We start from the raw sequence: 54484 nt of genomic DNA on the forward strand, positions 1-54484 counted from the left end.
GACATCCTCATGCAGTTTTTCGGCCTTTCGGGCATCGTGGCATTGTTGCCCATGGTTGCCTGGGGCCTGTTCCTGATCCGCAACCGGCCCGTGGACAGGGTCTTTTCACGCCTTTGCGCCTGGTTCGGCGGTGCGGTGCTTTTCGCGTCCGTCTTCTCCTGTGTTCCGGCGCCCGACCAGTGGCCCTTGCCGACCGGGCTGGGCGGTGTTTTCGGCGACATGATCCTGAGAATGCCGGCGGTGCTGACCGGCGATTACCCTTCCGGCATCCTGGCGGCGGTTCTCGGGCTTGCGCTGGCGATCCCGGCGACGTGGCTGATGCTGTTCGGCGCGCTGCTGATCGCGACGCCGCAGTTCGATGCGCCTGTCAAGGCGCGCAAGACAAGGGTGCGCAGTGCCGTCGAGGCCGATGAGGACGAGGAAGACGACGAGGACAGCGAGCGCAGTTTCGGCGGCGCTCTCATTCTCGGCGCGATCACCCATATGGCCCTGACGCTCAGGGCGCATTACCGCCGGCTGGCCGGCAAGGGCGTGGAACACTGGTCGTCCCAGCCGCATCAGCCCTATGATTTCAACGAGGATGAATTCGCGGGCCTTAACGGCGAGCGGGTCGAGCCGCAGTTCGAAAGCGGCGGCACAGCGGCGGGCGCAGAGCGGCATGATCTCGATGTAGACGTTCCGCCGTTCGATATCGGCGAGGACATCGCCGCGGGGGACGAGGGTCCGTCCGATGACTGGGCGCCGCAACCGGCGCCGGCGCGCAGCACCGATGCCGCGGCTGCGCAGCAGCGCGTGGTGCCGCAGGCAAAGCGCCCGGTCCCCGGCAACAGGGTGCAGCGCGAGGCGCAGACATCGATGATCAAGAACAGCGGTTTCGAGCTGCCGCCGCTGCATCTGCTTTCGGATGCGAAGAATGTTGCCAAGGATGCGAGCCTTTCGCCGGAGGCGCTGGAGCAGAATGCCCGCATGCTGGAAGGCGTTCTGGAGGATTTCGGCGTGCGCGGCGAAATCATCCAGGTTCGGCCGGGTCCGGTGGTCACGCTTTACGAGCTGGAGCCGGCGCCGGGCATCAAATCGTCCAGGGTTATCGGCCTCGCCGACGACATCGCGCGTTCGATGAGCGCGATCGCGGCCCGCGTTGCCGTTGTTCCCGGGCGCAACGCCATCGGCATCGAACTGCCCAACCAGGGCCGCGAGACGGTCTATCTGAAGGAATTGCTTTCGAGCCGCGATTTCGAATCGAGCAAGGCGAAGCTCGCCCTGTCGCTCGGCAAGACGATCGGCGGCGAATCGGTCATCGCCGACCTTGCGAAAATGCCGCACCTGCTGGTGGCCGGTACCACCGGCTCGGGTAAGTCCGTCGCCATCAACACGATGATCCTTTCCATCGTCTACCGCCTGCCGCCGGAAAAATGCCGGCTGATCATGATCGATCCCAAGATGCTGGAACTGTCCGTTTATGACGGCATTCCGCACCTTCTGACACCGGTTGTGACGGACCCGAAAAAGGCCGTTGTCGCGCTCAAATGGACCGTGCGCGAGATGGAAGACCGCTACAAGAAGATGTCGAAGATCGGCGTGCGCAACATCGACGGCTTCAACAACCGTGTCGAACAGGCGCGCAAGAAGGGCGAGGCGATCACCCGCACCGTGCAGACCGGCTTCGACCGCGAGACCGGCGAGGCCGTCTACGAGACCGAGGAATTCGATCTCAGCCCGATGCCCTATATCATCGTAATCATCGACGAGATGGCCGACCTGATGATGGTCGCCGGCAAGGACATCGAGGGCGCGGTCCAGAGGCTGGCGCAGATGGCGCGTGCCGCCGGCATTCACGTGATCATGGCGACGCAGCGTCCGTCGGTGGATGTCATCACGGGTACGATCAAGGCCAACTTCCCGACGCGTATCTCGTTCCAGGTCACCTCGAAGATCGATTCGCGCACGATCCTGGGAGAGCAGGGCGCCGAACAGCTGCTCGGCATGGGCGACATGCTCTACATGGCCGGTGGCGGGCGCATACAGCGCGTGCACGGGCCCTTCGTCGCCGACAACGAGGTCGAGGAGATCGTCGCTTTCCTGAAGGCGCAGGGCGTGCCCGAATATCTCGACGCCATTACCGAGGACGACGAGGAAGACGGCGCCGAGGGCGGCGGGGGCGGCTCCGGCAACCTGTCGGATTCAGCCGATCCCTACGACCAGGCGGTCGCGGTCGTACTGCGCGACGGCAAGGCATCGACATCCTACATTCAGCGGCGGCTGGGAATCGGTTATAATCGCGCCGCTTCGCTGATCGAGCGGATGGAGGAAGAGGGCGTTATCGGCCCGGCGAACCATGCCGGCAAGCGCGAAATCCTCGTTCCGACCGAAGAAGACGTGCTTTAGGCTGCAGTGACCCAGTAACCTTTGTGCCGGTTTACTTGTTCATTCGGGTTGTTTTACCACACTCGTGCCGCAGTTACGGACAATAGGTTTCCGGTCATCAGGAGATGCAAATGAGCCAGACAAAAACACCGGCTGAAACCGGACACAAGACGAGACGATCGGTGCTGCGCAGCCTGTGCGCCGCGGCGGCCGCCGGCATGCTCGTCAGCCTTGGCGCGCCGCAGGCCCATGCCATCGATCCGACGGCGCAGAAAATCGCCGATCATTTTTCCTCCGTCAAAACCATGACAGGCGAGTTTGTCCAGTTCGGACCGAGCGGCCAGCAGATCGGCGGAAAATTCTTCATCGAACGACCGGGAAAGCTGCGGTTCAACTATGAGGATCCCTCGCCGGTGCGGGTGATCGCGGACGGCAAATCCGTCGTCATCGGCAACAGGAAGCTGCAGACCTGGGATATCTATCCGCTGGGCAAGACGCCGCTGAAACTGCTTTTGAGCGAACGCATCAATCTCGGCGGGGACACCGTCAAGTCCGTATCCGTCGAACCGGACCTGACGACCATCGTTCTCGGCAACAAGTCCATATTCGGCGATTCGACCATCACGATGATGTTCGATTCGAAGACCTATGAGTTGCGCCAGTGGACGATCACCGATGCGCAGGGCAAGGGCACGACGGTGATGATCTTCAACGTGCGCACGGATGTCCGGTTCGCCGACAATGTCTTCAAGATCCCCTATTACCAGGTGCATCGAAACGCAGGCAACGACCGGTAGCAACGCAGGGCCGGCCGGCGGTATCATCCGGCAAATTTCTGTGGTGATTGCGGCTGTCGCGGAAATTGACGGCTGAACATCCGTTGCCGGCGTATTATTGTCGCGGCATCGTTTTCACCTCAGCCGGAGCCGCCCTGTGACAGACTTCTCCATCGCGACATGGAACATCAATTCGGTGCGCTTGCGCCTGCCGCTGGTTCTGGACCTCCTGGAGGCCCATGAGCCGGACGTTCTTTGCCTGCAGGAGACCAAGTGCCCGAACGGGTCGTTTCCGGATTCCGAACTGCGCAAGCGCGGATACAAACATATCGAGATCCACGGGCAGAAGGGCTATCACGGCGTCGCCATCATCTCGAAGCTTCCGCTGACGGATGTCGAGCGCAGGGATTTCTGCGACATGGGCGATACGCGCCACATATCGGCGGTTGCCAGGGCCGGGGACCGGGCGATCCGGCTGCACAATTTCTACGTTCCGGCCGGCGGCGACGAACCGGACCCCAAGATCAATCCGAAATTCGCCCACAAGCTCGGTTTTCTCGATGAAATGAAGGCGATGCACTCGGAGGCCGAGCGTGATGACGGCGTGTCATCCATCCTGGTGGGTGACCTCAATATCGCCCCGCTGGAAACAGACGTCTGGTCGCACAAACAGCTCCTGAAAGTGGTCAGCCACACACCGGTGGAGACCGAAGGTCTGAATGAAGTCCAGGCCAGGGGGGCCTGGGTGGATCTCATAAGGCAGCATATTCCGCCGGAGGAAAAGGTCTTCACCTGGTGGAGCTACCGCGCCCGCGAATGGGATGTTTCGGATCGTGGCCGCAGGCTGGATCACATCTGGTCGTCGGCGGATCTGTCGCCGGCGCTGCGGAACATCAATGTGCTGCGTGAGGCGCGCGGCTGGGAGCGCCCGTCCGACCACGTGCCGGTCTTCGCGCATTTCAAGTTCTGACTACGGTCCGAGGTTCCGCGGCTATTTGTCGACGGCTTCCTCGAAACGCCAGGCAAGCTGGTCGATTTCCTGCAGCATCGTGGAAAGATTGCGCTGGATGCGCGCCTGCAGCAGGGACGCGATTTCCGGATACTCCTCCATCATGCGGCGAAACATCGGACGGTGAATCCGCATGACTTCGCTGCCCTCCAGCGCGACGGCCGTCATCTTGCGGTTGGCCGAGGAGATAATGGCAAGTTCGCCGAGCAGGTCGCCGGTTTCGGCCTCGCCGATCTGCTCGGGCTTGCCGTCGCGGCTGCGTTGCAGGAGTTTGAAGCGGCCGGACAAAATCACAAAGGCACAGTCCGCCGACGAGCCCTCATGGAACAAGGGTCGATTGCGGGCAACGGATTTGCGCTCGGCGCCGAAGGCGATCAGCCGTAGCATTTCGTCGCTGAAATCGCTGAACAGCGGGACTTTCGACAAGAGCGTGATATCGTCATTCAGTGCCATTGAGGCCGGCTCCGGTGGTTCTGACCCTGTTTAGGGTATTATCTTGTAGCCGCCGCTTTCTGTCACCAGGATTTCCGCGTTGGACGGATCGCGCTCGATCTTCTGGCGCAGCCGGTAGACATGGGTCTCGAGCGTGTGGGTGGTCACGCCGGAATTGTATCCCCAGACTTCCTCCAGGAGCACGTCGCGGGTAACGACCTTCTCGTCGGCCCGGTACAGGTAGCGGATGATCGCCGATTCCTTCTCCGTCAGCCTTATCTTGCTGCCCTTTTCGTCGACCAGGAGCTTCTGGCTCGGCTTGAACGTGTAAGGCCCGACCGTGAAGGTCGCGTCCTCGCTCTGCTCGTGCTGGCGCAATTGCGCGCGCACGCGGGCCAGCAGCACGGCGAAACGGAAGGGCTTGGTCACATAGTCATTGGCGCCGGCTTCCAGCCCGAGGATCGTGTCTGAATCCGTATCGTGGCCGGTCAGCATGATGATCGGCGCCTTGAAGCCGCCTTTTCGGAGCAGTTTCACGGCCTCGCGGCCATCCATGTCAGGCAGTCCCACATCCATGATCAGAAGGTCGATATGGTTGTTCCGGGCAGCCTGAATGCCTTTGGTCGCCGACGATTCCTCCAGAATCGAGAACTCCTCGTAAAGAGAAAGCTGCTCGACGAGGGTCTCCCGCAGGTCGTCGTCATCATCGACGAGAAGGATGGTTCTGGCTGTCATGCAATCCCTCCAAATGAGAATGTGCTGCATAGTGGCCTGTTGCACAGCAGGCCCGAGTCATCGGGACTTAAATAGTCCTGTTCGCCTAAATGTAAAAGTGTTGTACACGCAATGCACACTCAGCTGTGATCCCAAAGATCATTTCGTGATTAACACGGTAAACAAGGATTGCGTCAAAATCCGAGCACTCAAGACAGTAATTGTCAGGCGGCACCCGCGCCGCGACAATGCCGCGCTGCTTGACGCGGGAGGAACTGTTTTTCCTGCTTTTTTGGGCCGTACCGGGCGCCGAATCCTCAAATCGGAGGGCGACGGGGCGACACCGCGGGCGATGATGCGGGTGCTATACGGCTATTTCAGAGCCGACAGGATCAGACTGCCGCAGACGCGATTGCAAATGTTGCCGATTCGCCCGGATCACGGCTGGTGCGATGCGCCGGCCCACGCATCCTACAACAGGCCGGTGCGCCTGCCTTTTGCCTTTTCCCACGAAAAAATGATGCGCGATGACAGCCTTTACGACATATGCCTGGTGCTCGACTGGAATATCGGCGAGCGGCGGCGCCACCGGGGCAGCGCCATATTCCTGCATCTGAGCGAAGGACGCACGACGGAAGGCTGCGTGGCGATCAGTCGGCGCGCGATGTTGTGGCTGCTGCCCAGATTGAGGCGGAATACGGTTATCCAGGTTGTCTAGGTCGGTCGCATCTTAAGGTCCGAACCAGCCGATGATGGCGCCCATGGCAAGCAGAACAAGCAGCCAGTGGCCCGCGTCAATCAGGGTCAGGTGCCATCCGAAACCCTGATAGCGGTGGTTGACTGCGAGAGTGGTGGCGACGAATCCCAGCCAGACGAAGAAACCGGAGACAAGCCCGTTGTAAGGGTCGATCTGGCCGGTGCCGAGATGACCGATGAGGCCGGCGAGGATGAAGGCCATGATCAGCTCGCAAATCAGCGAGTTGACGAACAGCATCGGCGACATTTTCGCCTCTTCCGGCTTGATGCGCGCCGTCTTCATCCACGGCTTGCCGAGCACGCCGTAATAGATGGCGCCGATGACAAAGGCGGCGACGGTGGCGACCAGCACGCCGACATAGCTCATTCCCCCGAAATCCATGATGTTCCTCCCGGCGACAGACGATGCGGCATTTTAGCCGCTCTGGAGCCTGAATCGCCAGACGGTTGTCCGCTTGATTTCGGAATCTTCCAGCGCCCGGGTGACGGGCACCTTGTAGACGGCCAGTTCTTCAAGCCTTTCCGCCGGGCAATAGGCGCGGCCCGGATCGCCGATCAGCACATCGGCGCCGCGCCGGGCGAGCGTTTCGAGCCAGGGTGTGACGGTGGCCGCCAGGTCCTGGTCGTAGAATACGTCGCCGGCCAGAACCACTTGCCATCCATCGTCCGTGCCGATGATGTCGTCGCTCCTGGCCGCGACGCGTACATCGTTGCGTGCCGCGTTCATGGCGGTCGCCATGGCTGCCCATGGGTCGATGTCGCACGCCGTCACGGTGCCGGCGCCGGCCCGGCTGGCAGCGATGGCAACCAGGCCCGAGCCGCTGGCGAAATCGAGAACGGATTTTCCCGACACAAGCCCTGGATGATCGAGCAGGTGGCGCGCCAGCCCCTGACCGCCGGCCCATGCAAAGGCCCAATAGGGCGGCGGCAGGCCGATCGCCTCCAGTTCCTCCTCGGTTTTCTGCCACAGCTCATGGGCTTCGCTGGCCAGGTGGAGCGTCAGCTCCGGAACATGGGGCGGTGCCGCGAGACTTGTGTTTTGCGCAATGAACTCGCGGGCTTCGGTTTTCATGGAGCGGATATTCCGAACAGGCCTCTACCGGGGCGGGTTGTCCAGTCCCCCCATGCGGCAGATTTCGAGATATTCGTCCTCGGCCACCGGCTGCACGGACAGCCGCGTATTGACGACCAGCACCATATTGGCGAGTGCCGGATTGGCCTTGGCGTCCGGGAGGGTTACCGGTTTGGGCATGTCGCACACCGCCTTGACGTCGACGCATTCCCAGCGCTCGTCCTCGGTGGTCGAATCGGGGTGTATTTCCTTGCAGACCTCGACAATGCCGACGACTGCCTTTCCCTCGTTGGAATGGTAGAAAAAGCCTTTTTCGCCCAGTTTCATCGTGCGCATATTGTTGCGGGCCTGGTAGTTGCGGATACCGTCCCACTCCTCGCCGGCCTCACCCTTGGCCTTCTGCTGCTCCCAGGACCAGGCGTCCGGTTCGGACTTAAACAGCCAATAGGCCATGTCTCATTCTCCAGGTTTGTTGAAGACCCAGTTGTAGGGCCGGATGTCGACGCTGGCAAACAGGTCCGCCTTTGAATAGGGATCGTCCGCCGCGATGCGGTGCGCCTCTTCCCGGGAACCCGCTTCGATAACCACGAGACTGCCATCGGGTTTCTCGTTTTCGTCGAGAAAGGGACCTGCCAGCTTCAGCACGCCGTTCTCATTCAGCGTGTTCAGATAGGCGACGTGGTCGGGCCGGACCTCCATCCTGAGATCGAGGCTGTCGGGCTTGTCGGTACAGATCAGGGCAAATAGCATGGGCCTTCCTTTGGTCCTTATTCCGATTTCAGCGGCCGTGTCATCAGGTTCTCGACAGCGTCTTCAACGCTGCTGTCTCCACGCAGAATGGCGGCGACTTCTTGCGTTATCGGCATATCGATCCGTTTTTCAAGGCTGATTCTGGCGGCCACCGTTGCCGTGAACGCGCCTTCCGACAGCGGCGCGCCCGGCGCCATCAGCGCATCCGGTCCCTGCCCCTTTCCAAGCGCGATGCCGAAACGCAGATTGCGCGACTGGTGGCTGGTGGCCGTGAGGACAAGGTCGCCCAGGCCGGAAAGGCCGGATACGGTGCGCGCCCGCCCGCCATGCGCGGCGGAAAAGCGCATCAGCTCGGCAAGACCGCGGGCGATCAGCGCGGCGCGGGCGGAATCGCCAAGTCCCCTGCCTTCGACGATGCCGCAGGCAATCGCCAGCACGTTCTTCAGTGCGCCGCCTGTCTGCACGCCGGACAGGTCGTCGGAGGCGTAGAGCCGGAACCTGCTGCCGGACAGGCGCTCAGCAAGGGCCTCCGCTGTGGAGATATCGGTGCCGGCAAGGGTCATGGCCGTCGGCAAACCACGGGCGATGTCGGCGGCAAATCCCGGTCCGGACAGAACCGCTGCCGGATTGTCCGGCATTTCCTTGCCGAGGACATCGGCCAGAAACTGCCCGCTCTCGCGCTCGATCCCCTTGGCGCAGATAACGAGGCTGGCCTTTTCGGAAATGCTGTCGTGATAGGTCCTCACGGCCGTTCGCAAGGCCTGTGCCGGCACAGCCAAGAGGATGGTGTCGGCCGATTGCAGCCGTGCTTTGTCGGTGGTGGCGGCAAGGCCGTCAGGCAGCGTTATGCCTGGAAGCGACAATTCGTTGATCCGCCGCTGCTGCACCGCCTCCATCCGGTCGCTGTCGCGACCGAGAAGAATGACCGGTTCGCCGCGCCGCGCGACGACGGTGGCAAGCGCCGTGCCGAAAGCGCCGGCGCCGATCACGGCGATCCTGGTTCCCTCGCTCATGCCTTGGCGCCCCGCTTGCCGTGGCCGATGCGCGCGGCCGCATTTTCATCGAGTGGCCAGCGCGCACGCGGTGCAACGTCAAGACCATCGGATTCCATTCCGTGCGCCATCCGTTCGGCGGCGGCCCAGGCGATCATGACCGCATTGTCGGTGCACAGACGCATCGGCGGCGCGACGAAGCGGAATCCCCGTTTGCCGCACAGATCCGACAGGCTTTCACGGATCATCCGGTTGGCGGCCACGCCGCCGGCCACCACCAGGGCGGGGCGGTCGCGTGTTTGGCCGAACGTTTCGGAGAAACGGTCGAGACTGCGGGCGACGCGCTCTTGCAGCGTTTGCGTGATTGCCTTCTGGAAGGATGCGCAGATGTCGGCGATGTCCTGCTCGCTGAGCGGGGCGGCTGCCTGCGCGGCCTGGCGCACGGCGGTTTTCAGCCCCGAGAAGGAAAAATCGAGGCGCTTGTCGCCGCGCAGGGGCGTTGGAAGGCTGAATCGGTCGGCATCGCCACCGGCCGCGGATCTTTCCACTTGCGGGCCGCCGGGATAGGGCAGGCCGAGGAGCTTCGCCGTCTTGTCGAATGCTTCGCCGAGCGCGTCGTCGATGGTCGTGCCCCAGCGCTCGTAGTCGCCGACACCGCGAACAAGGATCATCTGGGTGTGGCCGCCCGAGACCAGCAGCAGCAGATAGGGAAACTCCAGCCGGTCCGTGAGGCGCGCGGTCAATGCATGGCCTTCAAGATGGTTGATGGCGTAGAGCGGCTTGCCGCGCGCGGCAGCCAGCGCCTTGGCGGTCATCAGGCCGACGATCAGACCGCCGATGAGGCCCGGACCCGACGTGGCGGCGACCGCGTCGATATCGCCAAGCCCGATGCCGGCTTCGTCCAGCGCCCGGGCGATCAGGCCGTCGAGCCGTTCCACATGGGCGCGGGCCGCGATCTCCGGGACGACGCCGCCATAGGCCGCATGTTCATCAAGCTGGCTGAAGACGATGTCCGACAGGATTTCACCGCTGCCGTCGCCGTTTCGGCGCACCAGCGCGGCAGCGGTTTCGTCGCAGCTTGTCTCGATGCCGAGAATGCAGGTTGCAGTGTCCATGGCCGTTTCGGTGATTGCGGAACGCAAAATTCCTGTTTACCAGTGCCTCTGGTAATAACGGAAACCACCGGATGCAAACAAAACCTTTCCGTATCGGCACGCGGGGCAGCCCGCTGGCACTGGCCCAGGCCGAAGAAACGCGCGAGCGGCTGATGAAGGCGCACGGCCTGCCTTCGGATGCATTCGAGATCGTCGTGATTTCGACAAAGGGCGACCGCGTCACCGACCGGCCGCTTGCCGAGATCGGCGGCAAGGGGCTGTTTACCGAGGAAATCGAGGCGCAGCTTTCCGACGGGCGCATCGATATTGCCGTGCATTCCTCCAAGGACATGCCGACCGTGCTGCCCGCCGGTCTTTATCTTTCCGCCTTCCTGCCGCGCGAGGATGTTCGCGATGCTTTTATCGGACGCGACGCGGGTGCGATCACCGATCTGCCGCAGGGCGCGACGGTGGGCACTTCGTCGCTGCGGCGCCAGGCGCTGGTGCGAAGACTGCGGCCCGACCTCAATGTCGTTTCGTTTCGCGGCAATGTGCAAACGCGCATGCGCAAGCTTCAAGAAGGCGAGGTCGACGGGACGCTGTTGGCCATGGCCGGTCTCAAGCGCCTCGGCCTTCAAGACAAGGCAACCGATGTGATGGCGACAGATGCCTTTCTCCCGGCGCTCGGACAGGGAGCGATCTGCATCGAAAGCCGTGCGGATGATGCGGTGACCGACACGATGCTCGCGCCGATCGACGACGAGGCGACGCGCACGGCCCTAACCTGCGAGCGGGCCTTCCTCGCGGCGCTGGACGGGTCGTGCCGCACGCCGATTGCCGGGCTGGCGACCATCGGGACCTCCGGTCTGTCATTTTCCGGCATGATCCTGTCGCCGGATGGAAAAACCACCTTCGAAATATCCCGGACCGGGCGGCCGGACAATGCGGCTGAGCTTGGCACAAAAGCGGGCGCGGCGATCCGGGCGGAAGCGGGTCCGGATTTTTTCGAGAGCTGGACGTGATCCATGCGGGTGCTTGTCACCAGGCCTGAACCGGGGGCGACGAGAACGGCGGAAAGGCTGCGTGCGAGCGGTTTTGATCCGGTCGTGATGCCGCTGACGCGTATCGCGAATCTGTCGCCGGACAAGGCTGATCTTTCGGCCGGTTTGGTGGGGGCCTATGCGGTCACCAGCGCGAACGCCATCCGTGCCTGGCAGTCGCAGGGGATCGATCCCGACTGCCTTGACGTGCCGCTTTACGCGGTCGGGGCGCGAACCGGTGCTGCCGCGACCGAAGCGGGTTTCAGCAACGTTCGAACGGGCGCCGGCGACGGTGGCGATCTGGCGCGCAAGATCCTTGGTGATATCGAGAGCGGCGTGTTGACGCCGGCGGAAGATGCACCGCTCGTCTATGTGGCCGGAAGGCTTCGGCACGGCGATTTTGAATCGCAACTTGCACGTGGGAATGTTGCCGTTAAAGTTGTCGAAACCTACGAAATTGCCGAAATAAGTTATCCAACTGACTTTATTATTGGCACACTTAAATCCAATCCGCCGGACGTCATTCTTTTCTATTCGGCCGTGGCGGCAGAACGTTTTTTTGAGATCGCGAACACCGCGATCGATCTTAACATATTGAAACAAAGCAGATTTTTTTGTATGAGCGAAAACGTTGCGGATGCGGTTCCCGTGGAATTCGAAGAAAAAACCGTCATTGCCGCAGCGCCTGACGAGAATCGTCTGATGGCGCTTTTTGACGAAAGCGGCAATTTGTTCTGAAAAATCGCCGCCGCGTCCCTTCCATCCAATATCTGCGGTAACTAAATTCGATTCCGACAGCCCGTCGTCCCAGCAACCGCACAGTCCGACTTCCTGAGAGGCTTATTCATGGCACAGGGCAGCAAGCCACGTCATTCGCGTACCACCCGCAAACCGGTTACCATCGATCTCGAACCCGAGGCCGTGAAGAAGGAAGAAACAGCGACCTCCGACGATAAGAAAAAGACAACGGCGAGCGCCAAATCGACAGCCGCCAAAAAGAGCGGAACCGTTCCAAAGACGGGTACGAAGGGCGCCAAGGCGGTCGCCGAAAAGACAGGCGACGAGCCCGCGCCGGAATTCGGCCGGGCCGAGAAGGTCACGGCACAGGCCGAACGCGCGGCGAAGGCCATGTCCGGCGCGACGGCGTCGGGCGGGACAGACGCAAAGACAGAGCCGGCCGCCGCACCGGCGAAAAGGAAGACCGAGAAAGGTCCGGACGAGAAGCCCGCCGCTGCCACAAAAGCCACTGACACCGGCGCGGCGGTAGCGAAGGACAAAGCGGCGGCATCGACGGGCGGCGGTTTTCGCACCGGAGCCGCGGGCCTTGCCGGCGGCGTTGTCGCCATAGCGCTTTATGCCGGTCTTCAATGGGGCGGCATCCTGCCCGCACCCGGCGGATCGGCGGCGTCGGGCGGCGGCCTTTCCGGTCAGATCGACGAACTCAAATCATCCATCGCCGCATTGGAAAAACAGGTGGCGGACGGCACGGGATCGCTCGGTCAGGACCTTGAAAGCCGCCTCAGCGCGCTCGAGACAGGATCCGGCGGTGGCGATGGCTCGGCGGTGAAGGCGCTGGAGACACAGGTTTCGTCCGTTGCTGCGAAAGTCGAATCGCTGGGTTCCGGCGGACAGGATGGCTCCTTGTCCGATGTGACGCAGAAGCTTTCGGCGATCGAAACCGCGCAATCGCAGCAACAGGCCGGCCTGCAGAGCCTGCAGCAGTCCGTGACCGGCCTTATCAGCAAGATCAGTTCGGACGAGGCCAAGCAGAACGAGGCAATGCAGGCGCTCGACACGCGGCTGTCTTCGATTGAGACATCGCTTTCGGCGCCGCGCGAGGATATCAAGGTGGCGCGTGCGCTGGCCGCCGCCAATCTCAAGGCGGCGATCGACCGGGGCGGTTCCTTCATGGCCGAGCTCGAAGCCTTCGCCAGCGTTGATGGCGACAGCCCGGCGATCGATCAGTTGCGCAATTTCGCCGCAAGCGGTGTTCCGTCGCGCGCAGAGCTGCAAAGCGGGTTTCCGACAGTGGCCAATACGATCATCAATGCCGCCTCCGGCAGCGGATCGGACAGCGGCTGGGTCGACCGGCTGATGAACAGCGCCAGCTCCATCGTCAGCGTACGCCCGGTCGGCGACGTCGCCGGCGACAGCGTCGAGGCGATTGTCGCGCGCATGGAAACGAAGCTCAACAATGGCGACCTGCAGGGCGCCGTCGATGAATGGAAAACGCTGCCGGAAACATCACGGACAGCGTCATCCGCCTATGAGAAAGATCTGGCGGCACGCATCCTGGTGGAGAAGATCGTATCCGGCACGGTCAATGCCGCCCTGCCGACGGAAACGGCGCAGCCCGATAACAATGCCGCCGGCACAACGCAGACCGGGGGCCAATCCGAATGATCCGCTTGTTAATCTACATCGCCATCGTGCTGGTGCTCGGCTTCGGTTTTGCCTGGCTCGCCGATCGGCCTGGAGACCTGGTGATCACCTGGCAGGGCCAACGCATCGAGATGTCCCTGATGGTCGCGGTCACGGCGGTCGTTGTCCTCATTGCGGCCATCATGATCGGCTGGTGGCTTCTGCGAAGCATCATCGCTTCGCCGCACCTCGTCTCGCGCTATTTCCGCGCACGCAAGCGCGACCGCGGCTACCAGGCGCTTTCGACGGGGCTGATCGCCGCCGGCGCCGGGGATGCGGCGACCGCGCGCAAGATGACCCAGCGGACGATGGGGCTGCTGAGTTCCGATCAGGAGCCGCTGATTCATCTGCTCGATGCGCAGACGGCGCTGATCGAAGGCAAGAACGACGACGCCCGAACGAAATTCGAGATGATGGTCGAGGACCCCGAGACCAGGGAGCTGGGGTTGCGCGGACTTTATCTCGAGGCCCGCAGGCTGGGAGCCAATGAAGCCGCGCGCCATTATGCGGAAGAGGCAGCGGAAAAGGCGCCGCATCTGCCCTGGGCCGCCGAGGCCGCGCTCGGGTTCCGTTCGGCCGAAGGTGCCTGGGACGATGCCATCCGGCTGCTGGAGAAGCAGCGTGCCGCCCGGGTGCTCGACAAGGCTTCGGCGGACCGCAAGAAGGCGGTGCTTCTGACCGCGAGGGCGATGGACAGGCTGGAGCAGGGTGACGTCGCGGGTTCCCGCAGCGACGGTGTCGAAGCGAACCGGCTGGCGCCCGACCTGGTGCCGGCGGCGCTGATCGCCGCCCAGGCGCTCTACCGGGAAAACAGCCTGCGCAAGGGCTCGCGCATTCTTGAAAAGATGTGGCGCAACGCTCCGCATCCGGATGTGGCGGATACCTTCATTCGGGCACGGCCGGGTGATTCCACCCATGACCGGCTGAAACGGGCACAGAAGCTCGAAAGCCTGAAGCGCAACCACGTGGAGTCGCTCTATGCCGTCGCCCGGGCGGCGCTGGATGCGCAGGAATTCAAGCTGGCGCGCGAGAAGGCCGAAGCTGCCGTGCGGGTGCGCGCGAGCGAGGGCATATTCCTTCTGCTTGCCGATATCGAGGAAGCCGAGACCGGCGATCAGGGACGTGTGCGCCACTGGCTCGCCCAGGCCGTCCGCGCGCCGCGCGATGCGGCCTGGACGGCGGACGGTGTGGTCGCCGATCACTGGGCGCCCGTCTCGCCGGTGACCGGCAAGCTGGACGCATTCGAATGGAAGGTGCCCGTCGAGCAGATCGCCGGCCCCGTCGAGGATGCGGATGCTTCGCGCGATCATGTGGAACAGGCCCTGAAATCACTGCCGCCGGTGGCCGTACAGGCGGTTCGGATCGAAGAAGAGCCGGCCGTGAGCGAACCGGTAATCGATGTGGAACCGGCGCCGCATGCGGAACCGGACGCCAAGGCAGAGGAGACCGAGGTTGCGGAGGTGGCGCAGATGCCCGAAGCGCAATCCGGGGAAATGGTGGACGAAAAGCCGGAAGAGCCGGCGCAGCCAGCGCCAGAGGTTATTGACGCCGAGGTGATCGAGACGACGGAGGCAAAGGCACCGGAATCGAGGGCCGAGGAGCCGGAACCCGATCAGCCGAAGGGCCAGCCCGAGCAGAAGGAGCCGGCCGCAGGGGCGACCGGAAAACCTGACGAAATCGAAAGCGCGGAGAAGGAACCCGCGGTCGAGAAGGCGGCGGCCGAAGGCGAGACCCACATTGTCACCGACGCCGTCGGTATGGACAAGGACAAGGCGCGCGAGGCAGCGTTCCTTGCCAAGCCACCGGATGATCCCGGCGTCAAGGAGGGCGCAAAGGAGGAGGAGCCGAAGTCCCGGTTCCGCCTGTTCTGACCCGGCCGAAGCATTTCAAGGTTCGCGGTGCGGCGTTTGTTTTGCATGCGCGCCGCGGCGATGGTATTTGCTCTAGTCATGTTTGATCAGTTCCAGAAATTCATTCAGTCGCTGGGCGGCGAGGAAAAGCCGGAGCTGGCGCGCGACGATCCGCGCGTCGCGGCGGCCGCGCTGTTTTTTCATGTCATCGATGCCGACGGTGTTTCCGAGCCCGTCGAGCGGGAAAAGCTGCAGCAGCTCCTCGAGCGGCAATATGGGGTGCACAAGGACGAGCTGAAGAAACTGGTCGATGCGGGCAAGCAGGCCGAGGATGAGTCGGTCGATTTCTACGCCTTCACCAGTGTCCTGAAGCGCTCGCTCGACGCAGAGCAGCGGGTCAACTTCATCGAGCTTTTGTGGGAACTCGTCTATGCCGACGGTGTCCGGCATGAGCTTGAGGACAATGTTGTGTGGCGTGTCGCCGAACTTCTGGGCGTGTCCGACCGTGACCGCGTCCTCATGCGCCAGCGGGTTGCCGCCCGGCTCGGTTCCGGAGACGGTTCCTGATGCTTCATGATCCGGGAAAGGAAGGTCAGGGTCCGAACCGAATTCTCATCGTTCTGCACCAGGAGGGGTCCAGCCCCGGCCGTGTCGGGCAGATGCTGGAAAGGGCCGGGTTCGAGCTGGACATCCGCCGCCATGTGCTTGGCGATCCGCTGCCTGAAACACTCGCCGAACATGCCGGCGCGGTGATTTTCGGCGGCCCGATGAGCGCCAATGACGAAGACGATTTCGTGCGCAACGAGATTGACTGGCATGCGGTGCCATTGGCCGAGAACAAGCCTTATCTCGGAATTTGCCTTGGGGCCCAGATGCTGGTCCGCCATCTCGGCGGTACCGTCGCGGCGCATCCCGATGGCCTCACGGAAATCGGCTGGTATCCGATGCGGGCGACCCCGGCGGGCGAGGCGCTCATGGCATGGCCCGACATTGTCTATCATTTCCACCGCGAGGGTTTCAGCCTGCCGCAGGGCGCCGAACTGCTGGCGACGGCCGATCACTATGAGAACCAGGCGTTCCGCTATGGCGAAAATGCCTGGGGCATCCAATTCCACGCCGAACTGACACAGGTGATGATGCATCGCTGGGTGGTGCGCGGCGCGCACCGTTTCGACATGCCGGGCGCGCAGGCAGGACGGGACCATCTCAATGGCCGTCTCGTTCATGACGCAAGGCTCCGATACTGGCTGGCCGAGTTCCTGGAACGTGTCTTCGGGCGCGAGATTCCGGGCGAGAAGAACCGGCCAGAGGCCGTTGCTCTAAACGGCCTGTGATTCGTGATCGACCTTGCGCAATCTCTGGATTTTGCGCAGGGCCGGGAACAGGATGGCCCACACGCCTGCGATGCCCATCGCGCCGATGCCGCCGACAACAACCGCCGGAACAGCGCCGATCAACGCCGCCATGCCGCCGGCGCGAAATTCGCCCAATTCGTTCGATGCGCCGATGAAGACCATGTTCACCGCGCTGACGCGGCCGCGCAACGCGTCCGGCGTCCAGAGCTGGATCAGCGTCTGGCGCACATAGACCGAAATCATGTCCGCCGCGCCCATCACGGCGAGTGCCGCGATCGAAACCCAGGCGATCGTCGACATGCCGAAGACGGTGGTCGCCGCGCCGAAGATCCCGACGGCAACGAACATGGTCGCGCCGGCCCTGCTGCGGAACGGATGCGCCGCGAGATAGAGCGCCATTGCCACGGCTCCAACACCGGGTGCCGCGCGCAGCAGGCCGAGCCCCCAGGGCCCGAGATCCAGAATGTCGCGGGCAAAGACCGGCATCAGCGCAACCGCGCCGCCGAGCAGCACGGCGAACATGTCGAGCGAGATGGCGCCGAGAACGATCTTTTCGCGCCAGATGTAGCGGAACCCGGCCGATAGCGTTTCCCAGCTCTGGTTGTGCACGCCGCGCTGCTGTTCGGGCCTTGGAATGGAGAAGATCAGGATGGCGCCGATGAAAAAGAGAACGACACTCGTCCAATAGGGCACCGATGCGCCGATCCCGTAAAGCAGGCCGCCGGCCACCGGCCCGAGGATCGTTGCGCCCTGCCAGGACATCGAGTTCCAGGCAATGGCGTTGGCGAGGTCCTCCTCCGGCACGAGGTTGGGCGCCAGCGATGTGGAGGCCGGCGCGAAGAAGGCGCGGGTGATGCCGATGACAAGGAGCACCGCGAAGACCGGCAGCGGCGACGTCAATCCGCGCAAGGTCAGGAAAACCAGTGCTGCGGCGGCGAAAAGGGCGACGATCTCGCAGATGCCCATGATCATGCGCCGGCCGAACCGGTCGGCGACAGCGCCCGTAACCAGAATGAGCACCAGCGAGGGCAGGAACTGGACGAGGCCGATGAGACCGAGATCAAACGGGTTGCGCGTCAGATCATAGATCTGCCAGCCGACCGCGACACTGATCACCTGCATGCCAAAGGCGGACAGGAACCGCGCAATCCAGTAGCGGGTAAAGGACCGGTGCCGGAATGCCGCAAAGCGTTCAGCGGCATCGGATTCGTCATGCCGCATGGCGGTCACAGTCAGGCGAAACGGGCATGGCGTCCGTTATAAGGTGTTAACAAATTTTGCATAGCCCGCAATTCAGGGGGTTTGCGCCGCCGCGGGCTTGCCGGGACGCGGCGCAATGGCTACATAGCGGAAGATAAAGACTGGAGACCGCGATGATTGCCCTGTTTCAGACGATCGACCTCGCCTTGAACATCTATACCTGGATCATCATCCTGAGTGCGATCTTTTCGTGGCTCTACGCCTTCAATGTCGTCAATACGGGCAACCGCTTCGTCGGAATGGTCGGCGAGTTCTTATACAAGGCGACGGAGCCGGCGCTCAGGCCGATCCGGCGGATCCTGCCGGATCTGGGCGGCCTCGACATTTCCCCGATCATCCTTCTGCTCATCATCTTTTTCATCCGCCGCCTGTTGTGGACGAGCATTTACCCGATGGTCAGCTGACCGGCTGGCGCCAAACGGTACCGGATGGCCTGCGGCTTGTCATACGCCTGACACCGGGTGCCGCACGTGATGCGGTGGACGGCGTGGAGACGGGTGCAGACGGTCGGAAATATCTCAAAATACGGGTGCGCGCCATGCCGGAAAAGGGCAAGGCCAACCGGGCGCTGATCGCGTTTGTTGCCGGGCAAATCGGCACTCCCAAAAGCGCAATCCGGATTGTTTCGGGTGAAACCGCGCGCCTGAAGACCTTGCACATCAATGGCGAACCGGATGGATTGGCGCGGGCAGCGGATTCTCTGGCTTGGAAAAATACCACATAATAACAGCAACTTAGTTTCAATGTAACCGACGTTCAGAAAAGTTGTGCCTTAACCGGATTGACATCATGTGACAGTTGTCGCGTACTTGTGACGGTTGCCACAGGAGATGATATCCATGCCTCCCTCCCCGAGTGAATTGCCGTTGCTGAAAGCGCTCTGGAAAAACCGGGCGCTGAGCGCCCGCGAGTTGCATGAACAAATCGCCGGCGAGCTCGGCTGGTCGCTATCCTCGACACGCAAGACCCTTGAGCGGATGATTGAAAAAGGCCTTGTGACCGTGACCGAGCAACACGGCGTCAAGGTCTACAGTGCCGGTGTCGGCAAGATCGCCACGCTGGCAGGCCTGACGCGGCAATTTGCGCGCTCCGTGCTCGAGATCGAGGGCCCGCTGCCCACCTCTTCCTTCACAGGAAGCCGCATCCTTTCGCAAGCCGAACTCGAGGAGCTTGAGCGGTTTCTCGACGAGGAGGATAGCAAGTGACAGTCATCCAGTTCGGGCTATTCAGTCTCCTTTGGGGGTTCGTCGTCTGGCTGTTGGTCGTAGTGCCGGCTCGTCGAATGGGTTTGCCGACTGAAACACCGCGCCTGCTGCTGACGGCGATCTTCGCGATTGTCATGCCGTCGGCCTTGATTCTTACCGGCTGGACCCTGCCGACCTTCGGAAGCGAAAGCACGTCGCCGGCCAGCGTTGGCGCTGAGCAGGGCCTGCGCGCATTTGCCGGGTCAATGGACCGTTTCATTGTCCATGCCGTGCACGCCGGGCCGCATTTCGGCGACGTCATCGCCTTGATCTATATGGCTGGCGTCGGGATCCGGCTGGCGGCGCTTGGCCGCTCTGTTCTGGCCCTGCGGTCGCTGTCGGAGAATGCAGCGGCGCTGGATTGGCGCGGTTCGCAATGGCCGGTCTGCAGGACATCTGCCCGAACAACGCCATTTGCGGTCGGCGGCCGCCGCGCCCGGATCGTCATTCCCGATGCTCTGGCGGATCGTTGGTCCACTCAGCAACTGGCGTTGGTGATCGCCCATGAGGAGGCGCATCTGCGGCGCCGCGATCCGGCCGTAACAACGGTGCTGGCCGTGACGGCTGCCCTGTTCTGGTTCAACCCGTTCCTGCTCGACCTCGTGGCTCGATGGCGCCAGTGCTGCGAGCTGCGCGCCGATGCGGATGCCTTGCTGGGCGCTACGCAGCAACAACGTTCGCTTTATGCCCGTACGCTCGTCGCCGCCATGCGCAGCTTCTCCGATGCCAAGCCGGCACAGGCGCCAACCCTTTTTACATCACGCAAGATCAGGAGAGACAAAATGCGCATCAGCGCCATACTGAACAAGTCAGAAAAAAGGATGCGCAAACCGGCCAGCCTGCTGGTTCATTGCGCCGCCTGGTTGCTGGTCGCCGCCGGCAGCACGACGGCGCTTGCGACCGCATCGGGTAATGTCGATACGCTGGACCGGTTTATCTCGGGCGGACGGATCACCTCGGCCTATGGCGTGGAACGCAAGAACATGCGCAGGCATACGGGCGTCGATGTGTGGGCTGAAAAGGGAACGCCGATCGCCGCTCCGGGAGCGGCGGTGGTCAAGCAGGCAGCTGAGATCTTTCGGGGCAACCCGCGCTGGGGGCGGGCGGTGGTGCTGGAATTCGACGATGACCTTGTCGTGTGGTTCACGCATCTGGAAGGTTACTCGGTCAAGACAGGCGATCGTCTCGACGAGGGCGACATCTTTGCGACGGTAGGCGATGACTTCGCGATGGTACGCGGCACGCTACAATCGCAGCGATCGCACATCCATATCGAGGCCTATAAAAATGGCCGGCGCGTCGATCCCGCCACCATCTGGCCGTTCCTCAAAAGGCCCGGGCGTTAGCGGACCTACTTGGCGCGCTCGATCGATTCGACGATCAGGCGCTTGGCGACGTCGACGTCCTGCCAGTCGCCGATCTTGACCCACTTGCCCGGTTCGAGATCCTTGTAGTGCTCGAAAAAGTGCTCGATCTGCTGCAGCGTGATTTCGGGCATGTCGTCGAAATTTGCGACCTTCTCGTAGCGCTTGGTCAGGCTGGAGGACGGAACGGCGATGATCTTCTCGTCCTGGCCGGCATTGTCCTCCATGATCAGCACGCCGATGGGGCGCGCATTGATAACGCAGCCGGGGATCAGCGGACGGGTGTTGCACACCAGAACGTCGATCGGATCGCCGTCCTCGGACAGGGTGTGCGGGACAAAGCCGTAATTGCCGGGATAGGCCATGGGCGTGTAGAGGAAGCGGTCGACCACGAGGGTGCCGGCCTCCTTGTCCATCTCGTATTTGATGGGCTGCCCGCCGAGCGGAACCTCGATGATGACGTTGACGTCATCCGGCGGATTGTTGCCGATGGAGATCGCGTCTATGCGCATGACTGATCCTGCTTTCGATTGCCTGCGGCGGAAATAGCCTTTTGTGCGCTGCAGCGCAACATGTCTTTGGTTCAATGCCGACGCAAGAATTGTTTGGATCCGGGGCTTTGCGCGACCCGATCCTGGCCTACTCTTCCTGTGGCGCGGGCGGCGGAGCCGAGAAGAAAACAGGCGATGCCTGCCGGCCGTAGACGGTGATTAGGATGAAGGCGATCGCGACGAGATAGGCGAAGAAAAAACGCGTATCGTAGTAGGGGAAGACAATGAACTTGGCCGGTATCGCCACAAAGAGCGAGGCGAGGGCAACCGTTTCGCGCCGCTCGAAAGCGAAGTTGCGGCGCAGCATCAGAGCAAGCACGAACAACTCAGCCAGAAGTACGGCCGGCCATTGCTGCTCGACCAAGGAGCGCACAACCGTCTGGACCACGATTTTCGCATAGACGAGCACTGAAAACGCAGGGTCGAAACCCTCCAGCGTCGGAACATATTCGACATTGGTGAACCACATCTGCACCCACCAGCCGGGATGTCCGCTCATGCGCGAAATGGCGATCGAGGCTGCGAGACCTGCAATGAAGCCGAGAATGACGCCCTTGCTGACCGGCCTGATCACCACGCACATGACGGCAAAAACACCGACCAGCGCCAGATGATCCGGCCGGGCGAGGATGGCGAGCACGAAGGCGATACCGGCGCTCAGGCCGCGTTCCTGGATGTACAGCAGAACGCCGGCAACGAGGAAGACCGAGGAGAACAGATCCGGCGTCGCCACACGGGCCAGATCGCCGAACCCGGTCGCCATCATGGCGATGATGGCCAGGGGCGCGACGGCGAGGCAGCGCTGACCGGCAAGCCATGACAGCGCCATCAACCCGAAAAGCCCGGCGGAAATCGCCGAGACCCAGCGCAAGGCCGTCACCGGATCCGTCGCCTGGGTCAGAAACTGCGCAAATTCGACGTAGAGAAGCTTGACCCTGTAGAAGCCGAGCATGGAAATGAAAGCGTCCGGATCGGTATGCTGGGCAATGCGGTAGGCACGGTCTGCGGTGAGCACCAGGAATTCGCCATCGCTCACATTGTTGCGGATGATGGCATAGGTCTGCGCATGCATGTCATGCCCGAGCAGGCCGTCGCCCTCCAGAACGGTCGCGACATAGGCGATCAGGTCCCAGTTCGCGGTCGGATAGACCAGCGCCACGGCGCAGATGGTTGCCGTGTAGAGCAGCAAAAGTCCGCCACCAACAAGATCACCCGGCCGTTTGAACATGCCCATCAAGCACCCGCTCCCATCACAGGAACGCATTGGCAATGGTGCACAAACCGGCAGCCAGGCAAAGTCAGCCAGCCACGTCGCTCAGGAATTGGTCATGCCCCCCGTCATCGCCGCCGCCGGTTTTGAACCGTGGCTGCAGTTTCCGTCATTCAAGCCATTGTCCGGACCCAGGCGCCACGGGGCGCTATGGCCAGACGAAAGCAATCTTCTTCAACGGGCGCTGGTCGAAGGTCTCCGATCCTTCGGCGATGTCGATGCCGCCCAGCGCCTGGTAGAAATTGATGGCCCGGTCGTTCTCTTCCAGTGTCCAGACGACCATGCCCTTGCATCCAAGCGAAGCGAGCAGGCGTCTTGCCTCGCTGAACAACCGGCTGCCGAGCCCAATACCCTGGTATTCCGGACGCAGATACAATTCGTATATTTCGCCCTCCTGCGGCAGGGAGCGGGCCCGGTTGAGGCCCAAGGTCGCATAGCCGGCGATCGCACCGTCCACTTCCAGAACGAGAATGCTGGTCGAGCCGCGAATGGCCCGCCGCCACCAGCTGTGCCCGCGACGTTCGACCATGGACATCAGCGTGCGGAAGGGGATCAGACCCGCATAGGCGTGCTGCCAGGCGGCGCGATGGGTCTCGGATATCGCTGCCGCGTCATCCGGTTCCGCACGTCTTACATCCACCACCAGCGTCGTCATGACTGAAATCCTAACCGTTCCGGCAAGATACGCGAAGGGGCGCGTGCCTCATGCCGGCCCCATACCCACAGGTAAATCCAGCAGGTACAATCGCAGATTAACGGATTGTTAAACCGTCCCGCAAGAGCGCATTACGGGGCAGAGCGGACAGCCCGGACCCGATTATGGACTTCAGGCAACATTTGCCCTGGTTTTTTCGAACCGCTTGCGTTCGTGCGGGTCGAGATAGAGTTTGCGCAGGCGGATGGATTTCGGCGTCACTTCAACGAGTTCGTCGTCCTGGATCCAGGAAAGCGCGCGCTCGAGCGTCATCTTCACCGGCGGTGTCAGCTTCACCGCCTCGTCCTTGCCGGCGGCCCGCATATTGGTCAGTTTCTTGCCTTTCAGCACATTGACCTCAAGGTCGTTGTCACGGGTATGGATACCGACGATCATGCCTTCATAGACCTTCTCGCCCGCATCGATGACCATCGGACCGCGGTCCTCCAGGTTGAACAGCGCATAGGCAACCGCTTCGCCCGGCTCATTGGCGAGCAGCACGCCGTTGGTGCGGCCGCCGATCTCGCCCTTGTAGGGCTGGTAGCCGTGGAACAGCCGGTTCATGACCGCCGTGCCGCGCGTATCGGTCAACAGCTCCGACTGGTAGCCGATCAGGCCGCGGGTCGGGGCGTGGAACACCAGCCGGACTCGGCTGCCGCCGGACGGGCGCAGTTCGATCATCTCCGCCTTGCGCTCCGACATCTTCTGCACGACGACGCCGGAATGTTCGTCATCGACGTCGATAACGACTTCCTCGACGGGCTCGAGCAGCGTTCCGTCCGCGTCCTTGCGCATGACCACGCGCGGCCGCGAGACGGCGAGTTCAAAGCCTTCACGGCGCATGGTTTCAATAAGGACCGCAAGCTGCAGTTCGCCGCGCCCGGAGACGTGGAAGGAATCCTTGTCGTCCGATTCCTCGATCTTCAATGCCACATTGCCCTCGGCTTCCTTGAGGAGCCGGTCGCGGATCACCCGGCTGGTGACCTTGTCGCCCTCGGTTCCGGCGAGCGGTGAATCGTTGACGATGAAGGACATGGTGACCGTCGGCGGATCGATCGGCTGCGCCTCCAGCGGCGTATCCACCTCCGGCGCGCAGAAGGTATCGGCGACCGTTCCCTTCGACAGGCCGGCAATGGCGACAATATCGCCGGCGCGGCCTTCGTCGATCGGCTGGCGCTCGATGCCGCGAAACGCGAGGATCTTCGAGACCCGTCCCTGCTCCAGCAGGCCGCCGTTCCGGTCCATCACCTTGATCGCCTGGTTGGGCTTGAGGCTGCCGGAATGGATGCGGCCCGTGATAATGCGGCCGAGAAACGGGTTTGCCTCAAGGATCGTGCCGATCATCCGGAAATCGCCTTCGCCGACGCCGGGTTCCGGCACGTGGCTGAGGACCAGATCGAACAGCGGTGCGAGGCCTGTGTCCTTCGGGCCTTCGGGGTCGTAATTCATCCAGCCGTCGCGGCCAGAACCATAAAGGATCGGGAAATCGAGCTGTTCGTCGTCCGCATCGAGGGCCGCGAACAGGTCGAACACTTCGTTGATCACCTCCTCGGCGCGGGCGTCCGGCCGGTCGATCTTGTTGACCGCCACGATCGGCCTCAGGCCGACTTTCAGCGCCTTGCCGACAACGAACTTCGTCTGCGGCATCGGACCCTCGGCCGCATCGACGAGCACGATCGCGCCGTCCACCATGTTGAGAATGCGCTCGACCTCACCGCCGAAATCGGCGTGGCCGGGCGTATCGACGATGTTGATGCGCACGTCGTTCCAGACCACCGAGGTGGCCTTGGCGAGAATGGTGATGCCGCGCTCTTTTTCAAGCTCGTTGGAATCCATGATGCGTTCGGCAACCCGCTGGTTTTCGCGGAATGCGCCGGATTGCTTGAGCAGTTCGTCGACAAGCGTCGTTTTCCCATGGTCGACATGGGCGATAATCGCAATATTGCGCAGGGACATGTGGTTTACCCGGAAGTTCGCCGCCCGCAATGCTGGATTCGGGCGCGGCCATTTTCTGTTGCTGCGCTCATACAGGGTTTTGTGCGTGCGCGAAAGGGGCTGGGACATGACGGGCCGGGGCGGTGAGGATCGCCCGGGCAGGCGTCCATATGTCGCAGCGGATATGGCCTGGCGGACGGCAATAGACACAGACACGTAACGATTGTGGTTCAGAATACGAACTGCAACTATTTTTCCAGACATATCGGAATGATCCGATATCTTTTCCGGCTCGCTGAACCCATGACGATGACGGCGCGCCTCTGCCATGAGTGTGGCGGGGAGTGCACCGCAGCGACATTCTGCAATCCGAAATGTTCGAGGCTGTCTCCGGTCACCGGTTTGCCTCCTGATCGCTGTCGCCAGCTGTGCCTCCCCGGCAAAAACGGGGGTCTTTATTATGCAGGATACAACAAACACATCGGAAATCGCGGCGCGCATGGATTTCATGGGGCTGGATGACGGCAGTATAGAGCGCATCAGGGAGATGGGACCTGTCATTGAGCGCGCTTTACCAGCCGGTCTCGACCGGTTGTACGGGAAAATCCGTGAAACGCCGGAGATCGGTGCGTTCTTCTCATCGGAAGCGCATATGGCTCATGCGCGGTCGGCGCAGGCGGAACACTGGTCGAGGATATCCAGCGGCTGCTTCGACGATGCCTATCTGTCTCAGGTCGAACGCATCGGAGCCGCGCATGCGCGGATCGGGCTTGATCCGAAATGGTATGTCGGTGCCTATGCCATCGTCACCGAAGCGCTGCTGTCGGACGCCGTCGATACCTACTGGCCGCGTGGCCTTGCGGGTTTGCGAAAGACCGGCGTCGAGGACTTTCGCCAGGCGGTCGTCAGTCTTGTCAAGGCGGTTTTCCTTGACATGGATCTGACCCTTTCCGTCATCGCCAGGGTTGGCGAAGAGGAAAAGCTGAACGCGCAGGCCGAGGCGATTGACGGGGAGCGGCAACTGGTGTGCAGTGTCTTCGGCAAGGCGCTTGAGAGCCTTGCCGCGAAGGATCTGTCCTACCGAATCGCCGACGGCGTGCCACCCGCATACGACACGCTGAAGGGCGATTTCAACATCTCGATGGAGGCGCTCATGACGGCTCTGCAGCAGGTCGGAACCGATGCGGAGTCGATCATGAACAGTTCCAACGAAGTCCGGCTGTCATCGGATTCCCTGTCGCAACGCACGGAGCAGCAAGCAGCGTCCGTCGAAGAGACGGCCGCTGCGGTGGAGGAAATCACCGCGACCGTGAAATCGACCGAGGCGCGGGCGGAAGAGGCAAGGGCGCTTGTCGAGAAAACGCGGTCCTCGGCGGAGGAATCGGGGGTTATCGTCGATAATTCCGTGTCGGCGATGGCCGAGATAGAAAACTCTTCCGGCCGCATCGCGGACATTATCGGTGTCATCGACGACATTGCTTTCCAGACCAACCTCCTGGCGCTGAATGCGGGCGTGGAAGCGGCCCGGGCGGGCGAGGCAGGCAGGGGGTTTGCCGTCGTCGCGCAGGAAGTGCGTGAACTTGCCCAGCGTTCCGCAACGGCGGCCAGGGAGATCAAGCAGCTCATCACCCTGTCAGGCGAGCAGGTCAAGACAGGCGTGGTGCTGGTGAACGAAGCCGGAGAAGCATTGACCGCCATCGCCGCGCAGATACAGGAGATCGACGGGCATGTCGCGACGATCGTCAAGATCGCCCGCGAGCAGTCTTCCGGCCTTCAGGAAATCAATCAGGCGGTTGCCTCAATCGATACCGGCACACAGCAAAATGCGGCCATGGTTGAGGAATCGACAGCGGTCAGCCATGAACTGGAGAAGGATGCATTGTCGCTGTCGGCCATGCTTGGCCGCTTCAATCTCGGGACGACGCAACAGGTTGTGACGCGCGACCGTCATGAAAGGCCCGCGCCCGAAGCGGCTCCCTCGCGGCAAACGAAGTTGCGTGTTGCTGGCGGCGGTACCGTTCAGGCCGAAGAAAGCTGGGCTGAATTCTGAACCGGATCTGTCACGGGCTGGAGGCCTGGGACTTGTGATCTTTCCAAGAGTTTCTGCGCCCGCTATCGCGTATAGCGGGCGCACATGACCGAGCCCATCACTTGAGCCAGTTCTCCAGAACCAGGCTGTCGACGCGGCCAAACTCTTTCTGGTTGGCGGTTACGAGCACCCAATCGCGCTCGACGCAGAGATGGCGAACATGTGCGGCGATCAGGAGATCATTGGCCCCGATCGGGGTGCCCCTCATTTCAAGATCGGCACGGAGTTCCCCATAGACCTCATCAAACCCTTCCTCCAGGGGCAGGATGTTCAGCCGGGAAAGGATCGTGTCGACCCGCTCCTTCAGGGCCGCAGAGCCCTTTTTGGCCGCACCAAAACGCAGTTCGGCGGCCACGATGATGTTCGTGGCGATCGCTTCCTCACCAACGGCCTCGATGTGTCTCAGTACCGACCCTTGCGGGTTCCTGATCAGATCTGAAAGTATGTTGGTGTCCAGAAGGTAAGATGTCACTTAGATGTCGACGCCTTCCGGTCGGGGATCGTCGATAGCGGGTAAGCCTTCGTCAAGCGGGTCAAGCGTTTTGAGAAGCCCTGTCAAAGAGGCTGTCGAGGCGGGCTCGAGGATGAGTTTTTGGCCCTCCTTGCGGATGATGGCTTCTTCACCAGGCAGTTCCAGGTCCTTTGGAATCCGAACGGCCTGATTGCGGTTGTTGCGAAACAGGGCGACTTTTCGGGCAGTTCCGTTCATGTGCTTTCCTCAACATATACAAGGAACATATGTCTTTTTCAGTCAAGATTCAAGCTGGAGGGGCCGATCCCGTCGGCGGCACAAGCGTGTGAGTTGTGGGGTGAACGCGAAGTTCGAGCGCTGACCGATCTGTTTCAGGTGCTGGAGGCCGCGGTCTCCAGCCCCTTCTTTTTCAGCATCGGACCGGTATCGGGCATTTTTCCACGGAATGCCTTGTAGGCCTCCTCCGGATCGACGCTGCCACCGGCGGCGTAGATGTGCCGGTGCAGCCGCCATGCGGTGCCGTCGTCGAAGACGTCGCCGGTTTCCTCGAAGGCGCTGAAGGCATCGGCGTCGAGGACCTCGGACCACATGTAGGAATAATAGCCGGCCGAGTAGCCGTCACCGGAAAAGACATGCAGAAAATGCGGTGTTCGGTGCCGCATGACGATGGCCTTCGGCATTCCGAGACTGTTGAGGGTCTCGGCCTCGAAATCCAGGGGATCGTCAACCCGGCCGGCGGTGTGGAAGGCCATGTCGACCAGCGCCGAAGCGGTATATTCGATCGCCGCGAAGCCGCCGTTGAATTTCTGCGCCGCCAGCACCTTGTCGAGAAGGTCCCGGGGGATCGCCGCATCGGTCTCGTGATGGACCGCGAAACGGCGCAGAATTTCCGGAACCGTCAGCCAGTGCTCGAAGAGCTGCGAAGGCAGTTCGACGAAATCGCGCGAAACGGATGTGCCCGAGACCGACGGGTGATCGACATCCGACAGCAGGCCGTGCAGCGCGTGACCGAATTCGTGGAACAGGGTCCGCGCATCGTCGAGCGACAAAAGCGCCGGTTTGCTGGCCGGCGGCCTGGCGAAGTTCATCACGTTGTAGACGATCGGTATCTGTCCGCCGTCCAGCCGGTGCTGCGAGCGGAAACCGCTCATCCATGCGCCGGAGCGCTTGCTGGGCCGGGCGAAATAGTCGCCGAGGAACAGGCCTTTCGTGTTGTCGCCGGCATCGCGTATCTCGTAGACGCGCACATCCGGATGATACGCGCTGATATCCGGCCGCGCGACGGCGCTGATGCCGAACAGCCGGTTTGCCACCTCGAATGCGGCTTCTATGATCTTTTCGAGCTGCAGGTAGGGTTTCAGTTCGGCTTCGGAGAAGTCGAATTTGCGGGTGCGCAGTTTTTCGGCGTAGTGACGCCAGTCCCAGGGCGCCACCGGGTGGTTGCGGCCCTCTTCGGCGATCAGCGCGGCGATCTCGTCCTCTTCCTTGCGGGCCCGCAGGAGAGCGCGGTCCCAGACTTTCATCAGCAGAGTGGTCACCGCGTCGGGGGTCTTGGCCATGGTGTCGTCGAGCTTGAGCTCGGCAAAGCTGCCATATCCAAGCAGTTTCGACTTTTCGTCGCGGAGGGCAAGGATGCGGGCGACATTGGCCGCATTGTCCGTCTCGCCGCCATTGTCGCCGCGCGAGATCCAGGCGGAAAACGCCTGTTCGCGCAGGTCGCGGCGCTCGGAAAATGTCAGGAACGGTTCGATGATCGAGCGCGACAGGGTCACCGCGTAGGGTTCCGCCATGTCGCGTTCCGCCGCGGCGGCCGCCATGGCGTCGCGCAGGAAGTCCGGCAGTCCGGCAAGATCCTCTTGCGATGAAAGGCCAAGGAACCAGCCTTTCTCGTCGGCAAGCACATTCTGGCTGAACCGTGCGCCGAGGCCGGCCAGTTCCTCGTTGATGGCGGCGAGGCGGGCCTGATCGGCCTCGTTCAGCCGCGCACCGGCGCGGACGAAATTCTTCCAGTGCCTTTCAAGGACGCGCGCCGCCTCGGAACCGGCATTGTTTGCATCGCGTGCATGCCAAAGCGCGTCGATGCGGGCAAATAGCCCCGCATTCATGGCGATCGCCGAATAGTGTCGGGCGAGCTTCGGCGCGATTTCCCGTTCCAGCGCCTGGATCGTTTCGTTGCTGTCGGCGCCGGCCCGGTTCCAGAAAAGCGCCGAAACACGATTGAGCGCCTGCCCCGCGATTTCCAGCGCCACAATCGTGTTGGCGTAATCGGCGGGCTCCGGATTTGCAGCGATGGCCTCGATTTCCGACCGGTGGCGCTTGAGCGCTTCTTCGAAAGCGTCCGCCAGATCGTCATCATTGATGCCGGCGAAATCGGGCAGACCGAGAGGCCCGTTCCACTCGAAGACACGTGCGTTGATTTCAGCCATCACAGCGGTCCCCTAATTTTACAGTGCCAACGCATGTAGGCGGCGGCCGGACGGGATACAAGGGTCCGGCCGGTCGGCGGGTTTGCCGAGGCGTTGCTGTCGGGCAATGGCGGCCGGTTATTTTCCGCGCGCCGCCAATGTGCGCAGGCGCAGCGCATTGAGCTTGATGAAACCGGCGGCGTCCTTCTGATCATAGGCGCCCTGATCGTCCTCGAAAGTGACGAGCTGATCAGAATAGAGCGTTTTTTCCGATTCACGGCCGGTGACGATCACATTGCCTTTGTAGAGCTTGAGGCGCACTTTGCCCTCGACATCCTGCTGGCTGTGATCGATGGCCGCCTGCAGCATTTCGCGCTCGGGCGAGAACCAGAAGCCGTTGTAGATCAGTTCCGCATAGCGCGGCATCAATTCGTCCTTCAGATGGGCGGCGCCGCGGTCGAGCGTGATCGATTCCATGGCGCGGTGCGCGGCCAGGAGGATGGTTCCGCCCGGCGTTTCGTAGACCCCGCGCGACTTCATGCCGACGAAACGGTTCTCAACCAGGTCGAGGCGGCCGATGCCATTGTCGCGGCCGTAGTCGTTCAGCTTTGCGAACAGGGTCGCCGGCGACAGGCGCTCGCCGTCAAGGGCAACCGCGTCGCCCTTTTCGAACTCGATCTCGATGTTCGTCGGTGTGTCCGGTGCTTCTTCCGGCGAGATCGTGCGCTGATAGACATAGGCCGGCGGCTCTTGCCACGGGTCTTCCAGCACCTTGCCCTCCGATGACGAGTGCAGCATGTTGGCGTCCACCGAGAACGGCGCCTCGCCGCGCTTGTCCTTGGGGATCGGGATCTGATGCTTTTCGGCGAAATCGATCAGTTCGGTCCGCGATTTGAGTGTCCAGTCGCGCCAGGGCGCGATGATCTTGATATCCGGGTTAAGCGCATAGGCGGACAGTTCGAAACGCACCTGGTCGTTGCCCTTGCCGGTGGCGCCGTGCGCGATCGCATCGGCGCCTGTCTCGCGGGCGATCTCGATCAGCCGCTTGGAGATCAGCGGCCGTGCGATCGACGTGCCGAGCAGGTAGACGCCCTCATAGACGGTGTTCGCGCGGAACATCGGGAAGACGAAATCCGCCATGAACTCCTCGCGCAGATCCTCGATATAGATCTCCCGGATGCCCAGCATTTCGGCTTTCTTGCGCGCCGGCTCCAGCTCGTCGCCCTGGCCGAGATCGGCGGTGAAGGTAACGACCTCGGCATTCAGCTCGGTCTGCAGCCATTTTAGAATGATGGATGTGTCCAGACCGCCGGAATAGGCGAGGACGACCTTTTTCACATCTTTCGGAGCGCTCATGATTTTGTCCGTCATATTTGCGGCCGGGCTGATTCCCGTTCCGCTGGAATTGTTGCTGGAAACGGCGTGCCGTTCCGCTATGATCGCGAGGCCCGCCAGCGCCTCTTTACAGCGTGTGCCGGCCGCAATCAATCGGACATAAGGCGATCAGCGCGCTATGAATTTCATTCCAGACCTTCCCGTGCTTCTCGCCTTTTCCGTCGCCGGCCTTGTGCTCGCCATCACGCCGGGTCCCGATATGACGCTTTTTCTGGGACGTGCGCTGTCGGAGGGCCGGGCGGCGGCCATTGCCGTCATAACCGGCACCATGACCGGTGTCGTGGTGCACACGGTACTCGTCGCGTTCGGCGTTTCCGCGCTTGTCGTCGCCTCGCCGACCGCCTTTGCCATCCTGAAGACCGGCGGTGCCGCCTATCTCTTCTGGCTTGCGGTGCAGGCCCTGAGGCAGGGCGCCACCTTCCGGCTCAACGAGACGGCGCCGCGACGGCGCCCGCTGCTTGCAAGCTGGAGCCACGGGCTGGCGGTTAACTTGTTGAACCCCAAGATCATCATCTTCTTCATGACGTTCCTGCCGCAATTCGTTTCGGCGGCCGACCCCGATATACGCGGCAAGCTGATCTTTCTCGGGCTGCTCTTCAACGCCATTTCTTTTCCGATCCTGATCGGCATGATTTTCACGGCGGACAGGCTTTCAAGCTGGCTGAAGGGCAATCGAAGAATCATGCGGTCGCTTGACTATATTTTTGCCAGCGTCTTTTCCGTCTTCGCTGTGCGCATTTTGCTGACTGAAGGCAAATAGAGGCGACGGCGGCCAACCAGGATTGCCGAATTGAGCCGACTGAGCACGAAAATAAGGGCCCTGCAACGGGCGATCGCCAATTTTGGCGCCAGCGCCAGAGACGCCAGCGCCATTTTTTCGGCACTGAACAGCCACAACGGCGCCCAAGGTGCGTTTGCCACCCGGTACATTCACCGTCATGTCTCCGAGGCGGTCAGTGACGTTCAACACTCCCGATCCCAGTATTTGCAGGATCTGTTTGTGCTGGCGGAACTGAACATGAAACGTGGGGGTTATTTTGTCGAATTCGGCGCGACAGACGGTATCGAGATAAGCAACACGTATCTGCTGGAGACCCGTTATGGCTGGCGCGGCATCCTTGCCGAGCCCGCGCGGAGCTGGCATGAGGCGCTGCACAGGAACCGGAATTGCGCCATTGACCGGCGCTGCGTCTGGGACCGTTCCGGCCTGGAGCTCGAATTCTGCGAGCCGGAGGAAGCGGAATATTCCACGCTTACCGGATTTGTCGATGCGGACATGCATGCGGCGGTCCGGCGCGAGGGGTCGCGCTACAATGTCGAGACCGTTTCACTGAACGATCTTCTGGAGCAGCACGACGCACCCCGGTGCATCGATTACCTTTCGATCGATACGGAAGGCAGCGAATTCGCGATCCTGGACGCTTTTGATTTCGACCGCCATGACGTGCGGGTCATTACGTGCGAGCACAATTTCATGCCGCAGCGGGAGAAGATCCGGGAGCTCTTAACATCGAACGGATTTACCAGGACACTTACGCAGTGGTCCAACGTGGATGACTGGTATGTCCGGCACTGACGGGCATACGCACTAAAACTGTTTCGGAAGCCAGTTGCCGGCCTTTCGGCCGGCCACCATCCAGTAGGCGATACCGCCGAGCATTCCGGCGGCAATACTCATGAAAAAGAACTGGCTGCCGCCCGTGCGTGTACCGCTGTCGATCAGGATCATAATCAACGGTGCAACCGCGGCGATCGCGCCGCCGCACAACGCGTAGAAGAGCCAGTCGCGCCGCCTGGCAAACTCGCTGTAGAGGATGATGACCACAGAGGGGATGAATGCCACGTAGCCGGTCAGGCTGGCGAGGGCGAATGCCGCCACGGCAAGCCCGGCGCCGAAGCCGGCATCGGAAATCTGCCCGGCTTCCTGGATTGTGACGATGCGGGTCAAAAGGGCAAGCGATGTGCCGGCGACGATGGCGGCGGCGATGAAGCCGGCGGTGATCGCGCAGAGCCGGATGATGAAGCCGATATAACGGTCCAAGGCTCAGGCCTCGCCGTGGCCTGCGATCATCATGGCTTCGAGCGCCAGCCGTTCGGACTTGCGAAGCCGTTCCGATTCCGATTTGAGCTGTCCGCAGGCGGCCAGGATATCGCGACCGCGCGGGGTTCTGATCGGCGAGGCATAGCCGGCCTGATTGATGAAATCGGCAAAGACCTCGATCTGCTCCCAGTCGGAGCACTCGTAGGCACTGCCCGGCCACGGGTTGAACGGAATGAGATTGATCTTGGCCGGAATACCCTTCAGCAGGCGCACGAGATCGCGGGCATCCTCGAGGCTGTCATTGACCCCCTTGAGCATGACATATTCGAAGGTGATGCGCCTTGCATTGGACAGGCCCGGATAGTCGCGGCATGCCTGCATCAGCGTCTCGATCGGATATTTCTTGTTGATCGGCACGAGCTCGTTCCGCAGTTCGTCGCGCACGGCGTGCAGCGAAATCGCCAGCATGACGCCGATTTCCTCGCCGGTGCGATAGATTTCCGGCACGACGCCCGATGTCGACAGCGTTATGCGCCGTCTCGACAGTGACAGGCCCTCATTGTCCGAGGCGATGAGCAGCGCTTTCTTGACATTGTCGAAATTGTAAAGCGGCTCGCCCATGCCCATCATGACGATGTTGGAGACCTTGCGGCCCTCACCGGGAACGATGGCGCCCTGCGGCGTGTCCTTGTCCGGAAAATCTCCAAGCCGATCGCGGGCCAGCAGGAGCTGCGACAGGATTTCCTCGGCGGTGAGGTTGCGCACCAGCTTTTGTGTGCCGGTGTGGCAGAAGGAGCAGGTGAGCGTGCAGCCGACCTGGCTCGATATGCACAGTGTGCCGCGGCCTTCCTCGGGGATATAGACGGTTTCGATCTCGACCGGCTTGCCGGCGCCGCGCGGAGGAAAGCGCAGCAGCCATTTGCGCGTACCGTCGGCGGAGATCTGCTCATCGACGATTTCCGGCCGGGCGATCGTGTAGCGCTCGTCAAGGGTTGCCCGCAGATCCTTCGATACGTTCAGCATCTGTGCGAAATCCGAGACGCCGCGCACGTAAAGCCAGTGCCACAACTGCTGGACGCGCATCTTGATCTGGCGGTCCTTGACGCCGGCTTCGCCCAACGCCTCGCCCATTTCCTCCCGGCTCATGCCGATCAGCGACGGCTTTTCACCGGGCGCGCGGGATACAGCACGCGCGGCAAGCGCATCGCGGGTCTCGGCGTCCTTGAGATCGATGGTTACAGGCATTTGCGGTTCTTGTGTGTTTCCAGCGCGCCGCTCCTATCACCTAATGAGAAGCGCGTCACCCTGTTTTCGCTAACCTACAACGGCAAAAGGCCGGCGCAAAGCCGGCCCATCATGCAACGATCTGAAACCAGGATTACTGGCAGTTCTGGATCTCGTTGAGCGCCGCGGTGACGCCGGAGAGCGAGAAGGTGTATGTCGTGTTGGTGCCGCGGCGGGACGTTGCCTTGACGGTCATCGTCGATCCGGCGCGCATGGCCGCGACAAGTGCCGGCTCCTCGGCGGCATTTTCGACCCAGGCCGAATCGCCCTTTGTGAACAGTACGTAGTTCTTGCCGTCGACAGTGACGGTGACCTTCGACTGTTCTTTCAGCGGATAGCCCATCATCGCCTGCGGCTCATAGCTGATGTTCTGGCCCGGGCGCTGCGAGATCAGGAAGAAGATATCGCCATGATTGACATTGCTCGGCTCCTTGCGGGTCGGCAATGACAAGATGTAGCAAACCTTGCCGTTCGGAGCGTTGTAGGAATAGGCGCCCCAGGCATTGAACTGGCTGATGCGGGTCGGCGACTGCGCCATGGCGGCACCGGCCATCACGATCGACAGAACGAGTGCGGGCACGAATTTCTTCAAAACCATAATAGACCTACCGGTTGTCTTCACTGCCTTCAAAGAAGGCCATGCCTTGAACACGCTGGTTTGGCAACAATTTGACTCAATTTGCGCAAATTTGGGTTACCAAACCGTCAACGCAGGAACCGAATATTGCCGAAACGCCCAGTTTTGCAAGGCGCAGGGCCGATTTGTTGCGGTATCCTGCAGCCCAGACCGATCTATACGGCATATACCGAACGGATGAAAATCGCCTCCATGCCGCGAAAACTCAGTCCTCGGACGCTGCGCCGGCCCCCTCCTCGGTAAGCGCGGCCCTCGCAGCGGCATAGTGCGCCGGGGTGATGTGCGCGCGAATCGCGGCAAGCGCCGCGGCAAGAACCGCGACATCGTCGGAGAAGCCTACAAAGGCCAGAAAGTCGGGAAGCCCGTCCAGCGGCAATACGAAATAGGCCAGGGCCGCCAGCAGTATGCCGCGGACGCGGTGCGGGGTGTTGAGGTCGAAAGCGCAGTAATAGGCGGCAACCACGTCCTCCATGAAAGGAACCTGACGCGCGGCGCGGCGCGCCGTTGCCCAGAATTTGTCGCGAACGCGACGCTCGCGCCCTTGCCGGGTATCCTCGTCGCCCGGTTCCAGAATTTCGCCTATTTTGACGTCGTCCATGGCCGCTCCTCCAGATGCGACTGTCAGAACCGAAATATGGTTGCCGGAACGCGATTGTTCAAGTTCGGCCGGCTTTGCACCGCCACGCTAAAGGCCTGCAGATGCCCGGTTCATGGCCTTGGCGAGCCGGAAATCCAGGTCCGTCAGGCCACCCTTGTCATGGGTGGTCAGCTTGACATTCACGCGGTTCCAGCAATTGAACCAGTCGGGATGGTGATTGAGCTTTTCCGCCGACAGGGCGCTGCGCGCCATGAAGCCGAACGCCTCGTTGAAATTGCGGAACTTGAAATCGCGCTGCAGGGACTTGCCGTCCTCGCTGATGGCCCAGCCCTCGCCCAACTCCTTGAGACGCTCCCTTGCCTCGGTCGCATCGATCTCTATAGCTTTCATTGTCACTTCTCCCGGAGGGAAATTATGGCCCCACCGACAACGGTCGGCAAGACATCGTCCATCCTGTTCGTTTGCCTCGGCAATATCTGTCGCTCGCCCATGGCCGAGGGCGTTTTCCGGTCTTTGGCGCAGCAAACGGGGCTGGACCGGACAATGACAATCGACTCGGCGGGAACGGGCGCATGGCATGTGGGTGATCCGCCGGATCCGCGCGCCGTCGCGAAGGCCGCGGAGCATGGCGTTGACATTTCAGGCCAGCGCGCCCGGCAATTCGCGGTTTCGGATTTCGAGCGCTTCGACCTCATCCTGGCGATGGACGCATCGAACCTCGAGACATTGAAATCGCGGTCGCCGGACCCGTTCGTCTCAGGGGCCCATCGTTTCATGGAATTTGCGCTCGACGAGCCGATCGATGTTCCCGATCCCTATTATGGCGGTGCGGACGGGTTCGAGACCGTCTACCGGATGCTCGAGAACGGGTGTTCGTCAATCCTGAAGCGGCTCGGTTAATCCTTGTCCGGAAAGTGCGTATTGGCCTCGCCGTCGACGCCCATGAACACCACGAGGACGCGCACCGGCACCGAGCCGTCGTTGCGGCCATTATGCGGCTCGTTCACGGCATCCATGACGGCTTCCCCCTGCCTGTAGACTTTCTCGATGCCGCCCGGATAGGCAACGGTCAGCTCGCCGCTCAGAATGTACCCATAGGTCGGATAGGGGTGCGAATGCGTGCCGGTTTCCTCGCCCGGCAACAGGGTGACAATGGCCGATTGTATTTTTGCGTCGCCGTGCTGCGGATAGGCAAGCGGCTGGTCGAGCACGGTCGTCTTGGTATCGAGCAGCGGTTCCACGCGCTGGTAGTCCCGAGCATCATGGCCATGGGAGGCCGAAGCCAATCCGACCAAAATGGCGGTAAGGGCAATAAAACGCGGGAACATCGCGATACTCCAAAAAGGTCTATGGCTGGCGGATCCCGCCGGGCGTGCCGGACGCGTCATGCAGTGCCGGCTGCGGCGTAATTTCGCCGAGCAGAGGATAGATTTCCTCCGTCACATAGGGCCCGCCGCCCACGGATTCGCGCGAGGAAAGCACGACAAACCGGGATACGGTAAAGGGATCGGTGTGGAAATTGCTGCGCGCGGAGAGATAAGAAACCACATCATCGACACGGGCGCCGCGCAGGCGCGCGAGGGTAACGTGCGGCGTGAACTTGCGCGGATCGGGCCTCAGCCGCAGCCTCTGGCAAATCCGTTCGATTTCCGATTGCAGGGCGATGAGATCGGGTGAAGCCGAGACACCGGCCCACAGCGAGTGCGGCTTTTTCGAGCCGAAGGAGCCCATACCGACCAGCGAAAGGGAGAATTCATGCCGCCGCACCCGGTCGAGCGCATGGAGCAGCTCATCGGCCGTCGGCGCTTCGACATCGCCTATAAACCGCAATGTCAGGTGATAGTTTTCGACATCGATCCATCGGGCGCCGTGCAGGCCTCCACGCAGGAGCGACAGGCTGAGTGCGGCTTCGCGCGGAATCTCGAGGGCAACAAACAAACGCGGCATGGCAGCCTCCCCGATTCGTATGTACGGATCCAGCGAATCACGAGTGCCCCGTTTGAGCAAGTCCCGTTATCGCATTATTTGGCGTTTCGTCTGGTATCTGGCTTAAGTAGCACGAATCATTCGTGATTTCGTCGAGACCATTCGTTGCTTAATTGCTGTTTGTGTCAGATATATTAACGATCAACGCCTCCGCCAAAGGCAAAAAACGGTCGACCATGATTTCCACGCCCTTGGGATTGGGATGCATGCCGTCGCTCAAAACCAGGCTCGGCTGGGCGGCGACGCCGTCGAGGAAGAACGGATAAAGGCCTATGCCGTGCTCTTGGGAAAGCTCCGGATAGATGCTGTTGAATTTTTGCGCGTAGTCGTCCCCCATATTCGGAGGCGACAGCATACCCACCAGAAGAACAGCGATATCACGGTCTTTCAGCCGACCGATGATCTCGTCGATATTGGCGCGGGTCTGTTCCGGACTGATGCCGCGCAATGCGTCATTGGCGCCCAGTTCAAGCAGAACGGCGTCGGTTCCGTCGGGAACCGACCAGTCGAGCCTGGCAAGCCCGCCGCTCGAGGTGTCGCCGGAAACGCCGGCATTGGCGATCTTCACGTCGTAGCCTTTTTCGCGCAGCGCGGCTTCGAGCCTTGTTGGAAACGCGTCGGACGGATCCAGTTCGTAGCCGGCCATGAGGCTGTCGCCGAGCCCGACGATGTTGACCGTATCGGCGCGCGCCGGGGCGGCGGTAAACAGCGCAAGGCCGCAAAATATGACGAAAATTCGAATTGCCGCTTTAATTATCATAGGATGCTTCCTATTTCCTTTGAACATCCGGGGCGGACCGGCTTCTTTATATAAATATAGCGAGCGGATGCTTTGACAAAACCCATCATCGAACTAAAGAAAGCCGATCTTACGCTCGGCGACGGCGCATCGTCCGTCCACGTGCTCAAGGGAATGGACCTGACGGTCCAGCGCGGCGAGTCGGTCGGCATCGTTGGGCCCTCGGGGTCCGGCAAGTCGACCTTGCTCATGGTTCTCGCCGGTCTCGAGCGGGTCGATTCGGGCGAAATCAATATTGACGGCAATCCCATCCACGCGATGAGCGAGGATCAGGTCGCGGATTTTCGCGGCCGCAATGTCGGTATCGTCTTTCAGTCTTTCCACCTGATTCCCAACATGACGGCGCTGGAGAACGTTGCCGTGCCGCTGGAGCTGGCCGGCCGTTCCGACGCCTTTGCCGTGGCGCGGGAAGAACTGGCGGCCGTCGGCCTTGCCGAGCGTCTTACCCACTATCCCGGAGAGCTGTCCGGCGGCGAGCAGCAGCGCGTGGCGATCGCCCGTGCGCTGGCGCCGCATCCGGCGATGCTGATCGCCGACGAGCCGACGGGCAATCTCGATACGGAAACCGGCCGGCAGATTGCCGATCTGCTCTTTGCACAGCAGGCGGAGCGTGGCATGACGCTGCTTCTGGTCACCCATGACCACAAGCTGGCGGCGCGCTGCGAACGCCAGGTGCGGGTGCGCTCCGGCGAAATCCTCGACGAGGAAAATGCCGACGACAAAGCGGCGGCAGTCGCGTGACCGGCGCCGCAACCAACGCTCATTCGAACGGCGTGAATCTGAAACTTGCCTGGCGGCTTGCGCTTCGGGAGATGCGCGGCGGTCTTTCCGGGTTCTACATTTTTCTTGCCTGTATCGCGCTTGGAACGGCGGCGATTGCAGGCGTCAATTCCGTTTCCCGATCGATCACCACGGCGATCACCGAAGAAGGCCAGGTGATCCTCGGCGCCGATATCCGCTTTGAATTGCAGAACCGGGCCGCCGGCGAGGAGGAGCTTTCGTTTCTCGACGACCGGGGCGAAATGACCCAGACGGTCGGCCTCAGGTCGATGGCGCGCCTGCCGGACGGGTCGGACCAGACGCTGGTCGAGGCCAAGGCGGTGGATGCGCGATATCCGCTTTACGGGTCGCTGGAGACGTCGCCGTCTCTCGGTTTCGATGCGCTGTTCAGCGCCGAGGATGATGTTTACGGCGTCGCGGTCGCCCCCTTGCTCCTTGACAGGCTCGGGGTTGAAATCGGTGATCGCGTCTTGCTCGGCAATGCGGAATTTGAGATCCGCGCCGTGATCGACAGCGAGCCGGATGCGCTTTCCGACGGTTTCGGATTTGCCCCGCGTCTGATGTTTTCGAGCGACGGTCTGGCCGCCGCCGGCCTGATCCAGGTGGGCAGTCTTGTCGAATATGCGTACAAATTGAAGCTGCCACCCGGAACGAGCGATGCGGCCATCCGGCAGTTGCGCACGGCGGCGGAGAGCGAATTTCCGGCGGCCGGCTGGTCGGTCCGCAGCCGCAGCAATGCGGCGCCGGCGCTAAGCGCCAATATCGTGCGGTTTTCACAGTTCCTGACGCTTGTGGGCCTGACCGCGCTGATTGTCGGCGGGGTGGGGGTTGCCAATGCGGTGCGGGCCTATCTCGATTCGAAGCGCGGCGTGATCGCGACATTCAAATGCCTCGGCGCTTCCGGCAGTTTCGTGTTCTCGGTCTATCTGATCCAGATCATGATCATCACCACCATCGGGATTGCGTTCGGCCTGGTGCTTGGCGCGCTGATGCCGATCCTGGCATCGATCGCGCTGGCGGAGGTGCTGCCGGTGTCATCCGAACTGGCGCTTTATCCCGGCGCGCTGGCATTTGCTGCCGTCTTCGGATATCTGACGGCGCTTGCCTTCGCCCTGCTGCCGCTCGGCCGGTCGCGCGACGTTCCGGCCACCGCGCTGTTCCGTGAGCAGGGGTTCGACGCCATGGCGCTGCCGCGCACGCGGTATCTTCTGGGCGCCGCCGTAATGGTCGCGGTGCTTGCCGCGATGGCTATCTTCACCTCCTACGACCGATTCATCGCCTCGGTTTTCATCGGATCCATCGCCTTCGCATTCGTTATCCTGCGCCTTGTTTCCACGCTCATCGAATATCTTGCGCGACGCGCGCCGGCGGTGAATTCGACGCCGCTCAGACTGGCCATCGGCAATATTCACCGTCCGGGATCGTTGACCCCGTCAGTGGTGCTCTCGCTGGGTCTCGGCCTCGCGTTGCTGGTGACGCTGGCGTTGATTGACGGCAATTTGCGGCGTGAAATCAGCGGCAGCCTGCCGGAACGGGCGCCGAATTTCTTCTTCGTCGATGTGCAAAGCAGTGAAATCGATGCGTTTACCGACCTGATCCGAGAGAAATCGCCTGATGGCAAGATCGTCAGCGTGCCCATGCTGCGCGGCCGGATCACCGAGTTCAACGGCGTCGACGTTCGCGAGATCGAGGTGCCGCCGTCGGGCCAGTGGGTGCTGCGCGGCGACCGCGGCGTTACCTACACGAAGAACCAGCCTGAAAACTCGATCCTGACCGAGGGTGAGTGGTGGCCCAGCGACTATACGGGCGAGCCGCTGGTTTCGTTCTCCGACGAAGAGGCCAGGGAACTGGGCCTGAAACTCGGCGATCTCGTGACCGTCAATGTGCTCGGCCGCGACGTGACCGCCCGTATCGCAAGCTTCCGCGAGGTGGAGTGGGAATCGCTGTCGATCAATTTCGTCATGGTGTTCTCGCCCAATACATTCGCCGGCGCGCCGCATGCCTGGCTTTCGACGCTGGCCGATCCCGATGCCGATCCGGCAGCGGAGGGCGAGGTGCTGCGCGCGGTGACCAACGCGTTTCCGACGGTGACAAGCGTGCGCGTCAAGGATGCCATCGATCTGGTCAACCGCATTGTCGGCCAGCTTGCGACAGCCATACGCGCGGCGGCTGCTGTGGCGCTGGTGGCCTCGGTTCTCGTGCTTGCCGGTGCGCTCGCCGCCGGAAACCGTGCCCGCGCGCATGACGCCGTTGTGCTCAAGACCCTCGGCGCGACACGCCGGACCCTGATACGCGCCTTTTCCTACGAGTATCTGATCCTTGGCTTTGCCACCGCGATTTTCGCGCTGTTCGCAGGCGGTGTCGCGGCCTGGTTCGTGGTTTCGCGCATCATGACGCTGCCGTCGCATTTCCTGCCGGACATTGCCGTCATCACCGTCGTCGCGGCTCTGATCTTCACGGTCGGCATCGGTCTTGCCGGTACATGGCGGGTTCTGGGGCAGAAAGCGGCGCCGATTCTGCGAAACCTTTAGGCAAACGCCGATGCGCATGCGTTAACGCAACGTTGTTTTTACGACGAAACGGCCAGAAATTCGTACCTGTGGGTCTTGTCGTGGCCCATTTGATTCATCATATTCAGGTCAACTGTGCCCGTTTTGCATAAAATCGGGCACGTTTTCGCACGAAACGAGGCTATTTGAGAGGTAAATATGGCAGATCTTCGTGATTACCAGGCACGCGGCCAGCATGTGGGCACGCAAGCCGGTGCTGCGATTGATGAGGGTCTTCGGTCCTACATGCTGCGGGTTTACAACCTGATGGCGCTGGGCCTGGCAATTACCGGTGTGGCTGCTTACGGCACATATGTCATGGCCGCCAGCAACCAGGCATTTGCCCAGATGCTGTATGCCAGCCCGCTGCGATGGGTCATCATGCTTGCGCCGCTGGCGCTGGTGTTTTTCCTCAGCTTCCGCATCAACAAGATGAGCGTGAGCGCCGCGCAGACCACATTCTGGATCTATTCGGCGCTGATGGGAATTTCGCTGTCTTCGATCTTCCTGGTCTTTACCGGCCAGAGCATCGTTCAGACATTCTTCATCACGGCGGCGTCCTTCGGCGCGCTGTCGCTCTGGGGCTATACGACCAAACGCGATCTTTCAGGCATGGGCTCGTTCCTGTTCATGGGCCTGATCGGCATCATCATCGCCATGGTCGTCAACATCTTCCTTGCGTCGTCGGCGCTGCAGTTCGCGATTTCCGCGATCGGTGTTCTGGTGTTTGCCGGTCTCACGGCCTACGACACGCAGCAGATCAAGGAAATGTACTATGAAGGCGACGGCGCGACCGTTGCCGGCCGCAAGGCCATCATGGGCGCGCTGAGGCTGTATCTGGACTTCATCAACCTGTTCCTGTTCCTGCTTCAGTTCCTGGGCAACCGAGAATAGAACCGGTTCCACTGCAGATCGAGAAGGCGGCTTTCGGGCCGCCTTTTTTGTTGAATTTGATGTGCGGGCGCTCCATAGGGTTTTCATGACCTATGCGCTGCGCGATGCTGTCTCCTCCGATCTCGAAGCCATCACCGGCATCTACCGCGAGTCGGTGGAAAACGGTGTTGCATCCTTCGAACTGACGCCGCCCGATTTGGCCGAGATGACGCGGCGTTTCCAGGCGCTGAAGGACCAGGGCTATCCCTATATCGTTGCGGAGGACGACGGCGAACTGCTCGGCTACGCCTATGCAGGTGCTTACAGGACACGCCCGGCCTATCGGTGGACTGTGGAGGATTCCATTTACCTGCCGGAATCGGCGCGCGGGCGTGGCATCGGCCGGGCCCTGCTTGCCGAGCTGATCGGACGCTGCACGGCGCTGGGCTTTCGCCAGATGATCAGCATTATCGGCGGCAATCATCCCGCCTCCGTGGCGCTGCACAGAGCCCTCGGCTTCGAGCAGGTCGGAACGCTGCAGGCCGTGGGTTTCAAGCATGGCGGCTGGCTCGATACGACAATCATGCAATTGGCGCTGGGCGAGGGGCGGGAGACGGATCCGGACCTTTCATCCTATCCGGGTACGCTGTTTTCGGGATAGGAGCCCGTAAGCGTGATGGGCATATCGAAATTATTGGACGGACGGCTTCATATCAGACCGGCGGAGAAGGCTGATATCGGCGAATTGCTGGAGCTCTATGGAGAACTCAACCCGGGCGACCGGCCGCTTTCGCCCGGTAAGGCTGGAGCCATATTGGAACAGCTTTCGAATTATCCGGGCAGTGCGGTTCTGATTGGATTGTCCGGCAATGAGATGGTTTCGACGTGCACGCTTGTCGTGGTTCCGAATCTCACACGCGGCGGAGCGCCTTATGCGCTCATTGAAAATGTCGTGACGCGAAACCGCCACCGGCAGTGCGGTTTCGGGCGTCTCATATTGGAAGAAGCTGTTTCGCGCGCGTGGGAATTTGGATGCTACAAGGCGATGCTGTTGACCGGCTCGCGTGATCCGGGAACATTGAAATTCTATGCTAGGGCCGGTTTCGAACAGAGCAAGACCGGCTTCCAGATACGCAGAATTCCGAAGAAGGACGATTAGGCTGTTGTGAGCCTTTAACCGCGCACCAGCTTCGGCGACTTGTCGAACACCTTCAACACCTGCGCCAGATCGTGACCGCGCTTGACGATGAGGCCGCTGGCGGCGATCACCGAAAAGGCGCCCTGCTTGCGCGCCAGTTTCGGGTTCTTTTCGATGCGGAACATCGGAACCTCGCTGGTGCGGCGAAACACTGAAAAGACAGCCTTGTCCTTCAGGTGATCGAGGGCATAGTCACGCCATTCCCCTTCCGCCACCATGCACGAATATAGGCGCAGTATGGCGTCGAGCTCGCGACGATGAAATGTTATGGGAAGCTGTTCTTTGTTTCTTCGGAACTCTTTCAGATCGACCAGAACAGACGCTGACACACTCTCTGGCTCTCCCGGATTTCCATCCATATTTGATCCTTTGTTTCCGCATGGACGCGATCGTTCTGTGACAGAACGGTGTCAGTTTGCCAAATGCGGAGGGAATTGCAAGCCCGGGCGCGCGCAACCGGGCTGCGAGATCAGGAGTTGCCGCCGTCCATGATCACGCCGGCGCCGATGATGGCGCCCGGCACGCCCTTGGACTTCATGGTCTGCAGCAATATGGCGCAGCCGTCATAACCGTCGCCGCTGATAACCGAGACCGGAAGGTCGAGTTCCACCGCCTTGCCTTCCCACATGGCGACGGTCTGGATATCGCGGACGGAATTCCAGTAGGTCAGGTTCCTGCCGCGGTTTTCGCCGCGTTTGACGTCGATGGTATTCTCGCGGTCGAAATAAACGAGGATCACGTTGGCCTTGCCTTCGCCGGCGCCAATATTGATCTTCATCTTGTCGCCTTCGAGGCTTGCCTCGATCGGAACGCTCAGGCCACGGCCGCCATCCGCGAACGCATTGACCTTGCGGTTGATCCCGCGCTTGTCGGCGCCGTTGAGATGGTCGCGGCCATTGATCACGGCCTGCGGCGTGTAGACGCTCTTGCGGCCGAGCGTGCGGGCATAGTCATATTGCCGCTCCGTGCTCTGCTCGGAGCTGAGCGTGTCTTCCCAGCCAAGATAGTTCCAATAGTCCACATGGTAGCTGAGCGCGACCACATTGCCCTGTGCGACAAGTTCGCCGAGGACGGCATCCGCCGGCGGGCAGGATGAGCATCCCTGGCTGGTAAACAGCTCCACGACACCGACTGGCGCCTTGTCCGACGCCTGCAGCGCCGTGCCGGGCAGCGCCGTCAGCGCTCCGATCGCAATTGCCAGCTTGGCGATTTTCATCAGGGTGTTTGCCATGTCATTGCCCGCTTGCCGTAAGCAACATTCCACTTGCCGGCGCATTACGCGGCGCCGATTCCAATGTTGCACGATGCACCTGTATCCCCTGTCATCTTGTACCTGCGCGGATGTTCAAGATAAAGTCACGTTCCGGTGAAACTGTCGTGTCGGGCCGCGCGCCGGCCGGCATCGTCGCCAACATTGACCTGCGGGGCCGATATGGTCAAATGCGAGAAAAGAGCTGCGGGCTTCCTGGGGGATATTTCATGCGCAAGTTTCTGATGCCTGGTCTGCTTCTCGTTGCGCTGGCGGGTTGCGGAGAGGACGACAGCCGGACCGGCGCGATCGAGCCGGTGGTCAGGGGCCTGAAGACCTGCCTTGTCGAGGACGTCGAAGAAACCACGGTGCGCCATTATCCGAGTGTCCTGCAGCCGTCCTCGACGACGACCCTGTCCTTCGAAGTGACCGGTCGGCTTATGCAGGTCGATCTCAATGTCGGCCAGAGCGTCAGTGCCGGCGACGTCATCGCGGAGATCGATCCGACGTCCCTCGAGCTGCAGGTCGACAATGCGAAGGCGGCGCTTCAGCAGGCCGAATCGACCGCCCGCAACGCCGAGGAGGATTTCAAGCGCAAGTCGCAACTTGTCGAGCGGGGCGTCATCACCAAGGCCGAGGCGGATCAGTCGCAAACCAATATGGAAACCAGCCAGGCACAGGTCGTGCAGGCCCGCAAACAGCTGGAGACGGCCGAGGAAAACCTTGGCAAATCCGTCCTGAAGGCGCCGTTCGACGGCATCGTCAGCTCTGTGGACGTGGAATCCTTCACCAATGTGACCGCCGGTTCGCCGGTCGCGACCATCTATGCGGACGACCGGTTCGAGTCCTCCTTTACCGTCAGCTTCGATATCGTCAACCAGATTGCCGTCGGCAAGCAGGCCGTCATCCGCCTTGCCGACGATCCCTCGATCGTGTTGCGTGGCCATGTCAGCGAACTGGGCTCCCGCGCGGACAGCGTTTCGGCTTTTCCGGTCGTCGTGACGCTCGATGAAACGAATGCGCTGCTGAAAGCCGGGATGGCGGTCGAGATCACGCTTGAATTCGCGGTGCCGCGCGGCGCCGGCTACACATTGCCGCTGACGGTCATGCCGCTGCAGGGCAATTTCGAGGTGCCGGACGATCCGCAGGAGCCGGGCGGACTGGAACTCTTCGTCTATGACGAGGCAAGTGGCACCGTGAAGCTGCGGGAGGTCCTTGTCGGCGGACTGCGCGATAACCAGCTCATCGTCGTCGACGGCCTGCAACCGGGCGAACGCGTCGCCTGCGCCGGCGTGTCGTTCCTGAGGGACGGCATGGAGGTCAAGCCGCTGGCCGACGAAGAATAGGGGAAGGACCATGGATTTCCTGACCCGCTTCGGCATCTCCAAGTCGCGCCTGACGCTGCTGGTGATGATCGCGCTCATTCTGCAGGGGCTGCTGGCCTACGGCACCATGCCGAAACGCGAGAATCCGGCGATCACCATACGCAGCGCGCAGATCAGCGCGCAGTTTCCCGGCATGTCCCCGGACCGGATGGAGAACCTGATCGTCAAGCCGATTGAGCGCAAGGCGCGGGAGATCGGCGAGGTCGAGGACATCAACGTGCTGATCTCGACGGGCAGCACGCTGGTGTCGGTGTCGATCTACGACCATGTCCCGAAGGAAGAACTCAATACGGTCTTCGAGGATATCCGCAACAAGATGGACGACCTCAAGCCGAGCCTGCCGAGCGGCACGGAGGGCCCGTTCGTCAACACCGACTATGGCGACGTGGCCATCGCCACGATCGCGGTGACGGGCGAGGGCTTCAGCAATGCGGAGCTGCGCGATTCGGCCGATGATCTGCGCGAATATCTCTACGAAATCGACGGCATATCGAAAGTCTCGCTCTACGGCGTGCAGGAGGAACGCATCTGGCTGGAGATCGACAGCCGGAAGCTCGCGGCGGTCGGCGTCCAGCTCAACCAGGTGATCAGCGACCTGCAGGCACAGAACGTCATTCTGCCGGCCGGCGAGATCGATGCCGACGGGGTCAATCTCATCCTCGAGGCAAATGGCGACCTGCGCTCGGTCGAGGAGATCGAGGATGTGCTGACCAAGGTTCAGGGGCTTTCCGGTTTCATTCGCCTGAAAGACCTGATGAATGTGCGGCGCGGCTACCAGGACCCGGTCGACAAGCCGGTCTATTTCAACGGCCAGCAGGCAGTCATCGTCAGCGTCGAAATGACCGAAACCGAGGATATCCAGAAGATCGGCGCCGACCTGAAGGAGGCTGTCGGCCAGTATGAGCTGACACAGCCGATCGGCATTACCTACAATTTCTCCACCTTCCAGGAAACCAACGTCACAACATCGATCAACAGCGCACTGATGAATGTGGCGCAGACCTTTGCCGTGGTCCTCGTTGTGATGATGGTGTTCCTCGGGTTCCGCGGCGCGCTGATCATCGCCTGTATCGTTCCGTTCACCGTGACCTTCGCGTTGATCGGCATGAACCTGATGGCGATCGATCTGCAGCAGATTTCCATCGCGGCGGTGATCATCTCGCTGGGTCTTCTGGTCGATAACGGACTGGTCGTCGTCGAGGATATCGAGGGGCGCATCAAGCGCGGCGCATCGCCTGAGGTCGCGGCGCTTGGGGCCGGACGGCAATTCTTCATTCCGCTGGCGGTCGCCTCGATCACCACGGTTTCGGCCTTCATCCCGATGCTGACCCTGGAAGGCACCGAGGGCGAGTTCGCCTTCTCGCTGGGCGCGGTTGTCGGCATCATGCTCGCCGGGTCCTGGTTCACGGCTCTCTATATCCTGCCGACGCTGTGTGTCTGGTTCGCGCGCCGCAAGGCCGCGGGCGACACGGACGTGCAGCCCAATATCGTCGTTCGCTCTTATGGGGTGCTGATCGAAAAAACGCTCGTATTCGGGCCGTTTATCATTATCGGCTGCTATGCGGCCGTGGTCGGCTCCGTCAGCCTTTTCTCCAGCGTCAAGAGCGAGATGTTCCCACTCTCTGAACGCGCCGAATACATGATCTATCTCAACATGCCGAAGGGCACGGCGATCTCGGCGACGCGGGCCGAAGCGCTGGCGGTCGAAGAGTGGCTTCGCGACAAGGACGCCAATCCGGAGGTGGTCAATACGACGGTGTTCGTCGGCGACGGCGGTCCGCGCTTCTATCTGGCGCTGAACCCGGCCGATACCGATCCGTCGGCAGCGTTCATCCTGGTCAACACGCAAGATTTCGAAGGTGCCGTGAAAGCTGCGGACAGGGCCTGGCGGTATCTCGTCGAAAATCACCCGTCCGGGCGTTTCAAGGTCAAGCGGCTCTCCATGGGCGGCGGCGAATCCGGCATTGTCGAGGTGAAGATATCGGGGCCGGGCGCGGAACGGCTGCTGATGCTCGCTGACGAGGTCGAGGTCGCCTTCGACGCGGTTCCCGGCATTTCGCAGAACGAGAATGACTGGGGCAACAAGACGCTGAAGATCGTGATCGACGTCGATCAGAGCAAGGCGCGCGAGCTAGGCGTGTCCTCGCAGGAAATCTCCGACCTGATGGACACGTTCTATTCCGGCACCAATGTTTCGACCTATCGGGAGGGCGATCAGTCGATCCCCATTGCCGTGCGCGCCGAGGAGCGGTTCCGGAGCAGCCTGGAGGAACTGGCGGGTCTCGCCATTCCGGCCGAGGGCCAGCTCATTTCGCTCGACCAGGTGGCGACCTTCGATCCGCAGCTGGAATTCTCGCAGATGCGGCGCGAGAACCAGGTGCGGCTGATCAAGATCTCCGGCAAGAGCGAGACACTGGCGGCGGACCGGGTGCTGGCCATGATCCGGCCGACACTTAACCAGCTCAACCTCGACGGCGGCTACAAGCTTGAGATCGCAGGCGAGACGGAAAACAGCGCCGAGGTCAACGAGAAGCTCAGTGCCGGAATGCCGCTGGCGCTTATGGTGATGCTGGTGGCGCTGATGTTCCAGTTCAACTCCATCCGGCGCGTGCTGCTCACCTTCATGACCGTGCCGCTGATCATCATCGGCGCGCCGCTGGCGTTGCTGATGACCGGGCGCCCGCTTTCCTTCTTCGCCATTCTGGGCCTGATTTCGCTGGCCGGCATTATCATCAACAATGCGATCGTGCTCATTGACCAGATCGATATCGAGCGCGAGACCGCGGCACTCAAGGAAGCGATCATCGAAGCGGCCAAGAAACGGGTAACGCCGATCCTTTTGACGTCGCTGACGACGATTTTCGGCCTGATGCCGATGGCGCTGAACGGCGGGGCGCTGTTCGAGCCGATGGCGACGCTGATGATCGGCGGCCTGGCCATAGCATCAGTGCTCAGCCTGTTCTTCGTTCCCGGCGCCTATTACATGCTGTTCGGCGGATTGTGGCGACGCAGCAAGACGCCGGAACCCGTGCCTGATTCGGCCTGATCGGATTATTCGGCGGCAACGGGGCGGCGGCTTTCCTTGCGGATCGAAAGCGGCGCCTGCCCATAGTGCTTGTGGAAGGCGCGGCTGAGCGCTTCGGAACTGCCATAGCCCAGCCGTCGCGCGACCGACTGGATGCGCTCGCCTGACGCGATTGCCTGACGCGCCAGGATCATGCGCCAGCGCCGCAGATAGGCCTGCGGCGTTTCGCCGACCCGGGATGAAAACTCTTCGGAGAAGCGGCTCAGCGACATTCCGGCCATGTCGGCGAGATCGACATTGCGCCAGTTCCTTCCCGGATCGTCATGCAGGGCGACCAGCGCCCGGCTCAGCCGCGCGTCGGCGAGGCCCGAGAGCAGGCCGGGCGTCGTTGCGCCCTGCTCGATCTGGCGGCGCAGCAGCCGGATCAGCAGGACCTCGCAAAGCCGGTTGAGCGCTGAAGCCGAACCGCAGCGGTCGTCGGCGGCCTCTGCGATCAGCATCTGCAGCAGACGTTCCGTGCCGTCATCGCCCTGTGTTTCCATCACCACGCATTCGGGCAGCGCGGCGACCAGGGGATTGCTGCCGCCATCCCACTCGGCCCTTGCCTCCACCAGACGCTTTTTTCTGGCAATGGCGCTTTCCGAGCGCCGGTGGCGCGGCCAGAACTCGACCCCGCAGGGATCGTTGCTGCCCGGGATGCCGAAGACGATCAGATTGCCCTCGCCGGGCTCCACCATCTCGACGGTCATCTGGAAATGCCGCATCAGGGCGGACAGGCGGTCAAATCTGCTCATCGGTCAATTTGGGTGTTTCAATCATATTTTTGAGATTTTTTAGATCATAGCTTCTGCTAGCACAAGATCAAGCGAACAAGGAAATGAGAACGCCATGTTGATGCCACGCCAGAAAACCCCGGACCTGTCGCTGCCGACCCTGTCCGGCGAGACATTCGACCTGTCGCAGGAAAAGTCCGAGCGCGGGGTCGTCATCTGCTTCTATCGCGGGCTTCACTGCCCGATCTGCGCGAACTACCTGAAAGAGCTTGAAAAGCTGACGCCGGCCTTTGCCGAGCGCGGCGTGACGACCATCGCGATCAGCTCCGACGGCCAGGAGCGCACCCAGGCGATGGCCGAGAAGATTGACGCCGAACATCTGCGTTTCGGCTACGACCTCAGCCTTTCCAAGGCGCGCGAATGGGGTCTCTATATTTCGACATCGCGTGGCAAGACCTCGATCGGCATTGAGGAGCCGGCCCTGTTCTCAGAACCCGGCCTGTTCATGGTCACGCCCGAGCAGACGCTTTATTACGGCTCGGTCCAGACAATGCCCTTCGTGCGCCCGCATTTTTCCGAACTGGTCGGCGCACTGGATTTCGCGATCGAGAAAAACTATCCGGCCCGCGGCGAATATGCCGGTGGGGTGTAACCACCTCTGTCGGTCCAAGCGGTCTCAGAGGCGCGAGTACCGTTAGGATTGGCCGGGCCACCCGTTTCCCCCTCCTGATCGTTGGCAATCCGGTTTCGGGTTGTCTTCCATGGGAAAAAGAGGGCCGCCGGATGATCCCCCATCCGGCGGCCTTTCTTTTGCGTTTTGATCCCGCTTAGGCGGCGAGATCGCGCAGCACCGTCTGCAGGATGCCGCCATTGTTGACGTAATCGACCTCGTCGAGCGTATCGATGCGGCAGATGATCGGCACGTCCTTGACCGTGCCGTCGCCATAGGTGACCTTCGCGACCTTCGTTTCGCGGGGCTTGATGGTCTCAAGACCCTCGATCGAGACGGTCTCGTCGCCCTTCAGGTTCAGGCTCTCCCAGCTCGTGCCCTCTTCTAGGACGAAGGGGATGACGCCCATGCCGACGAGGTTGGAGCGGTGGATGCGCTCGAAGGACTGGGCGATCACCGCGCGCACGCCAAGCAGGTTGGTGCCCTTGGCGGCCCAGTCGCGGGACGAGCCGTTGCCGTATTCGACGCCGGCGAAGATGACCAGCGGCACGCCTTCCTGCTTGTAGAGCATGGCGGCGTCGTAGATCGACATCTCTTCCTTGGAAGGATAGTGGATCGTGTAGCCGCCCTCCTTGCCGTTCGGCCCGAGCATGTGGTTGCGGATGCGGATATTGCCGAAGGTGCCGCGCATCATCACCTCGTGGTTGCCGCGACGCGTGCCGTACTGGTTGAAGTCGGCAACGGCGACGTGGTGATCCATGAGGTATGCGCCAGCCGGGGACTGTGCCTTGATGGAGCCGGCCGGCGAGATGTGGTCGGTGGTGATCTTGTCACCGAAAAGACCAAGCACGCGGGCGCCCTCGATGTCCTTGATGCCGCCGGGCTGCTTGCCCATGCCGACGAAATAGGGCGGGTTCTGGACATAGGTCGATTCATTGTCCCAGGCATAGGTCTGGCCAGACGGCGCAACGACATTCTGCCAGTTCTCATCGCCCTTGAAGACATCCGCATATTTGGTTTCGAACAATTCGCGTGTGACGTTCTCGGCAATGAATTGCTGGATCTCCTGCGAGGATGGCCAGATGTCCTTCAGGAAGACCGGGTTGCCGTCCTGATCCTCGCCGAGCGGCTCCGTTGTCAGATCCCTGGTCACCGAACCGGCCAGCGCATAGGCGACGACCAGCGGCGGCGAGGCGAGGTAGTTCGCCTGCACATCCGGCGAGACACGGCCCTCGAAATTGCGGTTGCCGGACAGAACGCCGGCGGCAATCAGACCCTTGTCGTTGATGGTCTTGGAGATGGGGGCGGGCAACGGACCGGAATTGCCGATGCAGGTGGTGCAGCCGAAGCCGACGAGGTTGAAGCCCAGCTTGTCGAGCTCGGTCTGCAGGCCGGACTTTTCGAGATATTCGGCGACCACCTGGGAACCGGGCGCCAGCGATGTCTTGACCCAGGGCTTGGTCTTCAGGCCCTTCGCGACCGCATTGCGGGCGAGCAGGCCGGCGCCGATCAGCACGGAGGGGTTCGACGTGTTGGTGCAGGAGGTGATGGCGGCGATGGCGACGTCGCCATGGCCGAGATCGTAATCCTCGCCCTCGACCGCGTAGCGCTTGTCGGCATCGACGGTCTTCTTGTACTCCTCGGCAAGCGATTTTGCGAAACCGGAGGCGATGCCTTCCAGCGGGATGCGGCCCTCCGGACGCTTCGGTCCTGCCATTGAGGGAACAACGTCGCCAAGGTCGAGTTCCAGCGTGTCGGTGAAGACCGGATCGGCCGAGCCTTCTTCGCGCCACATGCCTTGCGCCTTGGAATATTCCTCGACCAGCGCCAGCCGGTCGACGGCGCGGCCGGTCATCGTCAGGTAGTTGATCGTCTCGCTGTCGACCGGGAAGAAGCCGCAGGTGGCGCCGTATTCGGGACCCATATTGGCGATGGTCGCGCGATCGGCGAGCGTCATGTTCTCAAGGCCGGGGCCGAAAAACTCGACGAATTTGCCGACGACGCCCTTCTGACGCAGCATCTGCACCACGGTGAGCACGATGTCGGTGGCGGTGATGCCTTCCTTCGGCTTGCCGGTCAGGCGGAAGCCGATGACTTCCGGCAGCAGCATGGAGATCGGCTGGCCGAGCATGGCGGCCTCTGCCTCGATGCCGCCGACGCCCCAGCCAAGCACGCCGAGGCCGTTGATCATGGTGGTGTGCGAATCGGTGCCGACACAGGTGTCGGGATAGGCGACCGTCTCGCCGCCTTCTTCCTTGGTCCAGACGGTCTGGCCTAGATATTCCAGGTTCACCTGGTGGCAGATGCCGGTGCCGGGCGGCACGACGCGGAAGTTCTGGAATGCCTGCTGGCCCCATTTGAGGAAGCGGTAACGTTCGCCGTTGCGCTTGTATTCAAGCTCGACATTGCGGGCGAAGGCGGTGGGCGTTCCGAACTCGTCGACGATCACCGAGTGGTCGATGACAAGATCCACCGGAACCAGCGGATTGATCTTTTCGGGATCGCCGCCGAGGCTCTTCATGGCATCGCGCATGGCGGCGAGGTCGACGACCGCAGGCACACCGGTGAAATCCTGCATCAGCACCCGCGCCGGGCGGTAGGCGATTTCCTTGCCGGCGGAGCCCTTGTCGTTGAGCCATGCGGCGACATTCTGGATGTCTTCCTTGGTGACGGACCGGCCGTCCTCATTGCGCAGCAGGTTTTCCAGAAGCACCTTCATGGAAAAGGGCAGTGCGGAAATGCCGTCAAGGCCGTTCTTTTCCGCTTCCGCGAGGCTGAAATAGGTGTATTCCGCATCGCCCACTTTAAGCGTGCTGCGGCAATTGAAGCTGTCGAGTGATTTCGTCACAGGCGGCTCTCATCTTCGTTGGCTCACCGAAACTACCGAACGAACGCCTTAAGCGTGCATGATGCACGTAGAAGCCTGCGGGTGCGGCCATTTCCGCTGTCCGTCCGTGGCTGGATTGACCCTCAACCATGTTCGGCGCAAATATGGTGTTCACGCCGACCGCTGGCGTGGTTGCAGGCCTTATAGATAATTTTATAGAACGGTTCTAGAGCAAATCTTGGCTAGATTGGAACATTTGATGGTGGAAAATCGGTTCGCTCGGCTAGGCGCGTCGCGCGGCGCGATGCAGAGCATCGGGCAAGCGGCGCAACAACGTCCGACGGGCCGATTTTTTACCACCTTGGAAAGGGCGGGGTATATTGAAAACCAATATCGGGTCGGCCGGGCTATTTTGGCCCCTGGCGTCGTTGGCTCGCGCTTGTGGTGGGGTGGCACCACGGCGCGCAACCCGCCTAGCCAGAGGCCAAAATCGCCGCGGTCAAATG

55 protein-coding genes (1 of these 55 cut by a window edge) are annotated in these 54484 nt (G+C 61.6%); 26 read left to right on the top strand and 29 right to left on the bottom strand.

The features are described from left to right. From OOZ53_RS08960 to OOZ53_RS08970, 3 genes are all read left to right on the top strand, one after another. Positions 1-2385, top strand: partial view of an FtsK/SpoIIIE family DNA translocase gene (locus tag OOZ53_RS08960; protein WP_271089103.1) — the 3' portion only. The gene continues 228 nt to the left of window position 1, outside the view; the window shows 2385 of its 2613 coding nt (coding positions 229-2613); the start codon falls outside the window, past its left edge; the stop codon is at positions 2383-2385. A 110-nt stretch (positions 2386-2495) separates the two neighbouring features. After that, complete coding sequence (locus OOZ53_RS08965) at positions 2496-3161, top strand: outer membrane lipoprotein carrier protein LolA (protein WP_271089105.1); 666 nt, start codon at positions 2496-2498, stop codon at positions 3159-3161. A gap of 136 nt (positions 3162-3297) precedes the next feature. Continuing rightward, on the top strand, positions 3298-4110 hold the full coding sequence (locus tag OOZ53_RS08970; protein WP_271089106.1) for an exodeoxyribonuclease III: 813 nt from the start codon (positions 3298-3300) through the stop codon (positions 4108-4110). A 21-nt stretch (positions 4111-4131) separates the two neighbouring features. Here the strand turns inward: OOZ53_RS08970 and OOZ53_RS08975 are convergent, their stop codons facing one another. Both OOZ53_RS08975 and OOZ53_RS08980 read right to left on the bottom strand, forming a co-directional pair. Continuing rightward, positions 4132-4602 carry a Crp/Fnr family transcriptional regulator gene (locus tag OOZ53_RS08975; protein ID WP_271089107.1) on the bottom strand — a complete coding sequence of 157 codons (471 nt, stop codon included), beginning with the start codon at positions 4600-4602 and terminating at the stop codon, positions 4132-4134. Positions 4603-4632: 30 nt separating this feature from the next. Beyond that, complete coding sequence (locus OOZ53_RS08980) at positions 4633-5316, bottom strand: response regulator transcription factor (protein WP_271089108.1); 684 nt, start codon at positions 5314-5316, stop codon at positions 4633-4635. A 19-nt stretch (positions 5317-5335) separates the two neighbouring features. Here OOZ53_RS08980 and OOZ53_RS08985 point away from each other — a divergent pair, with 19 nt between their 5' ends. Further along, positions 5336-6013, top strand: a complete 678-nt coding sequence (locus OOZ53_RS08985) for a L,D-transpeptidase family protein (RefSeq protein ID WP_425499124.1) — start codon at positions 5336-5338, stop codon at positions 6011-6013. A gap of 12 nt (positions 6014-6025) precedes the next feature. On the opposite strand, the gene OOZ53_RS08990 is transcribed toward OOZ53_RS08985, so the two are convergent. From OOZ53_RS08990 to tsaD, 6 genes are read right to left on the bottom strand one after another with little or no spacing between them, the layout of a single operon-like run. After that, positions 6026-6433 (bottom strand): DUF1761 domain-containing protein, encoded by a 408-nt coding sequence (locus tag OOZ53_RS08990; RefSeq protein ID WP_271089109.1) that lies wholly within the window; start codon positions 6431-6433, stop codon positions 6026-6028. A gap of 33 nt (positions 6434-6466) precedes the next feature. Further along, entirely contained in the window at positions 6467-7123 is a 657-nt protein-coding gene (locus tag OOZ53_RS08995) for a class I SAM-dependent methyltransferase (protein WP_271089110.1), read from the bottom strand. Positions 7124-7147: 24 nt separating this feature from the next. Next, positions 7148-7576, bottom strand: a complete 429-nt coding sequence (locus OOZ53_RS09000; RefSeq protein WP_271089111.1) for an EVE domain-containing protein — start codon at positions 7574-7576, stop codon at positions 7148-7150. A gap of 3 nt (positions 7577-7579) precedes the next feature. Beyond that, the gene (locus OOZ53_RS09005) at positions 7580-7873 is read right to left on the bottom strand and encodes a YciI-like protein (protein WP_271089112.1); all 294 of its coding nucleotides are present in this window, start codon (positions 7871-7873) and stop codon (positions 7580-7582) included. A gap of 17 nt (positions 7874-7890) precedes the next feature. Next, on the bottom strand, positions 7891-8886 hold the full coding sequence (locus tag OOZ53_RS09010) for an NAD(P)H-dependent glycerol-3-phosphate dehydrogenase (RefSeq protein ID WP_271089113.1): 996 nt from the start codon (positions 8884-8886) through the stop codon (positions 7891-7893). Then, positions 8883-9980, bottom strand: coding sequence for a tRNA (adenosine(37)-N6)-threonylcarbamoyltransferase complex transferase subunit TsaD (tsaD, locus tag OOZ53_RS09015; RefSeq protein ID WP_271089114.1), 1098 nt, complete (start codon positions 9978-9980; stop codon positions 8883-8885). Before tsaD ends, OOZ53_RS09010 begins: the two co-directional genes overlap by 4 nt. Before the next feature lie 71 nt (positions 9981-10051). On the opposite strand from tsaD, the gene hemC reads away from it, so the two are divergent. The 6 genes from hemC (at position 10052) to OOZ53_RS09045 (ending at position 16604) form a co-directional block, all read left to right on the top strand. Further along, positions 10052-10981, top strand: a complete 930-nt coding sequence (gene hemC / locus OOZ53_RS09020) for a hydroxymethylbilane synthase (protein ID WP_271089115.1) — start codon at positions 10052-10054, stop codon at positions 10979-10981. A 3-nt stretch (positions 10982-10984) separates the two neighbouring features. Beyond that, positions 10985-11737 (top strand): uroporphyrinogen-III synthase, encoded by a 753-nt coding sequence (locus OOZ53_RS09025; RefSeq protein ID WP_271089116.1) that lies wholly within the window; start codon positions 10985-10987, stop codon positions 11735-11737. A 108-nt stretch (positions 11738-11845) separates the two neighbouring features. Beyond that, positions 11846-13402 (top strand): COG4223 family protein, encoded by a 1557-nt coding sequence (locus OOZ53_RS09030; RefSeq protein WP_271089117.1) that lies wholly within the window; start codon positions 11846-11848, stop codon positions 13400-13402. Further along, positions 13399-15291, top strand: a complete 1893-nt coding sequence (locus OOZ53_RS09035; RefSeq protein ID WP_271089118.1) for a heme biosynthesis protein HemY — start codon at positions 13399-13401, stop codon at positions 15289-15291. The genes OOZ53_RS09030 and OOZ53_RS09035 overlap by 4 nt, the downstream gene beginning before the upstream one ends. Positions 15292-15369: 78 nt before the next feature. Continuing rightward, on the top strand, positions 15370-15837 hold the full coding sequence (locus OOZ53_RS09040; protein ID WP_271089119.1) for a tellurite resistance TerB family protein: 468 nt from the start codon (positions 15370-15372) through the stop codon (positions 15835-15837). Continuing rightward, positions 15837-16604 carry a glutamine amidotransferase gene (locus OOZ53_RS09045; protein ID WP_271089120.1) on the top strand — a complete coding sequence of 256 codons (768 nt, stop codon included), beginning with the start codon at positions 15837-15839 and terminating at the stop codon, positions 16602-16604. The genes OOZ53_RS09040 and OOZ53_RS09045 overlap by 1 nt, the downstream gene beginning before the upstream one ends. Here OOZ53_RS09045 and OOZ53_RS09050 read toward each other — a convergent pair. Continuing rightward, on the bottom strand, positions 16590-17846 hold the full coding sequence (locus OOZ53_RS09050; RefSeq protein ID WP_271089121.1) for an MFS transporter: 1257 nt from the start codon (positions 17844-17846) through the stop codon (positions 16590-16592). The genes OOZ53_RS09045 and OOZ53_RS09050 overlap by 15 nt on opposite strands. Before the next feature lie 152 nt (positions 17847-17998). Here OOZ53_RS09050 and OOZ53_RS09055 point away from each other — a divergent pair, with 152 nt between their 5' ends. From OOZ53_RS09055 to OOZ53_RS09070, 4 genes are all read left to right on the top strand, one after another. Next, entirely contained in the window at positions 17999-18289 is a 291-nt protein-coding gene (locus OOZ53_RS09055; protein WP_271089122.1) for a YggT family protein, read from the top strand. Continuing rightward, entirely contained in the window at positions 18286-18609 is a 324-nt protein-coding gene (locus tag OOZ53_RS09060; protein ID WP_425499125.1) for a DUF167 family protein, read from the top strand. Before OOZ53_RS09055 ends, OOZ53_RS09060 begins: the two co-directional genes overlap by 4 nt. A 115-nt stretch (positions 18610-18724) precedes the next feature. Beyond that, on the top strand, positions 18725-19090 hold the full coding sequence (locus tag OOZ53_RS09065; protein ID WP_271089124.1) for a BlaI/MecI/CopY family transcriptional regulator: 366 nt from the start codon (positions 18725-18727) through the stop codon (positions 19088-19090). Positions 19091-19167: 77 nt separating this feature from the next. Then, a complete protein-coding gene (locus OOZ53_RS09070; RefSeq protein WP_271089125.1) occupies positions 19168-20475 on the top strand; it encodes a M23/M56 family metallopeptidase in 1308 nt (435 codons plus the stop codon). Between the two features lie 5 nt (positions 20476-20480). Here the strand turns inward: OOZ53_RS09070 and ppa are convergent, their stop codons facing one another. The 4 genes from ppa to typA form a co-directional block, all read right to left on the bottom strand. Continuing rightward, positions 20481-21005, bottom strand: coding sequence for an inorganic diphosphatase (gene ppa, locus OOZ53_RS09075; protein WP_271089126.1), 525 nt, complete (start codon positions 21003-21005; stop codon positions 20481-20483). 127 nt (positions 21006-21132) lie between these two features. Then, positions 21133-22278: a hypothetical protein gene (locus tag OOZ53_RS09080; protein WP_271089127.1), complete on the bottom strand. Its 1146-nt coding sequence runs from the start codon at positions 22276-22278 to the stop codon at positions 21133-21135. A 184-nt stretch (positions 22279-22462) separates the two neighbouring features. Then, positions 22463-22969, bottom strand: coding sequence for a GNAT family N-acetyltransferase (locus OOZ53_RS09085; RefSeq protein WP_271089128.1), 507 nt, complete (start codon positions 22967-22969; stop codon positions 22463-22465). Between the two features lie 171 nt (positions 22970-23140). Then, positions 23141-24964 carry a translational GTPase TypA gene (gene typA, locus OOZ53_RS09090; RefSeq protein ID WP_271089129.1) on the bottom strand — a complete coding sequence of 608 codons (1824 nt, stop codon included), beginning with the start codon at positions 24962-24964 and terminating at the stop codon, positions 23141-23143. A 439-nt stretch (positions 24965-25403) separates the two neighbouring features. Here typA and OOZ53_RS09095 point away from each other — a divergent pair, with 439 nt between their 5' ends. Next, the gene (locus tag OOZ53_RS09095) at positions 25404-26993 is read left to right on the top strand and encodes a globin-coupled sensor protein (protein WP_271089131.1); all 1590 of its coding nucleotides are present in this window, start codon (positions 25404-25406) and stop codon (positions 26991-26993) included. A gap of 97 nt (positions 26994-27090) precedes the next feature. Here OOZ53_RS09095 and OOZ53_RS09100 read toward each other — a convergent pair whose 3' ends face one another. The 4 genes from OOZ53_RS09100 to OOZ53_RS09115 all read right to left on the bottom strand — a co-directional run bounded on the left by OOZ53_RS09100 (position 27091) and on the right by OOZ53_RS09115 (position 31265). Further along, the gene (locus tag OOZ53_RS09100) at positions 27091-27504 is read right to left on the bottom strand and encodes a type II toxin-antitoxin system VapC family toxin (RefSeq protein WP_271089132.1); all 414 of its coding nucleotides are present in this window, start codon (positions 27502-27504) and stop codon (positions 27091-27093) included. Next, a complete protein-coding gene (locus OOZ53_RS09105; protein WP_271089133.1) occupies positions 27505-27741 on the bottom strand; it encodes an antitoxin in 237 nt (78 codons plus the stop codon). It lies immediately after the preceding gene. A 134-nt stretch (positions 27742-27875) separates the two neighbouring features. Next, the gene (locus tag OOZ53_RS09110) at positions 27876-29930 is read right to left on the bottom strand and encodes a M3 family metallopeptidase (protein WP_271089134.1); all 2055 of its coding nucleotides are present in this window, start codon (positions 29928-29930) and stop codon (positions 27876-27878) included. 117 nt (positions 29931-30047) lie between these two features. Further along, a complete protein-coding gene (locus tag OOZ53_RS09115) occupies positions 30048-31265 on the bottom strand; it encodes an argininosuccinate synthase (RefSeq protein WP_271089135.1) in 1218 nt (405 codons plus the stop codon). 157 nt (positions 31266-31422) lie between these two features. Between OOZ53_RS09115 and OOZ53_RS09120 the strand changes: the two genes are divergently transcribed. Together OOZ53_RS09120 and OOZ53_RS09125 are read left to right on the top strand one after the other, a co-directional pair. Continuing rightward, the gene (locus OOZ53_RS09120; protein WP_271089136.1) at positions 31423-32064 is read left to right on the top strand and encodes a LysE family translocator; all 642 of its coding nucleotides are present in this window, start codon (positions 31423-31425) and stop codon (positions 32062-32064) included. Positions 32065-32094: 30 nt separating this feature from the next. Further along, a complete protein-coding gene (locus OOZ53_RS09125; protein WP_271089137.1) occupies positions 32095-32880 on the top strand; it encodes an FkbM family methyltransferase in 786 nt (261 codons plus the stop codon). A gap of 12 nt (positions 32881-32892) precedes the next feature. Here the strand turns inward: OOZ53_RS09125 and OOZ53_RS09130 are convergent, their stop codons facing one another. The 5 genes from OOZ53_RS09130 to OOZ53_RS09150 all read right to left on the bottom strand — a co-directional run bounded on the left by OOZ53_RS09130 (position 32893) and on the right by OOZ53_RS09150 (position 36254). Next, entirely contained in the window at positions 32893-33345 is a 453-nt protein-coding gene (locus OOZ53_RS09130; RefSeq protein ID WP_271089138.1) for a hypothetical protein, read from the bottom strand. Between the two features lie 3 nt (positions 33346-33348). Continuing rightward, the gene (gene rlmN / locus OOZ53_RS09135; protein WP_271089139.1) at positions 33349-34590 is read right to left on the bottom strand and encodes a dual-specificity RNA methyltransferase RlmN; all 1242 of its coding nucleotides are present in this window, start codon (positions 34588-34590) and stop codon (positions 33349-33351) included. Between the two features lie 133 nt (positions 34591-34723). Further along, positions 34724-35227, bottom strand: coding sequence for an invasion associated locus B family protein (locus tag OOZ53_RS09140; RefSeq protein WP_271089140.1), 504 nt, complete (start codon positions 35225-35227; stop codon positions 34724-34726). 244 nt (positions 35228-35471) lie between these two features. After that, the gene (locus tag OOZ53_RS09145) at positions 35472-35864 is read right to left on the bottom strand and encodes a YkvA family protein (RefSeq protein WP_271089141.1); all 393 of its coding nucleotides are present in this window, start codon (positions 35862-35864) and stop codon (positions 35472-35474) included. Positions 35865-35951: 87 nt separating this feature from the next. Then, positions 35952-36254 carry a 4a-hydroxytetrahydrobiopterin dehydratase gene (locus tag OOZ53_RS09150; protein ID WP_271089142.1) on the bottom strand — a complete coding sequence of 101 codons (303 nt, stop codon included), beginning with the start codon at positions 36252-36254 and terminating at the stop codon, positions 35952-35954. A 24-nt stretch (positions 36255-36278) separates the two neighbouring features. On the opposite strand from OOZ53_RS09150, the gene OOZ53_RS09155 reads away from it, so the two are divergent. Continuing rightward, complete coding sequence (locus OOZ53_RS09155) at positions 36279-36764, top strand: low molecular weight protein-tyrosine-phosphatase (protein WP_271089143.1); 486 nt, start codon at positions 36279-36281, stop codon at positions 36762-36764. Here OOZ53_RS09155 and OOZ53_RS09160 read toward each other — a convergent pair. The 3 genes from OOZ53_RS09160 to OOZ53_RS09170 all read right to left on the bottom strand — a co-directional run bounded on the left by OOZ53_RS09160 (position 36761) and on the right by OOZ53_RS09170 (position 38610). Beyond that, complete coding sequence (locus OOZ53_RS09160) at positions 36761-37192, bottom strand: cupin domain-containing protein (protein ID WP_271089144.1); 432 nt, start codon at positions 37190-37192, stop codon at positions 36761-36763. The genes OOZ53_RS09155 and OOZ53_RS09160 overlap by 4 nt on opposite strands. Before the next feature lie 19 nt (positions 37193-37211). Continuing rightward, positions 37212-37811, bottom strand: a complete 600-nt coding sequence (gene thpR, locus OOZ53_RS09165; RefSeq protein WP_271089145.1) for an RNA 2',3'-cyclic phosphodiesterase — start codon at positions 37809-37811, stop codon at positions 37212-37214. A 148-nt stretch (positions 37812-37959) separates the two neighbouring features. Then, the gene (locus OOZ53_RS09170) at positions 37960-38610 is read right to left on the bottom strand and encodes an arylesterase (protein WP_271089146.1); all 651 of its coding nucleotides are present in this window, start codon (positions 38608-38610) and stop codon (positions 37960-37962) included. Between the two features lie 72 nt (positions 38611-38682). On the opposite strand from OOZ53_RS09170, the gene OOZ53_RS09175 reads away from it, so the two are divergent. From OOZ53_RS09175 to OOZ53_RS09195, 5 genes are all read left to right on the top strand, one after another. After that, positions 38683-39390 (top strand): ABC transporter ATP-binding protein, encoded by a 708-nt coding sequence (locus OOZ53_RS09175; protein WP_271089147.1) that lies wholly within the window; start codon positions 38683-38685, stop codon positions 39388-39390. Next, entirely contained in the window at positions 39387-41960 is a 2574-nt protein-coding gene (locus tag OOZ53_RS09180; RefSeq protein ID WP_271089148.1) for an ABC transporter permease, read from the top strand. The genes OOZ53_RS09175 and OOZ53_RS09180 overlap by 4 nt, the downstream gene beginning before the upstream one ends. A 177-nt stretch (positions 41961-42137) precedes the next feature. After that, complete coding sequence (locus OOZ53_RS09185) at positions 42138-42872, top strand: Bax inhibitor-1/YccA family protein (protein WP_271089149.1); 735 nt, start codon at positions 42138-42140, stop codon at positions 42870-42872. 85 nt (positions 42873-42957) lie between these two features. Then, a complete protein-coding gene (locus tag OOZ53_RS09190) occupies positions 42958-43512 on the top strand; it encodes a GNAT family N-acetyltransferase (RefSeq protein WP_271089150.1) in 555 nt (184 codons plus the stop codon). 15 nt (positions 43513-43527) lie between these two features. Then, positions 43528-44010, top strand: coding sequence for a GNAT family N-acetyltransferase (locus OOZ53_RS09195; protein WP_271089151.1), 483 nt, complete (start codon positions 43528-43530; stop codon positions 44008-44010). Positions 44011-44024: 14 nt separating this feature from the next. On the opposite strand, the gene OOZ53_RS09200 is transcribed toward OOZ53_RS09195, so the two are convergent. Both OOZ53_RS09200 and OOZ53_RS09205 read right to left on the bottom strand, forming a co-directional pair. Beyond that, positions 44025-44408, bottom strand: a complete 384-nt coding sequence (locus OOZ53_RS09200) for a DUF2794 domain-containing protein (protein ID WP_271089152.1) — start codon at positions 44406-44408, stop codon at positions 44025-44027. 110 nt (positions 44409-44518) lie between these two features. Next, the gene (locus tag OOZ53_RS09205) at positions 44519-45280 is read right to left on the bottom strand and encodes a DUF1223 domain-containing protein (protein ID WP_271089153.1); all 762 of its coding nucleotides are present in this window, start codon (positions 45278-45280) and stop codon (positions 44519-44521) included. 248 nt (positions 45281-45528) lie between these two features. On the opposite strand from OOZ53_RS09205, the gene OOZ53_RS09210 reads away from it, so the two are divergent. Together OOZ53_RS09210 and OOZ53_RS09215 are read left to right on the top strand one after the other, a co-directional pair. Then, positions 45529-46644, top strand: coding sequence for an efflux RND transporter periplasmic adaptor subunit (locus OOZ53_RS09210; protein ID WP_271089154.1), 1116 nt, complete (start codon positions 45529-45531; stop codon positions 46642-46644). Between the two features lie 10 nt (positions 46645-46654). Continuing rightward, entirely contained in the window at positions 46655-49729 is a 3075-nt protein-coding gene (locus OOZ53_RS09215) for an efflux RND transporter permease subunit (RefSeq protein ID WP_271089155.1), read from the top strand. 5 nt (positions 49730-49734) lie between these two features. On the opposite strand, the gene OOZ53_RS09220 is transcribed toward OOZ53_RS09215, so the two are convergent. After that, on the bottom strand, positions 49735-50502 hold the full coding sequence (locus OOZ53_RS09220; RefSeq protein WP_271089156.1) for an AraC family transcriptional regulator: 768 nt from the start codon (positions 50500-50502) through the stop codon (positions 49735-49737). A 94-nt stretch (positions 50503-50596) separates the two neighbouring features. Between OOZ53_RS09220 and OOZ53_RS09225 the strand changes: the two genes are divergently transcribed. Then, the gene (locus OOZ53_RS09225; RefSeq protein ID WP_271089157.1) at positions 50597-51133 is read left to right on the top strand and encodes a peroxiredoxin-like family protein; all 537 of its coding nucleotides are present in this window, start codon (positions 50597-50599) and stop codon (positions 51131-51133) included. Positions 51134-51308: 175 nt separating this feature from the next. Here the strand turns inward: OOZ53_RS09225 and acnA are convergent, their stop codons facing one another. Then, positions 51309-53999, bottom strand: coding sequence for an aconitate hydratase AcnA (gene acnA / locus OOZ53_RS09230; RefSeq protein WP_271089159.1), 2691 nt, complete (start codon positions 53997-53999; stop codon positions 51309-51311). Positions 54000-54484: the final 485 nt, after the last annotated feature.

The organism is Allohoeflea poritis (genome assembly GCF_027889715.1).
GTDB classification, from domain to species: domain Bacteria; phylum Pseudomonadota; class Alphaproteobacteria; order Rhizobiales; family Rhizobiaceae; genus Hoeflea_A; species Hoeflea_A poritis.

Excerpts from the sequence above, each read along its gene's own strand:
- OOZ53_RS09035 (WP_271089118.1), top strand. The coding sequence starts at position 13,399 with ATGATCCGCTTGTTAATCTACATCGCCATCGTGCTGGTGCTCGGCTTC.
- OOZ53_RS09010 (WP_271089113.1), bottom strand. The coding sequence starts at position 8,886 with ATGAGCGAGGGAACCAGGATCGCCGTGATCGGCGCCGGCGCTTTCGGC.
- OOZ53_RS08980 (WP_271089108.1), bottom strand. The coding sequence starts at position 5,316 with ATGACAGCCAGAACCATCCTTCTCGTCGATGATGACGACGACCTGCGG.
- OOZ53_RS09050 (WP_271089121.1), bottom strand. The coding sequence starts at position 17,846 with ATGCGGCATGACGAATCCGATGCCGCTGAACGCTTTGCGGCATTCCGG.
- OOZ53_RS09220 (WP_271089156.1), bottom strand. The coding sequence starts at position 50,502 with ATGAGCAGATTTGACCGCCTGTCCGCCCTGATGCGGCATTTCCAGATG.
- OOZ53_RS09190 (WP_271089150.1), top strand. The coding sequence starts at position 42,958 with ATGACCTATGCGCTGCGCGATGCTGTCTCCTCCGATCTCGAAGCCATC.
- OOZ53_RS08990 (WP_271089109.1), bottom strand. The coding sequence starts at position 6,433 with ATGGATTTCGGGGGAATGAGCTATGTCGGCGTGCTGGTCGCCACCGTC.
- OOZ53_RS09195 (WP_271089151.1), top strand. The coding sequence starts at position 43,528 with ATGGGCATATCGAAATTATTGGACGGACGGCTTCATATCAGACCGGCG.
- OOZ53_RS09225 (WP_271089157.1), top strand. The coding sequence starts at position 50,597 with ATGTTGATGCCACGCCAGAAAACCCCGGACCTGTCGCTGCCGACCCTG.
- OOZ53_RS09085 (WP_271089128.1), bottom strand. The coding sequence starts at position 22,969 with ATGACGACGCTGGTGGTGGATGTAAGACGTGCGGAACCGGATGACGCG.
- OOZ53_RS09155 (WP_271089143.1), top strand. The coding sequence starts at position 36,279 with ATGGCCCCACCGACAACGGTCGGCAAGACATCGTCCATCCTGTTCGTT.
- OOZ53_RS09000 (WP_271089111.1), bottom strand. The coding sequence starts at position 7,576 with ATGGCCTATTGGCTGTTTAAGTCCGAACCGGACGCCTGGTCCTGGGAG.
- OOZ53_RS09170 (WP_271089146.1), bottom strand. The coding sequence starts at position 38,610 with ATGATAATTAAAGCGGCAATTCGAATTTTCGTCATATTTTGCGGCCTT.
- OOZ53_RS09080 (WP_271089127.1), bottom strand. The coding sequence starts at position 22,278 with ATGGGCATGTTCAAACGGCCGGGTGATCTTGTTGGTGGCGGACTTTTG.
- OOZ53_RS08975 (WP_271089107.1), bottom strand. The coding sequence starts at position 4,602 with ATGGCACTGAATGACGATATCACGCTCTTGTCGAAAGTCCCGCTGTTC.
- OOZ53_RS09115 (WP_271089135.1), bottom strand. The coding sequence starts at position 31,265 with ATGAGCGCTCCGAAAGATGTGAAAAAGGTCGTCCTCGCCTATTCCGGC.
- OOZ53_RS08965 (WP_271089105.1), top strand. The coding sequence starts at position 2,496 with ATGAGCCAGACAAAAACACCGGCTGAAACCGGACACAAGACGAGACGA.
- OOZ53_RS09105 (WP_271089133.1), bottom strand. The coding sequence starts at position 27,741 with ATGAACGGAACTGCCCGAAAAGTCGCCCTGTTTCGCAACAACCGCAAT.
- OOZ53_RS09110 (WP_271089134.1), bottom strand. The coding sequence starts at position 29,930 with ATGGCTGAAATCAACGCACGTGTCTTCGAGTGGAACGGGCCTCTCGGT.
- OOZ53_RS09145 (WP_271089141.1), bottom strand. The coding sequence starts at position 35,864 with ATGGACGACGTCAAAATAGGCGAAATTCTGGAACCGGGCGACGAGGAT.
- OOZ53_RS09140 (WP_271089140.1), bottom strand. The coding sequence starts at position 35,227 with ATGGTTTTGAAGAAATTCGTGCCCGCACTCGTTCTGTCGATCGTGATG.
- OOZ53_RS09045 (WP_271089120.1), top strand. The coding sequence starts at position 15,837 with ATGCTTCATGATCCGGGAAAGGAAGGTCAGGGTCCGAACCGAATTCTC.
- OOZ53_RS09120 (WP_271089136.1), top strand. The coding sequence starts at position 31,423 with ATGAATTTCATTCCAGACCTTCCCGTGCTTCTCGCCTTTTCCGTCGCC.
- ppa (WP_271089126.1), bottom strand. The coding sequence starts at position 21,005 with ATGCGCATAGACGCGATCTCCATCGGCAACAATCCGCCGGATGACGTC.
- hemC (WP_271089115.1), top strand. The coding sequence starts at position 10,052 with ATGCAAACAAAACCTTTCCGTATCGGCACGCGGGGCAGCCCGCTGGCA.
- OOZ53_RS09095 (WP_271089131.1), top strand. The coding sequence starts at position 25,404 with ATGCAGGATACAACAAACACATCGGAAATCGCGGCGCGCATGGATTTC.
- OOZ53_RS09065 (WP_271089124.1), top strand. The coding sequence starts at position 18,725 with ATGCCTCCCTCCCCGAGTGAATTGCCGTTGCTGAAAGCGCTCTGGAAA.
- OOZ53_RS09055 (WP_271089122.1), top strand. The coding sequence starts at position 17,999 with ATGATTGCCCTGTTTCAGACGATCGACCTCGCCTTGAACATCTATACC.
- OOZ53_RS08985 (WP_425499124.1), top strand. The coding sequence starts at position 5,336 with ATGTGCTGCATAGTGGCCTGTTGCACAGCAGGCCCGAGTCATCGGGAC.
- tsaD (WP_271089114.1), bottom strand. The coding sequence starts at position 9,980 with ATGGACACTGCAACCTGCATTCTCGGCATCGAGACAAGCTGCGACGAA.
- OOZ53_RS09070 (WP_271089125.1), top strand. The coding sequence starts at position 19,168 with ATGGGTTTGCCGACTGAAACACCGCGCCTGCTGCTGACGGCGATCTTC.
- typA (WP_271089129.1), bottom strand. The coding sequence starts at position 24,964 with ATGTCCCTGCGCAATATTGCGATTATCGCCCATGTCGACCATGGGAAA.
- OOZ53_RS09200 (WP_271089152.1), bottom strand. The coding sequence starts at position 44,408 with ATGGATGGAAATCCGGGAGAGCCAGAGAGTGTGTCAGCGTCTGTTCTG.
- thpR (WP_271089145.1), bottom strand. The coding sequence starts at position 37,811 with ATGCCGCGTTTGTTTGTTGCCCTCGAGATTCCGCGCGAAGCCGCACTC.
- OOZ53_RS09160 (WP_271089144.1), bottom strand. The coding sequence starts at position 37,192 with ATGTTCCCGCGTTTTATTGCCCTTACCGCCATTTTGGTCGGATTGGCT.
- OOZ53_RS09185 (WP_271089149.1), top strand. The coding sequence starts at position 42,138 with ATGGCAGATCTTCGTGATTACCAGGCACGCGGCCAGCATGTGGGCACG.
- rlmN (WP_271089139.1), bottom strand. The coding sequence starts at position 34,590 with ATGCCTGTAACCATCGATCTCAAGGACGCCGAGACCCGCGATGCGCTT.
- OOZ53_RS09040 (WP_271089119.1), top strand. The coding sequence starts at position 15,370 with ATGTTTGATCAGTTCCAGAAATTCATTCAGTCGCTGGGCGGCGAGGAA.
- OOZ53_RS09030 (WP_271089117.1), top strand. The coding sequence starts at position 11,846 with ATGGCACAGGGCAGCAAGCCACGTCATTCGCGTACCACCCGCAAACCG.
- OOZ53_RS09150 (WP_271089142.1), bottom strand. The coding sequence starts at position 36,254 with ATGAAAGCTATAGAGATCGATGCGACCGAGGCAAGGGAGCGTCTCAAG.
- OOZ53_RS08995 (WP_271089110.1), bottom strand. The coding sequence starts at position 7,123 with ATGAAAACCGAAGCCCGCGAGTTCATTGCGCAAAACACAAGTCTCGCG.
- OOZ53_RS09215 (WP_271089155.1), top strand. The coding sequence starts at position 46,655 with ATGGATTTCCTGACCCGCTTCGGCATCTCCAAGTCGCGCCTGACGCTG.
- OOZ53_RS09205 (WP_271089153.1), bottom strand. The coding sequence starts at position 45,280 with ATGGCAAACACCCTGATGAAAATCGCCAAGCTGGCAATTGCGATCGGA.
- OOZ53_RS09210 (WP_271089154.1), top strand. The coding sequence starts at position 45,529 with ATGCGCAAGTTTCTGATGCCTGGTCTGCTTCTCGTTGCGCTGGCGGGT.
- OOZ53_RS09025 (WP_271089116.1), top strand. The coding sequence starts at position 10,985 with ATGCGGGTGCTTGTCACCAGGCCTGAACCGGGGGCGACGAGAACGGCG.
- OOZ53_RS09005 (WP_271089112.1), bottom strand. The coding sequence starts at position 7,873 with ATGCTATTTGCCCTGATCTGTACCGACAAGCCCGACAGCCTCGATCTC.